The sequence below is a fragment of the Streptomyces bohaiensis genome (assembly GCF_012033785.1).
Lineage (GTDB): Bacteria > Actinomycetota > Actinomycetes > Streptomycetales > Streptomycetaceae > Streptomyces > Streptomyces bohaiensis.
The window spans coordinates 1-48,638 of record NZ_JAAVJC010000006.1; the positions used below are offsets into that span (position 1 = coordinate 1).

Consider the following 48,638-nt stretch of genomic DNA (forward strand, 5'->3'; position numbering starts at 1 on the left):
CCCCCCCCCCCCCCCCCCGGCCCGTCCCCCCTTCGCCCGGAACCGCGCCGTCAGCCCGGTACCCGCTGGGTCGGCCGCGGGGCGGGCCGGTCCGTCGGCGCGGCGGCCGCGACGGGGCGGGGGCCGTCGGTGGCCCCGGTCGGCTCGGCCGCCACCATCATGAGCTGCGCGAACGTCGGGTCCGCCCCGCCCGGGTCGCCGCCCGCCTGCCGCCACCGGCGGTACTTGGCGGCGTAGCTGATGACGGTCTCCTTGTCCCGGCGCGAGCGGGGGCGGGTGAACGCGCCGGCCCACAGCCCGTCCCAGGCGGCGTAGCCGGGGTCGCGCAGCATCACCCGGTGGGCCCGGCCGAGGTTCCAGTGCGGTATCCCGGTGTTCAGGTGGTGGACCAGGTGGTACCGGTCATTGTGGCGGCTGATCAGGAACCGCTCCAGGAACCGTCCGTGGCGGTTGCGCGTCAGCAGCAGCTGCTGCTTCTCGCTCTCCGGCATCGGGTAGTGCTCCGAGAGTTCGGCGAGCCAGCCGATGGCGGCGTTGGCGGTGAGCAGCGGGACGAACCAGAAGAGCAGCAGTTCCGGCAGCCAGCCGCCCCAGGCGCAGACCCCGACGACGAGGCTCCACTGGGCCAGCAGGACGAGCCGCTCCACGCGCAGCGGGATCGGCACCGACACGGTGACCTGGGAGGCGTCGAAGAAGAGGCGTTCGCGGGCCACGTACCGGAGGTAGCTGACGGTGCGCAGGCCGAGCGCCGACATCACCAGGTTCTTGTGGAAGAAGTACCGGTCGGAGCGTTCGGCGTCGTACAGGCCGCAGTCGATGTGGAAGGCGTAGTCGGGGTCGTCGTCGGCGTCGCCGAGGTTCCGGTGGTGGTTGCCCACGTGGGAGCTGCGGTAGGGCCCGAGCAGGTGCCACACCAGGTAGCCGGAGAGGACGGTGCCGGCCAGGAGGTTGAGCGTCGGGTTCCGGGCGAGCACCTTGTGGGCCGACTCGTGCAGGAAGTGCGCGAGGAATCGCTGGCTCGACCCGATGACGACCAGGGCCACCGGATAGAACCAGTACGAGCCGGCCACGCAGAGGAGCACGGATCCGGCGATCAGTGCGTATTCGAAGAGAATGGCCAACGGCCCGTGGTGGTTGTCGAGTCGGCAGAGCGCCCGAAGGTCCTTTCTGACTCCGGGCGCCAGCCGGTCGAAGGTCAGTTGCTCTCGTGCTGCCATGCCCGTCCTTCGGTCTGCACGCACTGCGCAATGCGTCTTCGCGGATGGGGAGGGCACCGGTCGGCGCCCTCCGACGGACGGTAGGCGCGGCGGGGCGGGAGCACGTCGGCACGAGGTCTATCCCCGCGGGTGTGTGGCATTTACGGAAGCGGCGCTCGGTTAGTCCTCGCGTTTACTCACAGCTCCTCCCGGGCGCAGCAGACTTGACGCGCGCGGACCAGGTACCGCCGTTCCGCCGTTCGCCGTTCTGCCGTTCTGCCGTTCTGCCGTTCTCCGGAGGTCACGACATGAAATCCGTGCTGGTCCTGTCATGGATATCCATCGGCAACGTGCCGGCCGCGGTGGCGGAGGTGCGCCGTCGCGGGCTGCGCCCCGTGCTGGTCTCCGAGCGGCCCGACGATCCCCACGCCGCGTCCTGCGAGGACCACGTGGTGTTCGACTGGGACGCCGAGGAGTTCCCCGTGCTCGCCGACCGCCTGCGGGCCCGGGACGTCGAGCCGGTCGCCGTCGTCTGCATGGTCGAGAAGCTCACCGAGTGGAGCCTCGCCCTCACCGCCCACTACGGGCTGCCGGGCGGCGACGGCGGTCGCCGCGTGCTGGCGAGCAAGACACTGGTCCGGGAGCACATGCGGGCGCTGGGGCTGTCGGAGATCCGGTTCACCGGCGACCCGCGCTCGGTGGACTTCTTCCCCGCCATCGTCAAGCCGGCACGGGCTTCGTCGGCGTCCTACCTGGTGAAGCGGGTCGACGACCGGGAGGAGCTGCTGAGCCACCTGAAGCAGCTCGCCGACGCCGGCCTGGGCGGCGTCGAACTGATCGCGGAGGAGTACCTGCCGGGCACCGAGTTCTCCGTGGACGGCCCCGTCCTCGACGGGCGCTTCCACCCGCTGCTCGCCGTCGAGAAGCCCGACCACGACGACGTGCGCCACCACGACGCGGGGCTGGAGTTCCACCCGCCCCAGCAGGACCACGTCCGGGAGGGGGTGCGGGTGCTGAGCGAGGCGGTCGGCGCGCTGTGCGCGGACCGAGGGCTGGACCAGCTGTGGCTGCACTTCGAGGGCCGCAGCTCACCGGACGGCCGGACCGAACTCATCGAGATCAACCTCCGGTCCGGTGGCGGGCAGATCCCCCGGTCGCTGCGGGAGCTCTACGGGATCGACGTCATCGCGGTGATCGTCTCCATGGCGCTGGGCACGTACGCGCCGGACGAGGTGGCGGCGGTCCGCGAGCGGCCGATGATCGGCTGGATGGACGTGGAGGCCCGGGAGCTCGGCACGGTCCGGGTCGCCACCACGGAGGACGAACTGCTGGCTCTGCCGGGGATCTTCAGCGTCGCACTCGCGGACGGCTACCGGATCACGCGTCTGGAGCACGAGAACTTCTTCCTGACCTTCGCGATGACGGGCGACTCCGTCGCGGAACTGCGTGAGCACGCGGCCCGGGTGCTCGACACCCTGGAGTACACCGTCGTCCCCTGACCGGCGGACACCTCGACCAGGCCGGGCCCCGCTCGTACCGGTCGAGGTGCTCGTACCGGTCAGTCGCCGGGGCCGACCATGCCCGCGGTGAGCGTCGTGCCGTCCGTCTCGTCCACCAGGAGGAACGATCCGGTGCGCCGGTGGTCCGCGTAGTCGTCCAGTGGCAGCGGGGAGGCGGCGCGCAGCGTGATGCGGCCGATCTCGTTGGCCCGCAGCGACGTCGCGCCGGGTTCGCCGTGCAGGGTCTCCAGGTCGAGGACGGAGTCGACGGAGTCGACCCTGGCCCGGACTGCGGCGGTGCCGTGGCGCAGCAGCACCCGGTCGCCGACGCGCAGCGGCCGGTCGGCGAGGTGGCAGACGGTCGCGGTCACCTCCCGGGTGACCCGGGGCGCGCGGGCGACCGCGGCGAGGAGGTCGCCCCGTGCGATGTCGAGGTCGTCGGTGAGGCGGATGGTGACGGACTCCTCGGCGCGGGCGTCGGGGACGTCGCGCTCGCCGAGGCGGTCGATCCCCACGATGGTGGTGCGCTTCCCGGAGGGGAGGACGACCACCTCCTCGCCGGGGCGGAACGTCCCGGAGGTGACCTGGCCGGCGTAGCCGCGGTAGTCGCGGAACTCCGCGCGCTGCGGGCGCAGGACGTACTGCACCGGGAGCCGCGCGGGGGCGTGGGGCCGGTCGGCGGCGACGGTGACCGTCTCCAGGTGCTCCAGCAGGGTCGGGCCGGTGTGCCAGTCCATGCGGGCCGACGGGAGGACGACGTTGTCGCCGCGCAGCGCGCTGACGGGCACGGCGGTCACGGCGGGTGCGCCGAGGGCGCGGGTGTACTCCGCGACGGTGTCGGTGATGGCGGCGAAGGTCGCCTCCTCGTAGTCGACGAGGTCCATCTTGTTGACCGCGAGGACGACGTGCGGCACCCGGAGGAGCGCGGCGACGGCGAGGTGGCGGCGGGTCTGCTCGACCACGCCGTGGCGGGCGTCGACGAGGACGACGGCGACCTGTGCGGTCGAGGCGCCGGTGACCATGTTCCGGGTGTACTGCACGTGCCCGGGGGTGTCGGCGAGGATGAACCGGCGGCGGGCGGTGGCGAAGTAGCGGTACGCGACGTCGATGGTGATGCCCTGCTCGCGTTCGGCTCGCAGCCCGTCGGTCAGCAGGGCGAGGTCGGTGTCCGCCAACCCCTTCTCGCGGGAGACGCGTTCGACGGCTTCGAGCTGGTCGGCGAAGACCTGGCGGGTGTCGTGCAGCAGCCGGCCGACGAGGGTCGACTTGCCGTCGTCGACCGAGCCGGCCGTGGCGAGTCGGAGCAGCGACCGGGTGCGGGGGGCCCGGCTCGTTCCGTCCGGATGCGGCACGGTGGGCGTCTGCATCAGAAGTACCCCTCTCGCTTGCGGTCTTCCATGGCGGCCTCGGACAGCTTGTCGTCGGCCCGGGTGGCGCCGCGCTCCGTCAACGCGGAGGCGGCGATCTCGTCGATGATCTGCGGGACCGTGCGGGCGTCGGACTCGACGGCGCCGGTGCACGACATGTCACCGACGGTCCGGTAGCGCACCCGCCGGGTCCGTACCGTCTCGCCCTGCGCCGGGCCGCCCCAGGCGCCGGGGGTGAGCCACATCCCGTCGCGTCGGAACACCTCCCGCTCGTGGGCGAAGTAGATCGACGGCAGCTCGATCCGCTCGCGGCCGATGTACTGCCAGATGTCCAGTTCGGTGAAGTTGCTCAACGGGAAGACCCGGACGTGCTCCCCGGGGCTGTGCAGGCCGTTGTACAGCGACCAGAGTTCCGGTCGCTGCCGCCTCGGGTTCCACTGCCCGAACTCGTCGCGGAGCGAGAAGACGCGTTCCTTGGCCCGTGCCTTCTCCTCGTCGCGGCGCCCGCCGCCGAACAGGGCGTCGAAGCGGTGGGTCGCCACGGCGTCGAGCAGCGGCACTGTCTGCAGCGGGTTGCGGGTGCCGTCGGGCCGCTCGCGCAGCCGGCCGTCGTCGATGTACTCCTGGACCCGCGCGACGTCGAGGCGGGCGCCGTACCGGGCGGCGGTGCGGTCGCGGAACTCCAGCACCTCGGGGAAGTTGTGGCCGGTGTCCACGTGCAGCAGGCCGAACGGCGTCCGCGCGGGCCAGAACGCCTTGGCGGCGAGGTGCAGCATGACGATCGAGTCCTTGCCCCCGGAGAAGAGCAGCGCGGGGCGCTCGAACTGGGCGGCGGCCTCGCGGAGGACGTGCACCGCCTCGGATTCGAGCGTGTCCAGGTGGTCGGGGGGCGAGGAGCGCGGTGGGCGCAGCGCGCCGGCGGTGTCCAGAACGGTCATGCGGGTCTCCTTACGTCACAGTCCCCGTGCGGTGAGCAGTGCGCGCACCCGCCGGACCGACTCGTCGATCGGGTCGTCTCGTGTGTCCAGCCGCAGTTCGGGGCGGACCGGCTCCTCGTAGGGGTCGTCCGCGCCGGTCAGGCCGGTGATGGTGCCTGCGGCCCGGCGGGCCCAGAGCCCTTTGACGTCGCGGGCGGCGCAGGTGGTCGCCGGTGTCGCCACGTGCACCTCGACGTAGTCGACGCCGTGTGCCCGGTGCTCCTCCCGGACCGCGGCGCGGGAGGCCGCGTAGGGCGCGATGACGGGGGCCAGCACGGTGACTCCGTGGCCGGCGAGCAGTCGGGCGAGGAAGCCGACGCGCCGCACGCTGGTGTCCCGGTCGGCCGCGGAGAAGCCGAGCTCCGGGGAGAGCGAGGCGCGGATCTCATCGCCGTCGAGCACCTGCACCCGCCGCCCCTCGGCGCGGAGTCGGGCGGCGAGCGCGAGGGCGATGGTCGTCTTGCCCGCGCTCGGCAGCCCGGTCAGCCAGACGGTGCCGCCCCGGGAGGCGGCCGGCCCGGTCGCGGTGCCGGTCATACCGGTACCTCCCGGCCGGTCGGGCCGGGCGCCGCCGCGGTCTCCGCGAGGTGGACGAGGGTGCCGGCTCCGTCCAGCGCCCGGGTGACGGGGTCGGCGACACGGCCGTCGGCGACGCGCACGGTGGCGACCCCGCCCGCGAGCGCTTCGCGGGCGGCGACGAGCTTGAGCGCCATCCCGCCGGTGGCCGAGGCGTCCGGCGCGCCATGCGCGGCCACCCGGACGGTGCTCCGCAGGCTGGTCTCGTCGTCGGGGTCGCCGAGCACGCCGGGCGCGCCGGTGAGCAGCAGCAGCCGGTCGGCGCCCAGGGCCGCGGCGAGTGCGGCGGCGGCGCGGTCGGCGTCGACGTTGACGGGCCTGCCGTCCTCGTCGATGGCGGGCGGGGAGACGACGGGGAGGTGTCCGGCGGCGAGCAGGGCGCGCGGCAGCGTGGTGTCGACGGTGTCGACCCGCCCGCTGTGGTTGTCGCGGACCAGTACGGTGCGGCCGTCGACGACGGCGCGCACCACGGCTTTCCTGCGGGCGCGGAGCATCCCGCCGTCGAGGCCGGTGAGGCCGACCGCGGGGACGCCGTGCCGGGCGAGCCGCGCGACCAGCCGGGGTTTGACGGCGCCAGCCAGGGCCAGCACCACCACGTCGAGCGTGGCGGAGTCGGTGTGGCGGGTGGAGACCCCGTCGGGTGCGAGGAGGGTCCGCTGCGGGACGCCGAGCCGGCCGGCGAGCCGGCCGATCTCGCCGGAGCCGCCGTGGACGAGCACGAACGAATGGCCCGCGCGGACCAGTCGGGCGAGGTCGGCGCAGATGCCGGCGGCGTCGACCGCGGGGTTGCCGCCGCACTTGACGACGGTCAGGGGGTGGGTGGTCACGCTTCCTCCGGTTCGGCCGGGCGCTACAGCGGGTGCAGGCCGGGGAAGGTCAGGCCGAGGTTCTCGGGCAGTCCGCTGCGGATGTTGAGGCACTGCACGGCGTTGCCGGCGCCTCCCTTCACGAGGTTGTCCAGGGCGCCGATGACGGTCAGCCGGCCGGTGTCCTCGTCGAGCGCGAAGCCGACGTCGCAGAAGTTCGACCCGAGGAGGATCTTGGGGTCGGGGTAGCGGTGGGTGCCGCGCTGGTGGGCGACGACCCGGACGAAGGGTTCGGCGGTGTACTGCTCGCGGAAAGCGCGGCGTACGGTCGCGGCGTCGACTCCCGGGCGCAGCGTCGCGTGGCAGAGCGTCTGGACACCGCGGACCGCCTCGACGCCGGTGGCGGTCATGGCGGCGCGCACGCCGAGGTGTTGGGCGATCTCCGCTTCGTGGCGGTGACGGGTCGGGGCGAAGACCCGCATCGCTCCGCTGCGTTCGGCGTGGAGGTTGGCCGGTCCGGCCGTCGCCCCCGAACCGCTGGAGCCGGTCCTGGCGTCGACCTGGACGCCCTGCTCCCGGTCGAGCAGGTCGTGCGTCACCAGGGGGTGCAGCGCGAGGACCGCGGCGGTGGCCATGCAGCCGGGGACGCTGACCAGGTCGGCGTCGCGCAGGCGCTTGCGGTGGAGCTCCGGCAGTCCGGGCACGAACGCCGGCAGCAGGTGGGGGGCGGTGTGCTCCGTCCCGTAGTAGTCGCGGAAGACCTCGGGGTCCGCCAGCCGGAAGTCGCCGGTGAGGTCGACGACGAGCCCGGCCCGCCCGCGCCAGTGCTCGATCTGCTCCATCACCGCCCGGTGCGGCAGCGCCAGGAACACCGCGTCGCTCTCGGGGACGTCCTCGGCCGAGCAGAACGTCAGCTCCGTCACGGAGCGCAGGTTCGGGTGGACACCGTCGACCCGTTTGCCGGGCAGGCGCGAGGAGACCGCGCCCACCACCTCGACCTCGGGGTGCCCCAGCAGCAGCCGCAGCAGTTCCCCGCCGATGTAGCCGGCCGCGCCGACCACCGTCACACGCAGCACCGTCGCGCCTCCTTCGTCACCGCACGTCGGATCGACACCGTTCCGTCCTCCGGTCTGTTCTCGGGGCAGGGCATGCCCGGCGCCCGGCGGTCGCCGGGCGTCGGGGCGGTCAGTCGCCGTCCGCGGCGCTCAGCACGCCGAAGTTGCGGCGGGCGATCGACACGGCGAGGTCCTGCACGGCGAAGGCCGTCATGTAGTAGCCGTGCGGGGGGATCTCGGGGGACAGCGTCAGGGTGAACGTCGTCTCGCCCGTCCCGTCGGCGGCGATCCGGACCTTGCGCAGCTCCGGTTCGATGGTGCAGCCGGCGCGGCCGTAGCTGGCGAAGGTCAGGCCGAGGCGGAGGATGCCGGGCCGCGCCTCGCGGACCGCGACCCGCACCTCGTTGGCGGCGCCCTGGAGCGCGCCGTCCTCGGAGTGGATGAGCAGCGAGGGGGAGTCGAGCAGCCGGAACGCGACGTCGCCGCAGCGCGTGCAGACGACGCCCTCGGTGTCGAGCGCGGTGGGGACGAGGGCACGCCGGGTGTAGCGCTCGGCGGGCCGCCCGCACTGGCAGCGCACCGGGGTGACGCCGTCGAGGTCGATGCGGCTGCGCTCGCCGAAGTGGGCGTAGGCGTTGCTGAGTTCGTTCTCGGGGTCGTTGACGAACGCGGTGGCGACGGCCATGTCCAGGGACTGGAGGTCGTCCTTGAGGCTGCGCAGGACCGGGCCGCGCTCCTGGTGGACCGCGAGGTCGCGCCGGGAGACCTGGCCCTCGACCTTGGCGGCGAGCTTGCCGAGGCGGGGGCGGAGCGCGTGGTTGGGCGGGAGCAGCCCGCCGCCGAGGTAGGCGGTGAGGCGGGCGGAGGTCGTCAGGAAGAGCGGCTCGGGCTCGACGGCGGGCAGCTCGGGCAGGTCGCCGGTGTCGTCGCCGAGGCCGAACTGGACGTACGCCGGGAACGGTTCGGAGGTGCCGATACTGGCGTTGAGCGCCGCGACGGAGGAGCTGCCGGCGAGCGCGGCCTCGGTCCAGACGATGTTCTCCGGACGGGTGGAGGCGTGGACCGTGATCGCGCCGATGACGTCGCTCGCGGTCCCGTCGATCGCGTTGAGCATCAGCTGGTACTTCGGGTCGTAGACGGCCGCGTCCGCGAAGGGGCTGTTGTTGCAGGAGCTCAGCACCACCTCGGTGGCGCGGACGTCCCGCAGCTGGATGAGCTTGTCCACGGGCTTGTAGCAGGTGGAGGTGGCGCAGATCGGGGCGACCAGGGTCCGGTCGCGTCCGACGGTCTCGTTCAGTCCGCAGACGGTGAAGTCGGCGAGGTTGATCGAGTCGTCCTTGCCGTGTCCCTGGAGCATCAGCCGGCGCCAGCGGGTGCCCAGCATCTCGGCGCGGACGTCCGCGGTCGCCACCTCGGCCTCGTTGCGCAGGTGGATGCCGTCCCGGCTGAGGCCGCGGTCGACGCCGGTGAACAGGCCGACCTCGTGGACGTCGGCGGCGGGCGCGCGGTACTGCTTGGCGGTGAACCAGGCGAGGGAGGCCGCGTCCCGTCCGGTGAGGAAGGACAGCCGCACCTCGGGGTGGCGCGCGGCGGCGCGGACCAGCGGCCAGAGCAGGTCGACGGTGAAGTGCTCGTAGAGACCGGCCACCAGCAGGGTGCGCGGCCCGGACGTCCCGTCCGCCGTGCCGCTGAGCAGCTCCAGCGGAGCAGCGAGCGCGTCGGCGTCGAGCCAGGTGAGGGCGCAGGGGGCGATCAGGGCGGACAGCCCGTCCGGCAGGGTGTCGGGGCCCAACAGGACGCCGTGGGTGCGCGGGGCGGGGCGCCGCACCTCCCCGTAGAGGGAGGCCGCGCGCTCCGCGGCGGCGGCCAGGTCGGTGCGCTCCCCGGTCCACACGGGCACGGAGGTGGGCGCGTCGGCGGCCAGGAAGGTGTCGACGGCGGCGGCGTAGGAGCCCGCGTCGTCGAAGAGCGAGAACGGCGAGGGCGTCAGTGTCGCCGTCCCGCCGCCGGGACCGTGGGGCTCGGGCTGCATGGGGGTGGGTCTCCTTCGGTGTCGGGGATGGTGCGCGCGGCGGCCGGGGGCGGTCGGCGGGGCGGTGCCGCCCCGCGCCCCGGTGGCTGCCGGGGCTCGGGGCGGGCGTGGTACTACTCGCCCCAGTCCTCCTCGACCTCGGGGGCGAGGGCGAGCACCGGCGGGTCGAGCGCCACGATCTCCAGTTCGCCGCGGCAGCCGCCGCACTCCACGATCTCGTTCAGTCGTGCCGAGTCGCCGATGGTCACCGGCTCCTCGCACTCGGGGCAGGCCTGGGCCGTCTTGGTGATCACGCGAGGTGTTCCTTTCGGTTGGTTGCTCGGGAGCGGGCGGTGGTGTCCAGCGCGGTGCGGACCGCGGACACCGTCCGTTCCGCCGTCAGGTCGTAGTGCTCGACGAGGTCTTCCTGGTTGCCGACCCGGTCGACGAAGGTGTCGGGCACACCGAGTCGCAGCACCCGGACCGGGGCGTGCTCCGCCAGCGTCTCGGCGACCGCGCCGCCGAGTCCGCCGCCGCGCCAGTGCTCCTCCACCGTCACGACCAGGTCGGCGCGGGCGGCCGCGGCGAGAAGGGTCCCGGTGTCGAACGGACGCAGGGTGTGCATGTTGAGGACGGTCGACTCGATGCCGTGGCAGGCCAGTTCCTCGCCCGCGGCGAGGCAGGCGAGCACGGGGTAGGGCCCGCAGCCGACCAGCAGGACCTCGCCGCCCTCGCGCAGGGTCTGGGCCTTCCCGATGACCGGCGGCGGGCCGTCGGGCAGCGCGGGGGTGGCCTTGCGGCCGAGGCGGACGTAGAGCGGACCGGGAACGTCCAGGCTCTGTTCCACGAAGGCGGCCGTCGCGGCGCCGTCCGCCGGTACCAGGACGGTCATGCCGGGCAGCACCCGCATCACCGCCAGGTCCTCCAGCGCCTGGTGGGTCGGGCCCAGGTGACCGGCGGCCAGGCCGCCGTGGGTGGCCATGACGCGCACCGGCAGCCGGTTGTAGGCGATGTCGATCTTGATCGCCTCCAGCGCCCGGGAGGTGGCGAACGCCGCCATCGTGTTGACGAACGGCACGCGCCCGGACGCCGCCATGCCGGCGGCGATCCCCATCAGGTTCTGCTCGGCGATGCCGAGGTTGAGGTACTGCTCCCCCGCCGCCTCGGCGTGGGCGGCGCCGAACAGTCCGGTGTCGGAGTCCAGGCACATCAGCTCGGGTCGGCGTGCCAGCAGCGGGAGCAGCGTGTCCCGGTACACCTCGCGGGTGGCGGGGCTCATCTCCGGGCCTCCGAGGCTCGCAGGGCGCCGGCGGCGCGTGCGTGGTTGCGCGGCGACAGCGTGACGTAGTGGCCGGCGGCGCGCCCCGCGAGGAACGGCACGCCGTTGCCCTTGACGGTGCGGGCGATCAGGACGCTGGGCCTACCCGGTTCCCAGGGCGCTGCCGCCAGCTGGTCCGCCAGCAGCGCGGGAGCGTGGCCCTCCACCTCGCGGACCGCCCAGCCGAAGCTGCGCCACCGGTCGGCCAGCGGCTCCATGGGGGCGATGTCGCCGGTGGCGCCGGTCAGTTGGAGTCCGTTGCAGTCGACGATCGCGACCAGCCGGTCCAGGCGCAGCGTCGCGGCGGCGATCGCCGCCTCCCAGACCGAGCCCTCCTGCAGCTCGCCGTCGCCCAGCAGGACGAAGCTGCGGGAGCTGCGTCCGGCGTAGCGGGCGGCCAGCGCGAAGCCGCAGCCCAGCGGGAGTCCGTGGCCGAGGGACCCGGTGGGCAGCTCCACCCCGGGCACGGCCCGGACCGGGTGGCCCATGAGCCGGCTGCCGGGCCGGCCGAACTGCGCCAGTTCCCCGACCGGCAGGAAACCCCGTTCGGCCAGCGTCGCGTAGAGCGCGAGGGCGGCGTGGCCCTTGCTGAGCAGGAAGCGGTCGCGCTCCGGGTCGTCGGGGCGGGCCGGGTCGACCCGCAGCACCGAGAAGTACAGCGCGGCGAGGATGTCGGCGCAGGACAGCCCCCCGCCGAGGTGGCCCCCCTCGGGGCCGGCGCACATGTCGACCACGTGGGCGCGGATGCGGGCCGCCGCCTCCTGGAGCGCCGGCGGCGCCTCGCGCTCCAGGAGCGGTGCGGCCGTCACGACGCCGCCCCGGCGAGGGTGGCGACCATGTCGCGGTGGGCCCACACCTTCTCGAACGCGTCCGCGTACCGGGCGAGGAGCGGCCCGGAGTCGGGGTTGAGGTGCCGTTTCTGGATCGTCAGCGAGTCCTCGATGACCGCGCGGGTCACCGGGTAGCCCTCGCCCCGGACGGTCCCGGGTGCGCCGGTCACCGCCCAGGGGTGCCCGGCGCCGAAGCCCAGCCGGTCGACGAACACCGTCTGGTCGGGCAGCGGGAGCAGCTGGTACTGCGACATCGGGACCCCCTCGGCGCGCAGCAGCCGGCGCAGGGCCGTGCGGAGCGCGCGCGGCGCGACGCCGTCCAGGCCGAACGCGGCCGGGTCGAAGCGGAACCGCAGGATGTGCCAGACGTGCGTGGTGTCCGGGAGCGCCGTGGGCACCTGGATGCCGGGCAGTTCGGCGAGCCGGGCGAGGAACGCGGCGACGTTCTGCTGCCGGCGCCGCTCGTAGTCGTCGAACCGGGCGAGCTGCGCGGAGGTGAACGCGGCCTGCAGCGCGTTCATCTTGTGGTTCCACCCCAGGCCGTGGGAGACGTAGTCCCGCTCCCGGCCGGGGTCCATCACCTCGCCGAACTGCCGTCCGCGGCGCATGGCGGCGGCCAGTTCGGCGTCGCCGGTCACCAGCAGTCCGCCCTCGCCGCAGGTCGGGACGTTCTTGCTGACCTGGAGGCTGAAGGCGCCGGCGTCGCCGAGACTGCCGACCGGTCGGCCGCGGTGGGTGGCGCCGGGGGCCTGGGCGGCGTCCTCGACCACGGCGAGCCCGTGGCGGCGGGCGATCTCGGCGATCCGGTCCATGTCGGCGGGGGCGCCGTGCAGGTGGACGGGGACGATGGCCCGGGTGCGGGGGGTGATCCGGCGTTCCACGTCCTCGGGATCGAGGTTGTAGGTGACGGGGTCGATGTCGGCGAAGACCGGTACCGCCATCTGGTGGACGGGGGCGAGCCCGGTGGCGATGAAGCTGAGCGCGGGCACGATCACCTCGTCGCCGGGGCCGACGCCGAGCGCGGACAGCGCCAGGGAGAGTGCAGCGGTGCCGTTGGAGACGGCGACGCAGTGCGCGAAGCCGAAGTGGTCGGCCCACTGCTGCTCCAGCTCGGACACCGGGTTGGTCCCGTCGGTGTCGGAGACCAGCCGCGCGCCGTCGAGAGCGGAGAGGACGGCCTTGCGGTCCTCGTCCTCGACCAGGGGCCACGGCGCCCGGCGCTGGTCCTTCGGCACGGCCGCCGTGCCGCCGAGCGCTGCCAGTCTGCTGATCACGAGTCACTCCGGAGGGGTGCTGGGTGCGGGGCGGGGGCGGTCACAGCCGGGCGGCGACCGAGGCGACGGCGTCGACCGCGCGGGCGTAGGCGTTGCGCAGCAGGGTGATGTGCCGCGCGATGTCGGGTACGGCGGCGCGCGGGTCGCCGAGCCCGTGGGCCCCGGTGAACCGCACCCCGGTCCAGGCGTGGGCGGCGGTCTCGACCGCGCGCCCGGCGGCGGTCAGCGCCGGATCGGCCCAGTCGCCGCCGCAGCGGCGCAGGAACTCGCCGTGGAGGGACGCCTGCGCCTGCATGGCCCAGCCGAACGGGTAGAGCTCGCGCAGCGCGTCGGCGTCACCGGCCCGGCAGCGTTCCAGGAGTTCCGCGGCGAACCGGTCGAAGCCGTCGAGACCGGTTCGCTCCGCGGCGGCCGTGGTGAAGTGCTCGACGTCACAGCGGAGGAAACCGCCGAGGAGTTCGGGCGTGAGCGGGGGCGGCGGGGTGCCGAGTCGGACGTCGAGGCAGCGGCGGCCGATCCGGGAGTCGCTGAAGAAGGCGTCCTGGACGTCGGTGGGGTTCTCCGAGCCCCAGCTGCGCAGGAACGTCTCGACGGGCACCGCGCCCCGGAAGGCCGGCGGCATCGCGTCCGAGACGTGGACGATGCCCCGCGCCTCGTCCAGACCGTGCACGACGACCTGGTGGGCGGCGTGCACGTCGCCGTAGGCGGGCCGGAAGGGCAGGTGGAAGTTGTCCACCGCGGCGATGACGAGGCGGTCCTCGGAGAGCGAGGTGCGGATCTCCCGCCACGGGTCCTGCTCGTCGGCCGGCTGCCACCAGCGGGCGCGCAGGTCGTGGTGGGGCGCCAGCGCGGCGCCGAGGTCGGGCTCCCCGTCGGGGCCGGACGGGCAGGGGAAGTAGAACTCCTCGTGCCGGACGTCGCCCGGCAGGTGCAGGAACCGCCATCCGGCGCCGAGCACGGTGAGCGGGTCCACCCCGTCGCGTGCCAGCACCGCCGCCACGGTGGACTGCAGGCAGCTGATCAGGTCGCGGCACCACAGCTCGGGCTCGGGCCCGGAGACCAGGTGGGTGCGTGCGAGGGTCTCGACGGTCATGTCAGCGCTCCGTCCGCTGGAGGGTGACGGCGAAGACGTGCACGGCGACGTTGCGCGGCAGCAGGATGCCGGTGAGGTCGGCCCGCCGTGTCACCGCCACCCGCTGCGCCCACATGACGGCGGGGACGCCGCGCTGGACGTGGTGGGGGTAGTGCATGGCGGGGCTCTCGAACGCCTTGATCTCGCCGAACCACGCCGGGGCGGCCCAGAAGTCGGAGACGCGCAGCGGCTCCGCGTCGGCGGTGCCGTCGGCGAAGTCGAGCCCGACGGTGTCCTCGCAGCGCCGCTCGGAGGCGGCCAGCAGATGGATCCAGTCGTAGCGGGCCCGGCGGACCGGAATGAACTGGCCCTCGCAGCGGACGTTGTCGGGGCCGTCGCAGACCGGCGGGAAGGTGAACGGCACCCCGCCGACCCGGACCGTGCTGCCGCCGGTCGGAAGGTATTCCGCCGCGTACGAATTCCGCCAGACGTTGAATGCGCCGTCGCGGGTCCGCGTCGCCGCGGAGATCGCCACATTGTTGCGGTGGCCGGATATGTCGACCCGATCGAACTGGAACTGCGCGGCTGAGGGCGCCACGATCCCCGTCATGTGATCCACCTCGCTGGAACGGAATGCACGTCTCGAAACGTAGGCCGCCGCCGCACGCGTTTCGTCCGTGCGGTGATTACCCCGCGTGCGGCGGGCGCGGACGGCCACCGGGCGGCGGCGCGGCCGGGGCTGCCGGGGGGGCTCACGGCCGCAGGGCGACGGCGCGCAACTTCTCGTAGTACGGCTGGTGGTGGTCGCGGAAGGCCCGCAGCACCGGGTCGGCGGCGACGGTGCGCGCGCCGTCGGTGCGGCTGCGGGCGAAGCCGGTGGTCTCGCTGGTGGACCGGTGCCACCGCCCGGTCGAGCGCCACTCGGTGCGCATGCCGGGCCGCCACTCCAGCGCCTCGGGGCGGAAGGGGATGCCCACCGCCTCGCAGTAGGCCCGCACGGTCTCCTCCGGCCGCTCCACCAGGTCCTCGGAGTCGATCACCACCGGCGGGCGGCCGGTGGCCCGCCGCACGGCGGTGAAGATCTCGTGGAGTCGGGCGAAGCCGATCTCGTCGCGGCCCAGGCGGGGGTTGAGGGCGTGGTGCGAGGCGATGGCCTCGGCCGGGTCCCGGAGGATGAAGGTGTGGGTCGCGGCGGTGAGGAACTCCGCGTCGGCCAGCACCTCCGGGTACCGGAAGTCGGTGGTGTCCTTGAAGAACACCGGACCCCGCGCCGCCATGGCGCGCAGCTGGTCCAGCACGTCCCGCTCGCCGCGGGCGACCCGGTCCCCGACCTCGACCTCGCCGAAGTCGACGACGCGGGAGAAGGGCTCGTGCACCACGGTGTGGTCGCCGCGTTCCGCCATCATCCGCGCGAACGCGGTGGAACGGCAGCGCGGCGCGCTCCACAGGGCGAGCAGCGGAATCCTCCCCGACGTGTTCCCCACGATTTCTCCTCCGTCTCACGCGGCGGCCGGCGACATCCGCTTCGGCCCCTGAATGCGGTCGACGATGGCACGGCGAAAGCCGCCGCCGGGTAATCGGCATTCGCACATCGCGGCGAGCGGCGTCCGTGCGATGCGTCGCCGCGTCTGCGCCCGGTGGGGACGCCCCGCCGGAACCCGCCCGCATACCTTTCCTCCCGCGGCGGGCCCGCCCTGCCACCCGGTCGGTCAGTGGTCACGTCATCGGAGGTCGCGTGTCAGCAACGCCCGAACCCTCAGCGGCTCGCAGGGTCGCCGTTCTCGCCGGCAGGGTCGGCGCGGACGAGAAGCGACTGTTCGACGCCTTCGAGCGGCGCAACGTCCCCTACGAGCAGGTCGACCCGCGGCGGCTGTGGTTCCCCTCCCGGCGGGAGGGCCCGCCCTGGCGGCTGGCGCTGAACCGCGAGATCGGCCAGGTGCGCGCGGTCTACGCCGCCCGCTCCCTCGCCGCCGCCGGGGTCGACGTGGTCAACAGCGCGGGCGCCACCGAGGTCTGCGGCGACAAGTGGCTCACCACGCTGGCGCTGGAGGCGGCCGGTGTGCCGACGCCGCGCACCGCGCTGGGCCTGACACCGCAGGCGGCGCTCGACGCCCTCGACGCCGTCGGCTACCCGGCGGTGATCAAACCGCTGGTCGGTTCCTGGGGCCGGCTGGTGGTCGAACTGCCCGACCGGGCCGCCGCCGAGGGCGTCCTCCAGTACGCCGGGGCGCTGCCGGGCCCGCAGTCCCACCTGGGCTACGTGCAGGAGCGGATCGACAAGCCGGACCGCGACATCCGGGTGATCGTCGTCGGCGGGCAGGTGGTCGGCGCGGTCTACCGGGTCGGGGAGGCGCTGCGGACCAACGTGGCGCTCGGCGGCCGGGCGCTGCCGTGCCCGGTGACGCCGGAGATCGAGAAGCTCTCGCTGGCGTCGGCCGCCGCGGTCGGCGCGGACATCGCCGGTGTCGACCTGGTCGAGGACCGCGACGGCCGCCTGTTCGTCCTGGAGGTCAACCACCGGGTGGAGTTCTCCGGGTTCCAGGCGGCCCTCGGCGACCGGGTGAGCGTCGCGGACCGCGTCCTGGACCACCTGCTGGAACGGGGTCGGCCGTGAAGCGGCCGGGCGCCGTCACCGAGACGTTCGCCGTCGGGCTGCTGCGGGCGATGCTGGAGACCCCCTCGCCCTCGTACCACGAGCGGGATCTGGCGGACCTCCTCGCGCGGTCGATGACCCAGCTGGGCTTCCGGGCCCACATCGACGAGGCCGGCAACGCGGTCGGTGTGGTCGAACGCGGCGCCGGCCCGACCGTGATGCTGCTGGGGCACATGGACACCGTCCCCGGCCAGGTGCCGGTACGGTCGGCCGACGGCCGGCTGTACGGGCGGGGAGCCGTGGACGCCAAGGGCCCGCTGGCCGCGATGATCTGCGCCGCCGCCGGCGCGACGGAGTTCTCCGGCCGGATCGTCGTCGTCGGCGTCGTCGAGGAGGAGACGCCGCGCTCGCGCGGGGCGATGGCGATCCGCGCCCGCGAGGAGCAGCCGGACGCCCTCGTCATCGGGGAGCCCAGCGGCTGGTCGAGCGTGGTGCTCGGCTACAAGGGGAAGCTGGACCTGCGCTACACCGTCCGGTGCCCCGCCACCCACCCGAGCAACCCGGTGCCCAAGGCGTCCGAACTGGCCGTCGCCTGCTGGAACGCGCTGCTCGACCTGCTCGGCCCGGACGCCGGCCACGCGGCGTTCGACCGCCCGGGCGCGACCCTGTCCCGCCTCGACGCCGACCTCACCGCGGCGACGATGGAGCTCAGCGTCCGCACCCCGCCCGGGCACGACGACGCGGCGCTGGTCCGGCAGCTGCGGGACCGGCTCCCGGCGGGCGAGCTCAGCGTGGTCAACGCCGTCGCCGCCTGCCGGGTGGGCCGGGCGGACCCGGTGGTGCGCGCCCTGGTCACCGGCATCCGCGACCTGCACGCCCGGCCGCGGTTGGTGGTGAAGACCGCCACCTCCGACATGAACACCCTCGCCGAGGAGTGGGACATCCCCATGGCCACCTACGGTCCGGGGGACAGCAGTCTCGACCACGCCGACGACGAGCACATCGTCCTGGCCGACTACCTCCGCGGGATCGACGTGCTCACCGCCGCCCTCACGGAGTTGGCCCGTCTCCCGGCACGGTCGCCCGAGCCCGCGGCCACCGCGCCGCCGTCCCTGAGGAGCGTCACGTGACCGACACGACGCCGCGTCCGGCGACGCTGCCCGCGGACGACCGCGCACGGTTCCTGGACCGGCTGCGACAACAGGCGCGATCCGCCGCGGAACGCGGGCCGGTACCGCGCGGCACCACCGGCCCGGCCCCGCTCTCCCCCGCGCAGGCGACGCTGCGCTTCCTGGGGCGCACCACCCCGGGCAGCTCCGCCGCACCCCTGCTGCTGCGGCTCCGCGGCGAGTTGGCCGTCGACGCCCTGCGCTCGGCCCTGGCCGCGGTGGTCGCCCGCCACGAGGCGCTGCGGTCGGTCGTCGTCGAGCACGAGGACGGGCCGGTGCAGGTGGTGGCCGCCGGGGTGCCGGTCGTGCTGCCGCTGGTCGAGGCGGCCGGTGCGGACACCGCCGAGCGGCTCCGCTCGGCACGCGAGACGGCCGCGCGGCGCCCGGCGGAACCGGCCGTGCGGGACGGGGTCCCGGCCTGGCGGGCGCTGCTGCTCCGCGTGGCCGCGGACGACCACCTGTTCCTGCTGGACGTCCACCCGGTCCTCTGCGACCCGGCCTCCCACGACCTGCTGCTCCGCGACCTCGCCGAGCACTACCGCGCGGCGTGCGCCGGAGACGCCCCGCGGCTGCCCGACGTCGAGGCGCAGTACCCGGACCACGCGCTGTGGCAGCACCGCCGGCTCGGCGGCGGCGAGGCGGACCGCCTGGCCGCGTACTGGCACGGGCGGCTGGCGGGCGCCGAGGTCACGGAGCTCCCGAGCGACCGCCCCCGCGGTGAGCGCGCCGACCCCGCCCCGGCCCGCCGCCGCTTCCCCGTGGCGCGGCAGTCGCTGGACCGGGCGGCCGAGCTGGCCGACCGGGAGGGCGCGACCTGCGCCGACGTGCTGACCGCCGCGTTCCTCGTGCTGCTCCACCGGTACAGCGGCGCGGACGACCTGGTGATCGGGGCGACCGACGCCACCCGGCCGTACCCCTCGCTGGCGGCCACGGTCGGCCCGCTCACCGACCTGCGGGTGCTGCGCGCGGATCTCACCGGCGACCCGGTCTTCCGGAACCTGGTCCGGCGGGTGGCCCGCGCCTCGGCCGAGGCCGCCGCGCACGCCGCGCTGCCGCTGGACCGCGTCCTCGAAGCGGTCGACCCGGTCTCCGGGGCCGCGGGGCCTCCGCTCTTCCGGCACGTGTTCGGCACCCGGCGCGCCGGGCCCGCCGCGGCCCTGCCCGGCCTCGCCACCTCCGTGGAGGTCGTACCCGGCGGGCCCTGGCGGGCCGACACCGGCTGGGAGCTGACGCTGCCGGCCGCCGGCAACAGCGACGGCGACGGCGACGGCGCCCTGGTGATCGACTTCGACGCCGCCCTCTTCGACGACGGCACCATCGACCGGCTGGCGCGGCACTACCGGCATCTGCTGCACACCCTGACCGCCGACACCGACACCCCGCTCTCCGCAGCCGAACTGCTCGCACCCGCCGAGCGGGCCTCCCTCGCCGCCCTGGGCAGCGGGCCGACCCGCCCCGTCCGGGAGACCACCGTGGCGCGGGAGTTCGAAGCGCGCGTCGCGGAGGCACCGGACCGGGTGGCCGTCGTCGTCGACGACGCGGAGACCACCTACGCCGAGCTCAACCGGCGGGCGAACCGGCTCGCCGCCCTGCTGCGCGGGCGGGGCGTGGGCCCGGGCGACCGGGTCGGCCTGTGCCTGCGCAGGACCGCGGAGCTGCCGACCGCCGTCCTCGCCGTGCTGAAGACCGGCGCCGCCTACCTGCCGCTCGACCCGGCGAGCCCCGCCGCGCGGGTGGCCGAGATCGCCGCCGACGCCGAGGTCCGGGTCGTGCTCGCCCACGCCGCCGCCGAGTCCGCGGTGAGCGAGGTCGCCGCCCCCGTGATGACGCTGGAGGCGGCCCGCGCCGAACTGGCGGAGCTGCCGAGCCACGACACACCGCCCGCCGCCCGGCCCGGGGATGTCGCCTACGTCATCTACACCTCCGGCAGCACCGGCAAGCCCAAGGGCGTCCTGCTGGAGCACCGGGGCGTGGTGAACTTCGTCGACTCCACCAGGGAGCTGTTCTCGCTGACGCCCGAGGACCGGGTGCTCGGGTTCGCCTCGGCCACCTTCGACGTCTCGGTCTTCGAGACCTTCGCCGCGCTGCTGACCGGTGCCCGGCTGTGCCTGGTGACCGACGAGGAGCGGCTGTCGGTCGACCGGCTCCAGTCGCTGATGGAGCGGCACGGCGTCACCGTCATCGACCTTCCGCCCACGGTCATGCCGCTCCTGACGCCCGAGCGGCTGCCCGCGCTGCGGATCGCGTTCGTGGGCGGGGAGAGCTTCGGGGCGGACCTGGTCAACCGCTGGAACCCGGGACGCCGGCTCTTCAACGGCTACGGACCGACCGAGTGCACCGTGACCATGATCGTCGAGGAGTGCGGCGGCACCTGGGAGACCTCCCCGCCGATCGGCCTGCCCATGGCCAACCACGTGGCGCACGTCCTCGACCGCGCCCTGCGCCCGGTTCCCGCCGGCGTCCCCGGCGAGCTGGTCATCGGCGGCGCCGGCCTGGCACGCGGCTACCTCGGCCGCGACGAGCTGACCGCGCGGAGCTTCGTCACCGACCCGTTCGGCACCGCGCCCGGCGGCCGGCTGTACCGCACCGGCGACCTCGTCAAGCGGCTGCCCGACGGCCGGCTGGTCTTCCTCGGCCGGATCGACCAGCAGGTCAAGATCCGCGGTCTGCGGATCGAACCGGGCGAGATCGAGGCGGCGTTGGCGGGCTTCGACGGCATGGGCCCGGTCACCGTCCGGGTCTGGACCGACGACCACGGGGTCCAGCACCTGGTCGGCTACCTCACCGGGGTCGGCGAGCCGCGGGTTCCGGCGGTGCGGCGGCACCTCGGCGCGCTGCTGCCGTCCTACATGGTCCCCTCCTACTTCGTCGTGCTCGACGAACTGCCCCTCACCGCCAGCGGCAAGGTGGACCGGCGGCGGCTGCCCGCGCCCGACACCCGCGGCCGGGCGGACGACGACGGCGCGGGGCGCCCGCCCACGCCCACCGAGCGGCGGCTGCTGCGCGAGGTGGTCGCCCCGCTGCTCGGCGAGGGCCGGATGAACCTCCACGACGACTTCTTCCTCGCCGGGGGCAACAGCCTCCAGGCGGTCCGCCTGATGTCGTCCATCCGGCGGGTGTTCGGCGTGGAGATCCCCCTCGGCGACTTCTTCGCCTCACCCACCGTGGCCCGACTGGCCGCGGTCGTCGACGCCGCCCGCTCCGCCGGTCCCGACCGGGACCGGGCGCCGGTCGAGCTGCGCGCCGCCGGCCCCGAACGGATCGTCCTGATGCACCCGTCGGGCGGCGCCCTCTTCTGCTACGTGCCGCTCGTCAGGGCGCTGCGCCCCGACATCTCGGTGAGCGGCTTCGCCGCCGACCCGCGGGACACGGCGGGACCGCCGCAGGAGGGGGTGGCGGCGTCCGCCGCCCGGATCGCGGACCGGCTGCTCGCGGACGGGCTCCCCGAGGCGTCCGCCCTGGCGGGCTGGTCCTACGGCGGTGTCCTCGCCTTCGAGGTCGCCCGCCGGATCGAGGAGCGGACCGGGCTGCGGCCGCCGGTCGTCCTGCTGGACTCCTCCTACGACGAGGACGCGGTGCCCCTGACGGAGACCGCGATCCGGCGGCGGTTCGTCCACGACCTCGCGCGGCTCACCGGCCGGGACGAGGAGCTGATCGCGCCGCGCCTCGACGACGACCCGGAACTGGCCGCCGGCCACCGCACCTTCCGCTTCTGCGCCCTGGCGCAGCAGGGCTACCGTCCGCCGGGCCCGTACGGCGGGCCGGTGACCCTGCTCACCGCCGGCCCGCGCGAGGACATGGCGGAGCTGTGGCGGGCCGTCTGCTCCGGTCCGTTCCGCGTCGAGCACGTGCCCGGCGACCACTACACCCTGTTCGCAGAGCCGGCGTTGAGCCGGGTCGTCGCCGCGCTCGACGCGACGCTCACCCGTTGAGGAGACCAGCCATGCGGTTCGGATTCACCGAGGAGGAGCAGCGGTTCCGGGCGGAGGTGCGCCGGACGCTGCGCACCCCGGACATCCGCGCGGCGGCCGAGGCCGCCACCGGTGCGGACGGCGTCGAGCCGGACGCGCGGCCCCTCTACCGGCTGCTCGGCCGAACGGGGCTGCTCGCGGTGCACTGGCCCGTCGAGTACGGCGGGGCGGGCCGCCCCGCGACCGACGCCGCCATCGTGGCCGAGGAGCTGGTGCGGGCCGGCGTCCCGGACACCTTCCACGTCAACAGCATCCAGATCGTGGGGCAGTTCCTGCTGATGGCGGGCAGCGAGGAGCAGCGGCGGCGCCACCTGCCCGCGCTGGCGCGCGGCGAGAGCTTCGCCTCGGTGCTCTACAGCGAACCGGACGCGGGCTCCGACCTCGGCGCGCTGCGGACGGCGGCCGTTCCGGACGGGACAGGGCACCGCATCTCCGGGACGAAGGTGTTCAGTCTGAAGACCCGCTTCGTCGACCTCGGGCTGTGTGCCGCGCGCACCACGCCGGACACCGGCCCCTACCGGGGCATCAGCCTGTTCCTGGTGGACATGACCGCGCCGGGCGTGACGGTCTCGCTCGTCCCCGGCATCGGGGACGAGCACTTCCACCGGGTCGACCTCGACGGCGTCCGGGTGTCGGAGGGCGACCTGCTGGGGCCGCGCGACGAGGGCTGGCCGCTGCTCAACGAGGCGCTGGCCGTCGAACGGACCGGGCTCGACTACCACCTCAAGGCCGAGCGCTGGCTCGACGCGGCGCTCGACGCGCTCACCGACACGGCTCACGACATCTCGCGCCCGGACCACCCGGACCACGGCGAGCACCTGGAGCGGATCGGCCGGCTGCACGGTGCGCTGGCGGCCGACGAGGTGCTGGTCTGGGAGGTCCTCGACGGTCTCGCCGCCGACCGGATCGACCAGCTCGCCACCGCGGTGGCCAAGTACCACGCCAGCGAACTGGCGCAGTCGGTGGCGAACTGGGCGGTGGACGTCCCGACACCGGCGCAGCGCTCCGCCCGTACCGCGGCGGCGCGTGTCCTGGACTCGGCCTACCGGGAGGCGCCGGGCCTCACGCTGTCGGCGGGGACCTCCGAGATCATGCTGCGGATCGTCGCCGCCTCGCTCGACTCCGTCAGCCAGGAAGGGTACTGAGATGCACCTCCACCCCGATCCGCTCCTGACCGAACTGCGCACGGCGCTGCGCGCGGGCCTGTCGGGCATCGGCGCCGGGACGGCGCTCCACGGCCCGCCGGTCACCGACGGCGGCCCGGGGCCGACCCGGCAGCTTCTCGACGCCCTGGGGGCGGACGCGTTCGAGCGCCCGGTCGCGGACGGCGGCCTCGGTCTCGGGGTCACCGCCGGGGTCGCGGTCAGCGAGGAACTCGGTCTCGCCGCGCAGGGGAACGCCTACCGCGCGCGGGCCTGGGCGGTGGAGCTGGGGAGCTCCCCGGACGCGGTGCCGGCCGACCCGGGCGCCGTCCCGGGCGCCGTCCCGGGCGGCGGCCGTGTCGAAGCCGTCGCGGTGCCGGGCGGCTGGGAACTCACCGGCACGGTCACCGTCGACACGGTCGACGCCCCGGCGTTCCTGGTCGCCGCGCAGACCGGCCGCGGGCCCGTCGTCCTGGAGGTGGAGCGCACCGCACCGGGGCTCGGCACCGATGACCGCTGTCTGCCGCCGGTGGTGCGCCTCGACCGGAGCTTCGTCGCCGCCGGCGCGGTGGTGGCTGAGCCCGGCGGCACCGCCGAGGGCGCGCTCGCCCGCGCCCGGTTGCGGCAGGCCGGCTACCTCCTGGGCATCGCCGCCGGTGCCCATCGGGTCGCGGTCGCGTACACCGGGCACCGCGCGCAGTTCGGCAGCCGGCTGCGCGATCTGCCGCCCGTGGCGTTCCCGTTGGCGCGTGCCCTGGTGCGGCTGCGCGCCACCCGGGCGGCGGTGTACCGCGGTGCCTGGCTGGTCGACACCGGCGCCGAGCACGAGGGCGGCACCGCACCGGCCGCGGCGCTGGCGACGGCGGCCGAGACGGCGCGCGAGGTGGTGCGGGTGGGCATGCAGAGCTGCGGGGTCCGCGCCATGACCGCGGAACTCGCCCTCCAGCGCTACCACCGGCTGGCCGCGGTCGAGGCGCACCGGTACGGCGACCCCGCGGCGCTGTGGCGGCTGGTGGGGGCGGAACGCCTCCGGGAGGCCCGCGAGGCCCGTCGGCGCAGCGGAACGGGCGCGTCCCCGGCGTGAGCCGGTGGACGCGGCCGCGGACGGATCAGCCGGCGCGCAGTGCTCCCGGTGCCAGCGGCTGCCGGTCGGCGGGCTCCTCGCCGGAACGGATCAGGCCCGTCCGGTACGCCAGGGAGACCAGCTCGGCCCGGTCCCGGACCCCGAGCTTGGTCCGCACCCGGTAGATGTGGGTGCGGACGGTGGCCTCGCCGATGATCAGTTGGCTCGCCACCTCCTCGGTGGACATGCCGCACGCCACCATCCGCGTGACCTCCCGTTCACGCGGCGTCAGTTCCGTCACCTCGGAGCAGACGACCGGCTCCTGCGGCTCCGGTTGGGCGCGGAACCAGCTGACGAGCCGCTCGGCGATGCTGGGCGCGAGGAGCGTCTGCCCCGCCGCCGCGGCCTGGACCGCCGCCACCAGCTCCCGCGGACTTGCGGACTTGTCGAGCAGGCAGCCGGCGCCGGCGTGAAGGACGTCGCTCACCGTCTTGTCGGACTGCGACGCCGTGAAGACGACGACCTCCGGAGCGTTCTCCTCGTGGGCGAGCCGGCGGATGAAATCGAGTCCGGAGATGGTCTGGAGCTCCAGATCCGTCACCACGACGTCGGGGCGCTCGGTGCGGACCAGCACCATGGCCTCCATGCCGTTGTGGGTGGTGCCGACCACGTCGATGTCCGGCGTCGCGTCGAGCAGCGTCCGGAGACCGTCCGCGATCACGGGGAGTTGGTCACAGATAAGCACCCTGATGGTCATTGCGTTCCCCCTCCTGGGCCTGGTCGCCGACGCGGCTCAGTCGTTGCCGTGGTTGTCGACGACCACGGGTTGTCCGGCCGGCATCGCGGCGGCTCGGTCGAGCGGCCCGGCGGACGGGGGGTGAGAGGATGCGGCGCCGACCGACAGGCCGCCGAGCACGAGGACCGAGGCGACGAACAGAACGAAGCGGCGCATGGTGGGGCTCCTTCTGGGAAGACGTGTGGTCCGACACGGCTGATGCTGCCGACCGGCCTTCCCCGCGCGTTCCCCTCCGGACACCCGGGCGATTCCCCGGTCCGCGGGCCGTTCACCTCCCGGCTCCGCCGCGTGCCCCTCCCTCCGGCCGAGCTCCGCACGGGCGCGCACGCGGGAGCCCCCGGTGGCCGCGGCAGGCGTCGTCGCCGACCCGCGCGGCCCCGGGGGCTCCGTCGACGCCCCAGAGCATGTGTGAGACCCCACGCCGGGCCCGCGACGGGCCCGCGACGCCGGCTACGGCCATCCGCCGCATTGTCGAAAGACGCCCGAACACCACCCGGTACGAGGGCGCCCCTCCGTCGTGCAGCTGACCGCGTCCGACGCCGCGAGCCGATCCGACGCGGGGTCTCACACCCGCTCTCACCCCACGGGCACCGCCGCTCCGTCCCCGGCGACCGCGACGTCGCCCGCCAGCTGCCGGTTCAGGTAGTCGCCGATCATCGCCAGCGCCTCACGGGCGACGGGGAGCTTGGCCGCGACGGCGAGGAACCCGTGGGGCAGCCCCTCATACCGGCGGTGCTCCACCGGTACCCCCGCCTCGGCGAGCGCGGCGGCGTAGTCGTCCCCCTCGTCGCGGACGGGGCACAGCTCGGCGGTCAGCACCAGGGCGGCGGGCAGGCCGCGGTGGTCGCCGGCCTTCAGCGGGGAGGCGTACGGGGAGTCCCCGTCGGCGGGGCGCTCCAGGTACTGGCTCCAGAACCAGGCGCTCGAATAGGCGTTGAAGAACATCGGGTCCTTGTTCTCACGCATCGACGCCGACGGGTAGTCGTTGTGCAGCGGCGGGTAGACAAGGACCTGGGCGGAGAGTTCCGGGCCTTTTCGGTCGCGCGCCATCCGCGCCATCGTCGCGGCGAGATTTCCGCCGGAGCTGTCGCCCGCCACCGCGATGGCGCTGCTGTCCGCACCGAATTCCGCCGCGTGCTCCGCCGCCCATTCCAGTGCCGCGTAACTGTCCTCGACGGCGGCCGGGAACGGATTCTCCGGCGCCAGGCGGTAGCTGACGGAGACCACGACGCAGGGGGTCAGCGTGGCGAGCGCCCGACAGATCGAGTCCGAGGTGCTCAGCGAGCCGACGACGAAACCCCCGCCGTTGAAGTAGAGCACCATCGGAAGCGGTTCCTCGCTCCGCGGCCGGTAGATCCGAACGGTCTGCGGGCCGGCGGGGCCGTCGAATTCCACGTCGTGGACCTGTGCCGGGTGCTCGTGCCAGTCCCAGCCGTCCGCCTCGGTCGCCGCGTCCGCCTCGCGGGCCTCCTCGACCGTCATCGTGTAGAGCGGGGTGAACCCGGTCGCCTCGCGGTAACGCCTGATCATTGCGTACGTCGGGTCGAGCGGCATGGGAACTCCTCATCATCGGCGCCGGAACCGGCCGTCCGGACACGGAAAGCATCCGGCCGACCGCCGAACACGACTGCGGTGTTTACCGGTGGATGGCGACCGGCGCCGCACTTCCGGCCGGCCGCACCGCAACGGAGATTAGGAGCACCTGCTTCCGCCACACGTCCGCGCAGCGCTTGCCGGGCCGGAATCGGTCCACTGAGCCCGGCCCGTTCCGGGTAATCCCCCTGTTTACCGCGCGGTCTCCCCGCCACTGACAGACTCGGTGCGTCCTCGGCATCAACCGGCCCCAGGGAGGCATCGTGTCCGACATTCTGGACGAGAAGATCGTGAAGATCGTGAAAGAGGTCGCCGAGCTGCCGGAGGAGTTTCTCGTCACCCGCGACCAGAATCTCCGCTCCGAGCTGGGAATCGACTCCCTCGGAATGATCGACCTGGTGATGCACGTCGAGAACGAACTCGGCATCGCGGTCGGCGAGGAGTCCACGGGCAGTTTCGCCACGGTCGCCGACTTCCACGACCACGTGCGCGCGCTCCAGTCCGACCCCGTCGCCTAGTCCGACCCCGTCGCCTGGGCGCCGTCCGGCGACCCCGACCGTTTCCCTGACGCAACGGAGTTCCGTGTGTTCGAGTTCAGCCTCCGCCAGGTCGCGTTGCGCGGACAGCACCCGGGGGAGGGACCAGGCGAACTGGCCGACCCTCCCGCGGACCTGACCGCGGTCGTCGGCGCCGTCGGCGACCAGTTCCGCGACTCCTTCACGCGCCTGTGCCTCTACCTCGCCCGCACCCACGACGAGGCGCCGGGACAGCGCACCGGCGACACCGTGGTGATCGGCACCGAGTACGGCAACACCGCGGCCCTGGCCGGCCTCCAGCGCCGCGCCGACTCCGACCGGATGCTGTCCGCGAAGGTGTTCCCCAACGCCACGTCGAGCTCCGCCTCCGCCTTCGTCAACATCGGCATCGGTGCCACCGGCCGCAACCTGACGCTCAACGCGGGTCTCCTCACCCCCGTGTTCGCGATCTGGCAGGCGCTGCTCGCACTCACCGGGGACCGGTCGGCGACCAGCAAGGTACTGGTGGGGGACGTCTACTCCCCCGAGGCGCTGCTGGACGCCGGCCGTGAACCCCACGGCCTGACCTGCCGCTCGGGGCTCGCCCACGCCACCTTCACCACGGGCCGGGAGTTCCGGGCGGAGTTCGACTTCGCCGCGGACCGGGACGAGGACGCTCCGCTCGGCGCCCGCGTCGACTCGGCCCGGCCGACGGACCGCAACGGCGCCTTCGCCACCGCCGCGTTCCTCCATCGCCTGGAGGAGCTGGAAGAGGGGGAGCGGGCCCAGCTCACCTGCCGCGGACCGAACGCCCGGCGCGGCGCCCTCGTCGTCACCCGCCAGGAGAACCCCATGGCACACCCCGGAGGTCGCGGTGCGTAGCTCCACTCCCGTCTTCGTCACCGGTATCGGCATCATCTCGCCGGCGGGCGCGGGCACCGCCGCCTTCTGGGACGACCTGTGCGCCGGACGCCACCGGTTCACCGAACTCGCCCCGCTCTACCCCGGGATGAAGCCGGGCGCACTCGGTGGTCGGGTCCCCGAGGACGCGCGGAAACTGGCGCTGGAACAGGTCAGCGCCCGCACCCGCGACCGCCCCCGGTCCGCGTCCGTCTTCGCCGAGTACGCCGCGCTCGAAGCGCTCCGCGACGCGGGCCTCGCCCCCGGCGAGGAGCTGCTGCGGGACGCCCTGGTGTGCATCGGCACCAGCGACGGCCAGGCCGACGCACTGGAGGACCTCGTCGCCGGCCGCCGGACCGCCGCCGAGACCGGCGGCTTCTCCAGCTACTCCATCACCGACGACGTCGCCGCGGCGGTCGGCTCACGAGGCCCCTCGTTCACCACCCAGAGCACCTGCGCCTCGGCCAACGTGGCCGTCTCCTGCGCGCTGGAGATGCTGCGCGCCGGAGTCGCCGACACCGCCGTCGTCGGCGGCTGCGACCCGTACTCCGAGAAGAACATCATCGGGTTCAGCTCGCTCCAGACCATCGGCGGGACACGGTGCATGCCGTTCGCGGCGGGACGACGCCACGTCACCCCATCCGAGGGCGCCGGCGTGCTGGTGCTGCAGACAGCGGACGCGCTGCGCCCCGGACAGCGGCCGTACGCCGAGATCGTCGCCGCGGCCGTCACCAACGACGCCCGCCACCCGACCGCGCCCGACCGCGACGGCGTCGCCGCGTGCCACCGGCGGGCGCTCGCCGAGGCCGGGATCACCGCCGACGAGATCGACGTGATCTTCGCCCACGGCACCGGCAGCCGCGCCAACGACGCCGTGGAGGGCGGGATCTTCACCGAGTCCTACCCCCGGGCGGCGATCACCGCCATCAAGGGCACGGTCGGGCACCTCATGGGGGCGGCCGGCGCGGCGGGCGCGGTGGCCTCCTGCCTGACGCTTCGCCACCGGCTGGTCCCGCCCACCGCGATCGACGCCGCCGAGGTCGAGGGCGACGTCAACCTGGTCACCGGCGCGCCGCGGCCGGTGCCGGGGCTGCGCCACGTCCAGAACAACGCGTTCGGCTTCGGCGGCAACAACGCGATCTGCGTCTTCCGGAGCGCCTCGTGACCCCGCCGCTGCGACTGGCCCACGACGGGCCGCTGGCTGTTCTGACCCTGGACAGCCCGCCGTTGAACCTGTTCGACCTCGCGATGTGGGACGCCTGGGAGAGCCGGCTGGCGCAGCTGACCGCCGCGCCGCCCCGCGCGCTGCTCATCAGGGCCGAGGGCCGGGTGGTCAGCGCCGGGGTCGACGTCCGGGTGTTCGCCGACACGGAGGCGGAGCAGGCGGCGGCCTTCTGGGCGGCGCGGCTGCGGACCACCCAGGCGCTGGAGGCGCTGCCGTGCCCGACCGTCTTCGCCGCGCACTCGCTCACGCTGACCGCAGCGTTCGAGCTGGCGCTGGCCTGTGACCTCGTCACCGCGACGGCCGCCGCCCGGTTCGGTCTGGTCGAGCGCAAGGTCGCGTTCACCCCGGCCATGGGCGGCACCCAGCGGCTCGCCGAGCGGGCCGGCCCCTCACGCGCCACCGAGCTGGTGATGACCGGTGACCTGTACCGGGGCGCGACGCTCGCCGAGTGGGGCGTGGTCAACGCCCTCTTCCCACCGGCGGAGTTCCACGCCGCCTCCCACGCCTACGCGATGCGGCTGGCCACCGGCCCGAGCAGCGCGCACGCCGCGACCAAACGCGTCGTCCGCGCCTACCGCGAGGGGGGCGTCCCGGCCGCCGACAGCGTCCTTCCGTCCACCGCCGCCACCGTGACACGGACCGACGACCACCGGGCCGCCGTCGCCGCCTTCCTGGCGGAGGGGCCGGAGCACACCACCGCCTACGTCGGCCGGTAACGCGTGAGCCGCCCCCCGTGCCGGAGGGTCCGGCCACCGGCGCCGCCCGGCGGCGGTCGGCGCGGTCGGCGGTCTGCGCCCGGCCGACGCCTGTCGCCACGGACCGCCGCGCAGCAAGCAACCCACCCGAGCGCGGGCCGCCCCGGACCGGGGCCGCGCCCGCGAGAGATGTGAGCCCCCATGTCCTCCACCCCGTCCCCGGATTCACCGAGCACCAGCGACGGCGCACCGCCGACGGCCGGAACCGACGGCACGTCGGGCCGGCGGGTCGCGAGGAACCCCATCGTCGCGGTCGCGCACGACCGGGTCATGCGCGGCCCCCTGCTGTGGAGCGTCATCGGCCGGTTGCCGCTCTACCTGATCTCCATCGCCATGGTGGTCTTCACCGTCCAGCGCGACCTCAGCTACTTCACCGCCGGACTGCTGCTGTCCGGCTACAGCCTGGGCGGCGCGATGCTCGCCCCGTTCGTCGCACGGTTCGTGGACCGCTTCGGCCAGCCGCCCGTCCTGCTGCTCACCGGCACCGTCTACCCGCTGGCCCTCATCGGCTTCGTCATGGTCGATCCGCAGGCGGTCGCGACGCAGCTGGTCTGCGCCGTGCTGGCCGGTGCCGCGATGCCGCCGATCAGCGGCTGCATCCGCTCGCTGTGGAGCGCCCCGGGGAACACCGAGCGGGTGGGGCTGTCGCTGGAGGCGGTGCTCGGCGAGGTCTTCGTGATCGGCGGTCCGCTGCTGTTCAGCCTGGTGCTGATCTGGGGCAGCCCGGGAGCGGCCCTCGTCGTCGGCGCCGTGCTCACCGGCGCCGGCGCCGTCGGGTTCGCGCTGACGCAGGCGTCGCGCGACCGTCGGGTCGCCACGCCCGACGGCAAGCGGGACCCGATGGGGGCGCTTCGCTCCCCCGCGCTGGTGCGGCTGATGCTGCTGCTGTTCGTCGCCGGCCTCGCGACCGGCGCCTACAACATCGCCGTGCCGGGATTCATCGAGACCCACGGCTCCGCCGGGCACATCGGGCTGATCTTCGGGGTGTGGGGCGTGGGCGGCATCCTCGGCGGGCTCTGGTACGGCAGCCGTACCTTCGCCCGACCCGTCGAGACGGTGTTCGCCTGGGGCCTGCTCGCGCTGGCCACCGCCTCCGCGCTGGTGCTGGCGGCCTGGGACAACTGGTCGCTGAGCGTGGCACTCCTCGTCCTCGGCCTGGTCCAGGCGCCGGTGATCGCCCTCTCCTACCAGCTGGTCTCCCGCACCGCCCGCGAGGGCTACGTCACGGAGGCGTTCACCTGGGCCATCACGGTCAGCATCGGCGGATCGGCGATCGGTTCGCAGCTCGGCGGCCTGACCCTGGAGGCGTACGGCACCTGGGCGCCGTTCCTCGGCGTGGTCGTCGTCATGCTCGTGGCCGCCGTCCTGGCGTTCGGCGCACGCGAGCTCTTCGCCGCCCCGCCCGGGGCGGCGTCGCCCGAGGACAAGACCGCCACCGAGCCCGCGGACGGCGGCGGCACGGCCGCCGGCGGTCCGGACAGCGGCGGTCCGGACGGCGGCGGTCCGGACGGCGGCGGTCCGGACGAGGTGGCGGCGAACGCCGGTGCCGCGGCGGAGGACGCCCCGGCCAGTGGCAGCCCGCTCGACGCAGCCGGGACCACCACCGCGCGGAGCTGACCGGCGGCCGGCCTCGGCTGCGTCGCCCAGCCCCGCACCACCGGCGCGCCCCACCCCCACCCCGGGCGGCGGGGCACGCCGGTGGTGCGGCACGCCTTTGGTGCGGCGGGGCGGCGGAGCGGCCCCCTCCCTCACGGCCGGGGAACCGGAGGGGAAGCCGGAAGGAAGCCCGCCCGGCACGCTGAGCCCATGACAGCGTGCTCCGCGAGAAATGCCCAGTTCAGGCTGCTGCTGGTGATGCCGGGGCATCAACTGGCCCGCAAAGCAGGCGAGATGGGCTTTCGCAGCTGGTCGCTGGTCGACGGCTCGCGGACCGAGCCCGAGTCGCTCGCCCGCCTGGAGGAAGTCTCCGAGGAGGTGCTGCGGGCCGACTTCACCGACGAGCAGGCCCTGCGGGAGGCGGTCGGCGGAGCCGCGCGCGCCCACGACCTCGACGTCGTCATCCACTGCGGCCACGGCGACTCGGTCCTGCCGGTGGTCCGGGAGGCCTGGCGGCTGGGGCTCACCCGCAACCCGCCCCGGGTCCACGAACAGCTCCGCACGGGCGCCCACGGGACCCCGGTGCCCGTCGGCACGCCCCGGGTGAGCGTGGAGACCCTGACCGTCGACGGCACCCACCACCTCGTCGGCATCACGGCACAACGCACCACCGGCCCACCCGACTTCCATGTGACCGGACACCTCCACCCCGCGCCGCTGGACGAGGCGGCGCAACGAGCCGTCGCCGCGGAGGTGGTGGGGCTGCTGACGGCCAGCGGCTACCGTTCCGGGCCGGCCCACACCCAGGTCGCGCTGCTCCCGCTGGGGCCGCGCGTCGTCTCCTGCCGCACGCGGCTCGGCGGCGACCGCATCCCGCTGCTGATCGAGGTCGCGCGCGGCTTCGACCCGGAGCGCGCGGTACTCGCCGGCCTGCTCGGGACCCGACCCGAGGTCGGGCCCGCCGCCCGGTACGCCGAGGTCGGGTTCTTCCTGCTTCCCGAGGGCGAGTTGGAGACCTACACCGGCACCGAGGAGATCGCGGTGACACCCTGGGTGCGCGGCGCCCGCTTCCCGTACAGCGCGGGCGACTGGGTCGCCCCCGTGGGCGACCGCCGCAACCGCCGCGCCTACGTGGTGGTCGAGGGGGACACGCCGCAACTCACCCGGGAGCGGATCGAGGACGCACGGCGCGACCTGGTCACCGCCATCCGCCCCACGGAGCGCTGACCCCGGGGGGCGTCGCGGCGCTGCCCCCGGGCCGGTACGACAGCGGCCCGACCGGGTACCTGGCACGACCTGACCCCGCCGCCGCGGCGCGGCCGGTTCAGCTGCGGCCCCGGCCTGCCCGGTGCCCGCCGTTTCCCGCTCACGGCAGCTGCCGTGAGCGAGCGAGGACCGATCCGCGGCTCGGCGCCGGGTACGTTCCGTCGCTCCCCACCTGGCCGTCCCCTGTGGCGTTGCGCGCCCGGCCCGGCGCCGGGGTCGGCCCGTGCCGGACGGGGTCATCGCCATGGCTCCCCCCGGGTGAGCCTGACGTGGACGCGCGCGGCACGGCGCGTCCGTAGCGTCCCCCGTACCCACCGACTCCAGCGGACCCGACATCGCGGTCGGGCCGCCGGCGGTGGTCGGCCGATTCCTCGACAGCACCTGGTGGTGGTATGTCCGAGAGCCCGCGTGGCAGCGTTGCTGCCCTGGAGAACTGGGTCGTCAGACCCGTCCGTCTGCCGCTGGTCCGGCGTCGGTGCCACGTCTGCGCCACCGACGGCTTCCGCACCTCGGGAAAGTTCCGTGTCAATGCGAACCACAAGCTGCTCGACATCTGGCTCCTCGCCCTCTGTACGGGATGCGACGAGACGACCAAGCTCACGGTGATGGAGCGGAGGCACGTGCGGTCCATCCGCCCCGACCTGCTGGACCGCATGCACCTCAACGACCCCGACCTGGCGGCCGAGGTGCTCCGGAACCCGGTGGTGCGACGCCGCAACCACATCGGCCTCGACTGGACGGGAGCATGGAGCCTGGACACCGGCGGGGCGTCGGCCGACGCGGACCGGGAGATCACCGACGTCGCGGTGCGGTTCGAGGCGCCGATACCCGTTCGCCCGTCCCGACTCATCGCAGAAGGCTGCGGTCGGTCCCGCGCAGACATCGAACGCCTGATCGAAGCGGGCCGCCTCGTCTCCCCCGCACGCCTCAGCGGCAGGATCTCCGGCGATTTCACCTTCACACTCCGAAGCTGAAGCCCCCGCGCCCGGCAGCCCTGAGCCGACCGGCGACGGCCGCGACGCTGCGTCCGGCCCGGACACCGCGAAGACCACCCTCACGACCCACGGCATACCTGGGTCTCACTCCCGTCCTGTGCTGTGTGGGCCGCCATGGCGGCCCACACAGCACAGGACGCCGCGCCGCACAGCGTGCACGCCGAGGCACCCGGCCAGACGCGGCGGCGCACCGGAGCGGCCAGCCGCCTTGCCGGGGGACGTCTGGGGGGCGCGCACTGATCGACGGCGGGATGCGGGCAGCGCAAGAGGGGGGGCACGGCCGCGTTCCGCCAACGAGGAGCCGCACACGCGAAACCCCCTCCGACCTGCGCTTTCGCGAGGTCGGAGGGGGTTTCTTCCCGCTGTGGCGGCGCCAGGATTCGAACCTGGGAAGGCTGAGCCGGCAGATTTACAGTCTGCTCCCTTTGGCCGCTCGGGCACACCGCCTGGGGTTGCTGCCTGGCGCCTGCGCGGCGTTCGGCAACGGGGTAAACCCTACCCGATGGGCGGGGGTGGTCCGCCACCCGGTTGTCGCCCCGGACCCGGGGCAACGGGTGACTAGGCTTGTCCAGCGGTACACCGTTACGTCCGAGCTACGCACGAGGAGCCCGACCATGGCCGACTCCAGTTTCGACATCGTCTCGAAGGTCGACCGGCAGGAGGTCGACAACGCACTCAACCAGGCGTCCAAGGAGATCTCGCAGCGCTACGACTTCAAGGGCGTCGGCGCCTCGATCGAGTGGTCCGGTGAGCGGATCGAGATCCGGGCCAACGCCGAGGAGCGCGTCAACGCGGTGCTCGACATCTTCCAGACCAAGCTGATCAAGCGGGGCATCTCGCTGAAGGCCCTCGACTCCGGCGAGCCGCAGGCGTCGGGCAAGGACTTCAAGCTGTTCTCCACCATCAAGGAGGGCATCTCGACCGACGACGCGAAGAAGGTCGCCAAGCTCATCCGCGACGAGGGCCCCAAGGGCGTCAAGGCGCAGGTGCAGGGTGACGAGCTCCGCGTCAGCTCCAAGAGCCGCGACGCGCTCCAGGAGGTCCAGCAGCTCGTCAAGGGCGCGGACTTCGACTTCGCCGTGCAGTTCGTCAACTACCGCTGAGCACCCGCCTCAGCAGTCCGCCGCGGAAGGGCCGGGGCGCCGCACAGCGGCGGTCCCGGCCCTTCGCCGTTCCTGCCCGGGCGGTTGTCACCGAGGCGGGGTCGGGCCGCGGTCCCCGTCGCGCGGGTCCGCGGCGCACCTGCCGCCGTCACGGCGTCGCCCAGGAGGGCCGCCGACGCCCGAACCATCGGTCGACCGTCCGGGGCCGAGCACGGGACGGTGGCGCGGCTGCCCGGCGGCCAGGGCAGGCAGCCCCGGCGTTCCGCCGCAGACACAGGCGCAGACGCAGCCGCACACAGCCGGACGCCCCGTGGCGCGGGGCGCGGCACGGGGCGTCTGCGAGGCAGTACAGCGGCGGACGGCAGGCGGCAGGCGGCGGCTCAGGGGAGCCGGGGCGCGGCAGAGCGGGGCGCGGCCGGGCGGGGCGCGGCCGGGCGGGGCGCGGCCGGGCGGGGCGCGTCCGAGCTCACCAGTGGTAGCCGGGGTTGGCGTCGGTGGGGACGATCTCGCGGCCCAGCGGCATCAGCGAGACCGGGATCATCTTGAAGTGGGCGATGCCGAACGGGATGCCGATGATGGTGAGGCAGAACGCGATGCCTGCGGTGATGTGCCCGATGGTGATCCAGATGCCCGCGACGATCAGCCAGATGACGTTGCCGATCCCGGAGAAGACGCCGGCGCTGGGGCGGTCGGTGACCCGGTAGCCGAAGGGCCAGAGCGAGTACCGGGCGATCCGGAAGCAGGCCAGACCCCAGGGGATCGTGACGATCGGGATGAAGCAGATGAGCCCGGCGACGGCGTAGCCGATGGCCATCCAGATGCCGGAGAAGACCAGCCAGATGACGTTGAGGACGGTCCTGATCACGTTGTTCTTCTCCTAGGGCGCACGCGGTGGCGGGTCCGGACGGCGACGGCCGGTCGTGGGTCGGGACGCGTGGGAGCGCCGCACGGTTGCTGTGCTGTTGTCCGGTGGCGGCGCGGCCAAACGCCGGGGTTCCATGGTGGCGTGCGGCGCGGCCGGTCGGCCGGTTCGACACCGCGTGCGCGCCGCCGGGTCAGCCGGTCTCGCCCGCCATGCGGCGGAGGCGGTCGATGCGGTCGGCCATCGGCGGGTGGGTGGCGAACATCCTGGTCAGACCCTCGCCGCGCCGGAACGGGTGCGCGATCATCATGTGACTGGCGGCTTCGATCCGGGGCTCGGGCGGCAGCGGCAGTTCCTGCGTGCCGCGCTCCAGCTTGGCCAGCGCGTCGGCGAGGGCGAGCGGGTCGCCGGTGAGCCGGGCGCCCGCGGCGTCGGCCTCGTACTCGCGGGACCGACTGACGGCCAGCCGGATGAGGGAGGCCGCGATCGGCCCGAGCAGCGCGACGAGCACCGTCCCCACGATCCCCGGGCCCCGGTCGGACCGCCCCGGCAGCAGCCAGGCGAACTGGACCAGGAACATGACGGCGGAGGCCATAGCCCCGGCCACCGAGGCGATGAGGATGTCCCGGTTGTAGACGTGGCTCAGCTCGTGCCCGATGACGCCGCGCAGCTCCCGTTCGTCGAGGACCGCGAGGATGCCCTCGGTGCAGCAGACGGCGGCGTTGCGGGGGTTCCGGCCGGTCGCGAAGGCGTTGGGGGCGTCGGTCGGGGAGATGTACAGCCGTGGCATGGGCTGGCGGGCCACGCCCGCGAGTTCGCGGACCATGCGGTAGAGCTGCGGTGCCTCGAACTCGCTGACGGGCCGCGCGCGCATCGAGCGCAGCGCCAGCTTGTCGCTGTTCCAGTAGGCGTAGCCGTTGGTGGCCAGCGCCGCGAGGAGCGCGACGACGACTCCGGTGGTGCCGAAGAAGCTGCCGACGAGAAGTATGAGGGCGGACATGCCGCCGAGGAGGACGGCGGTCTTCAGCCCGTTGGTGGAGCGGTGCACAGGTGCCTTCCGGGGTGAGCCGTCGGGCCCGCCGGGGGGCGGCGGCGGACCGGGCCGTGGTGGGGCGGGCGGCTCGTCTGGGGCGGTCGGGGACGGCGGGGGCCGTGGGCGGACGGTCGGGCTGCTGGTCGGGGTGCGGAGCGGGGCACGGGGGGGCTGCGGACGGGCAGCCGGGCGGCGGAGCGGATCGGGGCGGTCGGGCGTGGGGCGGGGGCGCCGCTGCGTTCCCTTGGCGCCGGCCGCGGGGCGGGCGGCCGGAGCGGCGACCGGGACGGGTTTCCGCCGCTATCGGCGGGACCTCCCGGATAACAGTGGACACTCCCGGTGTATGAACGCCGCGGTGCGCGGCACGGTTCCCGGTGGTCGCGGCACGGTCCGGCGACGGGAGCGGGCGCGTGACCGGGCGGGCGGCGGGGGCGCGACCCCCGCGGCGTAGGCGGCGGTCGGCGCGGGCCGCGGCAGCACTGTGGCACGGGGGCACTGCGGCACGGCGGGCATACGCGACCGTGCCGCGTCACCCCGGCGCCTCGTCGTCGAGGGGGCACCGGGGCACGCGGCATGGCTGGCAGCGGGCAGTCACGCGGCGGGGCGGCTACGCGGCGGAACGGCCCTGCGGCGGAGAGGGGTGGCGGCGAGGAAGAGCGGCGGAGGTCAGCGCCGCGCGGCGGCGACCCGTGTTCGCAGCGCGGCGAGTTCGCCGTACATCACGGCGCCCGGGCATTCGGTCGCCATCCAGTCGCAGTGGCCGCTGATGCTCTGCACTTCGCGCGTGCTGCCGTCGACCGGGTTCACGAACCGGATGCGCGCCAGCGGGTCCAGCCCGTGGAGCCGGGCGAGGGCGGCGCACAGCTCGGTCACCGCGGTTTGGGCGGCCTCGGTGGGAGGGCGTCCTGTCAGGTTGCCCAGCAGCGCGATGCCGAGGTTGCCGGAGTTGGCGCCCCCGACGTGGGCGGCGGTGACCATGTTCCCCCGGGCGTCGTGGCCGGGCATTCCGGAGCCGCCGGACCAGCGGCCCTCGTAGATCCGGCCCGCCTCGTCGACGAGGAACTGGTAGCCGATGTCGCCCCAGCCGTTGTCGACGGCGTGGAAGTCGTAGATGGCGCGGACGACGGCCGCCGGGTCGGCGGCGTTGTTGGCGGTGTCGGTGTGGTGGACGGTGATCGTCTGGAGCGGGTAGAAGGCCGGAGGCATGATCTCCGTGCCGTCCGTACGGAACCGCTTGGACTCGTCGGCGCCCCATTCGGCTCGGGACAGGTAGGAGATGCTGCGCAGCCGGGGGTGCTCCTCGGGGACACGCGCCCGGCGGCGCGGGCCACCAGTGGTGTCGAGGGCCCGGGTCCGGAGGTTCCGGGCGCCCGTGGGCGGCTGGACCCGGTAGCCCGTGGCGCCGTCGGCCGCGATGAGCCGGGCGCCGCCATTGGCCGAGGAGCAGGTGGCGGGGACCGGTGCCCAGTCGCTGTCGCCCTCCGGGGTGCTGAACCGCACGCGGCCGCCCTCGTCCGGGCCGTCCCAGCGGGCGGCGACCCACCCGGCGGGAAAGGCGAGGGCGGCGACGGTTCCGGCGGCGGGCTCGCCGCTGCGGGTCTCGGGGAAGGCGCGCTCGACGGTCCCGCGCGCGGCCTGCTCCGTGGGAGCTTCGGTCGCGGGGCTGCCGTGGTCCCGCCCCGCTGCCGCGACGACGGCGGGGGCAGCGGCAGTGGCTGCCGCGGCGGCGCCGACGGCGCCGATCAGCCCGCGGCGGCTGAGACCGGGGACGCGGCGGTGACCGCCGACGGCGGAGCCGTACGGCGGGGCGTCGGACGGAGACGCGTCGGACGGCTGGGCGGTGGTGGATTCGTGGGGCGGCTGGGCCATGGGTGGGGTTCCCTTCGAGCCGGGGTCACGGGCCGCGGTCGGCCGCGACGCGGCGCACCCGGCCGACCGTGGGCGGCAACCTAGCAGCCGGTTCACCCGAACGGGGTTACGCGGACATGGCGTCAGAATGCCTGTCCGCGCGGGTGGTTGAGCTGCCCGACGGGTAGGACTGCTGCCCCGACGGGCACCCGGTGGTGCGGGTCAGCAGCAGCCCTCGCGACTGCCGCGCGCCCGGAACACGGCTCGTCAGAACAGGGTGCCGGCCGCCGTCAGCCCGAGCATCAGCTGCGGGGCCACGGAAAGGGCGAGGGCAAGCAGGGCGGTGACGGCGATCGCGACGGCGATCGGTGCGCCGGGGCGTGGCTCCCGGTCGGCGGCAGGCGGGAACCGTTCCGCGAGCGCCACCGGGGCGTCGGTGGCGTCCGAGGCCCCGGCAGCGGCCGTGCCCGGCGCAGCCGCAGTCCCTGTCCCGGCCGCGACCCCGGCCTGGCCTGCGCCTGCGGCCGCGGGCCCGGTCTCGGCACCGACCTCGGCCGCGGCAGCGCCGCGAGGGGCCGCCGGGCGGAACAGCAGCGCGGCCCAGCGGAGGTAGTAGACGAGCGCGATGACGACGTTGACCGCCGCGACGACCGCGAGTACCGCCAACTCCGCCTCGACGGCCGCCCGGATGACGGCGATCTTCGCGAACAGGCCCGCCAGCCCGGGCGGCAGGCCGGCCAGGCACAGCAGGAAGAAGCCCAGCGCGAGCGCCGTCAGCGGGTTCCGGTCGTGCAGGCCGCGGTGGTCGGTCAGCCGGTGGCGGCCGGCACGCTCCGCGACGTGGACGGCGACGGCGAACGTCCCGAGGTTCACCACGGCGTACATGACCGCGTAGGCGACGGTCGCGCCGATCGCCGTCGACCGGCCGTCGGCGTCGCTCGCGTAGCCGGCGGCCGCCAGCGGGACCAGCAGGTAGCCGGCCTGGGCCACGGAGGACCAGGCCAGCAGCCGCACGGTGCTGCGGTCGCCGTCGGGTCGGGTGCGGAGCGCGGCGACGTTGCCCGCCGTCATGGTGAGTCCGGCCAGTACCGCGAGGACCGGCCCCCAGACGCCGCCGAGGTCGGCGAAGGCCATGGAGGTCACCAGGATCAGCCCGGCCAGACCGGCGGTCTTGCTGACCACCGAGAGGTACGCGGCGACCGGCAGCGGGGCACCGAGATAGGTGTCGGGGACCCAGAAGTGGAAGGGGACCGCGGCCGTCTTGAAGGCGAAGCCGACGAGGGTGAGGACAACGCCGGCGCGGATCAGCGCGTCGAGCGCCGGGTCCGCGCCCGCCAGCCCGTCGGCGATGCCGCCGAGGAAGAGGCTGCCGGAGCCGGCGTAGACGAAGCTGATGCCGAGCAGGGTGACGGCGGTCGCGACGACCGAGGTGAGGAAGAACTTGAGGGCCGCCTCCGGCCCGAGCCGGTCGCCGCGCCGCAGCGCGACGAGGGCGTACGCGGGGAGGGTGGTGACCTCCATGGCGAGGACCAGGGTGGCGAGGTCGCGGGCGGCGGGGAGCAGGGCGGCGCCGGAGGCGGAGGCGAGCAGCAGGAACCAGAACTCGCCGCGCGGCAGCGCGCCGGTGGTGTCGTCGCCGCGCTGCCGTGCCAGTTCCGGCAGGGTGAGGAGCGCGGCGATCAACGCACCGCCGAGGACGATGAGTTGGATGACGACGGCGAAGGTGTCGGCGCTGTAGGAGCAGACCTCGGAGCGGTCGGCCAGGCAGAAGCTGGTGCGGTCCCCGCGGTGCAGCGGCAGCAGCGTGAGCAGCGCGAGGGCGAGCCCGGCGGCGGCGATGGTCCCCAGGTGCCGCTTGCGCTCCTCGGGGAGGAAGAGGTCGGTGAGGAGCACCGCGACGGCGGTGATGGCGACGACGGTGGGCGGGGCGAGGGCGATCCAGTCGATGGTCTGGACGAGGCTCATCGGCCGACTCCTTCCAGCAGGAGCTGCACGGCGGGGTCGGTCAGCCGCAGCAGCAGCGCGGGCCAGAGGCCGATCAGCAGGGTGAGGGCGGCGAGCGGCAGGAGGAGCGCCGACTCGTCCCGGTGGAGGTCGGGCAGATCCGGCTGCCGCACGGCTTCGCCCGGGGGCGCCGCGGTTGCCGTACCGGTGGCGGTCGCCGTGGCGGCGCCGGTCGCTGCGGCAGCGCCGGTCGCCGTGCCGGTCGCCGCGGGGATCGTGCCCGCGTCGGTGGCCGGCGCGGGGGTGGCGCCGTGCGCGCCCGGGCGGGCATCGTCGGCGGTGGCCGGTGCGGGGTCGGGCGAGGTGCCCGCGCAGACCCGGCGGACCACCTGGAGCAGGTAGGCGGCCGTCAGCAGGGTGCCGAGCCCTGCCAGGGCGAGGCAGACGACGAACACCGGGCGGCTGAGGCCCTCGGCGGGGTTGAACGCCCCGAGCATCGCCAGGAGTTCGCCCCAGAACCCGGCGAGGCCCGGAAGCCCCAGCGAGGCGACGGCGGTGAAGGCGAGCAGCGCCCCGAGCCGCGGTGCCCGGCCGTAGAGCCGGGCCCCTCCGCCGTGTTCGGCGAGGCGGTCGAGGTCGGTGGTGCCGGTGCGTTCCCGGACCGCGCCGGCAAGAAGGAACAGCAGGGCGGTGATGACGCCGTGGGCGATGTTGGCGAAGAGCGCGCCGTTGACGCCGGTCGGCGTGAGGGTCGCGATGCCGAGAAGGACGAACCCCATGTGGCCCACCGAGGAGTAGGCGATGAGGCGTTTGAGGTCGCCGCCGGCGCCGGCGCGCACCAGGGCGAGGCAGGCGAGCGAGCCGTAGATGATGCCGGTGACGGCGAACGCGGCGAGGTAGGGGGCGAAGAAGTGGATGCCCTCCGGCGCGACCGGCAGCACGATCCGGACCAGGCCGTAGGTGCCGAACTTCAGCAGGACTCCCGCGAGGAGCACGGATCCGACGGTCGGTGCCGCGGTGTGGGCGTCGGGCAGCCAGCTGTGCAGCGGCCACATCGGGGTCTTCACCGCGAGCCCGATGCCGATGGCGAGGACGGCGAGGATCTGCGTGGTGCGGCTGAGTCCGTCGCCGTGGGCCTCGGCGAGCACCACCATGTCGAAGGTGCCGGCCTGGAGCCCGACCAGCAGGAACCCCAGCAGCATCACCACGGACCCCAGCAGGGTGTACAGCACGAACTTCCAGGCCGCGGCGGCTCGTTCGGCGCCGCCCCACCGGCTGATGACGAAGTACATCGGGATCAGCACGGTCTCGAACGCCAGGAAGAACAGGATGAGGTTGAGCGCGGCGAAGGTGGCGAGGGTGCCCGTCTCCAGCACCAGCAGCAGCGCGACGAGGCCACGCGGGCCCGCACCGCCCTCACCGGCGGGCGGCCGCCGCAGCACGTGCACGGCGCACAGGAGGCACAGCAGCGCGGTGAGGACCAGCAGCGGCAGCGAGATGCCGTCCACCCCGAGGTGGAGGCGGACACCGAACGCCGGGACCCACGCCACGTCCGTCACCGCCTGCGGCCGGTCGGCGGCGCCGCGGTCGAAGGCCGCCGCGAGCAGCAGTGTCCCGAGCAGTACGGCGCCGGTGACCGCGACGCCGATCCGCCCCGCGGTCCGGGTCGACTCGGGGCCGCGCGGCAGCAGGAGCAGCACCACCGCCGCGAGGAGGGGCAGGGTGACGACGGCGGCCAGCAGCGGCGCCGTCACGGAGTCGGTGAGCGTGAGCACGGGACGGTCAGCCTCCGGCGCTTGCGAGGGCGGTGGTCACGAGCAGCACGACGACGGCGGCGACCAGCACGGTCAGGTAGGTCTGGGCGTTGCCGTTCTGGGCCCGCCGCACGAGGCGGCCGAGGAGCCCCGGCAGGGCGGCCGCCCCGCGCACGTAGGTGTCGACCACGGTGCGGTCGACGAAGCGCGTGAGCCGCGCGGCGCCCTCGGTGGGGCGGGCGGCGAGGGCGGTGGTGGCGGCGTCGAGGCGGAACCCGGCGGCGGCGTCGGCGTGGAAGCGCGAGCCGAGCAGCGACAGCCCGGGGTCGGGCGGTTCGTCCATCTCGTAGCGGCGGCGCCAGGCGGCCCAGGTCGCCGCGCCGCCGATGAGGGCGGCACCGGTGGCGACGGCCGAGGTGGCGGGAGTGGGGGCGAGCGAGGTGCCGTCGAGCCAGGACGGCAGCCAGCGGTAGCCGAGCCCCATCAGCAGCGCGGGGACGGCCAGCAGCCAGAGCACGAGGGTGGTGACACCGCTGACGGCCGGGGGCTGCGGCAGCGGCTCGGGGCGCGCCGAGACCGGGTCGTGGAAGGCCATGAGCCAGAGCCGGGTCGCGTAGGCGGCGGTGAGCAGCGCCGTCAGCAGGGTGGCGGCGAGCACCAGCCAGGCGCCCGCGGCCGGTACGCCCGCGGGGGCGCCGGCAGGGTCGAGCGCCGCGGTCTCCGCCGCGTGCAGGATCGCCTCCTTGGAGAAGAACCCGGAGAACGGCGGGATGGCGGCGAGGGCGAGCAGACCGATGGTCATCGCCCAGAACGCGTCGGGGGCGCGGCGCTTTATGTCGCGGGTCCGGGCCATGACGCCGAGGGAGCCGGTGCCGGCGACGGTGATCAGGACACCGGCGGCGAGGAACAGCAGGGCCTTGAACGCGCCGTGCGTCAGCAGGTGGAAGACGGCGGCGTCGCGGCTGCCGACGGCCAGTGCGCCCGCCATGAGGCCGAGTTGGCCGATGGTGGAGTAGGCGAGGACCCGTTTGAGGTCGTCCTGGGCGAGGGCGGCGACCGCCGCCCCGACGGCGGTGAGGGCGGCGACGACGGCGAGGACCAGCAGCGCGGCGGTGGAGGCGGTGAAGACCGGCAGCAGCCGCGCCACGACGTAGACACCGGCGGCGACCATGGTCGCCGCGTGGATGAGGGCGGAGGCCGGGGTGGGGCCGGCCATCGCGCCGGGCAGCCAGGTGTGGAGCGGGAACTGCGCGGACTTGCCCGCGACCCCGGCGAGCAGCAGCAGCGCGACGAGGGTGGGGCGCTCCAGCTCGAAGTCGGCGAGGGAGGAGGTGAGTCCGTTGACGATGTGGCTGATGCGGAAGGTGCCCGCCTCGGAGGCGAGGACGAGGATGCCGATGAGGAACGGCACGTCGCCGAGCTTGGTCACCAGGAACGCCTTGAGGGCCGCGGCGCGGGCGGCGGGGCGCTCCCAGTAGTGGCCGACGAGGAAGTACGAGCAGATGCCCATGACTTCCCAACCGACGAGCAGCACGATCAGGTCGTCGGTGTAGACGACGAGCAGCATCGCGGCGGTGAAGAGCGAGACCAGCGCCGCGTAGGAGGGGTAGCGGGGGTCGTCGCGGAGGTAGCCGGTCGAGTAGAGCTGGACGGCCGTGGCGACGACGGCGACCAGCGCGGCGACGAGGACGGCGAACCCGTCGAGGTGGAGCGCCAGTTCGATGGGGAGGTCCGGGTCGCCGGTGGGGGTGAGGACGGTGGCCGCGGTGAGGGGGGCGTCACCGCCCTGGCGGACGGCGACCAGCACGGTGAGGGCGGCGGCCGCCAGCGTCGGCAGTACGGCCAGCGGTCGCACGAACCCGGGCGCGCTGCGGCCGGTCAGGAGTATCAGCGCGGCGGCGGCGAACGGCAGCAGCGGGACGAGGACGGCCGCGGTGGTGGTGGTCACGGGGTGGTGGTCTCCTGTCCGCGCGCGGCGTCGTTCGCGGTGGGCTGCTCCGCCCCGTCCGTTCCCCCGGTCGCCTCGGCGGCGCCGGGCCCGTCGCGCAGGGCGCGGAGCCGGTCGAGGGCGACGGTGCCGCGGCGGCGGTACACCAGCAGCACGATGGCGAGGCCGATGCCGATCTCGGCGGCGGCGAGCGCGATCAGGAAGAGCGTGAAGACCTGGCCGGAGTGGAGTTCGTCGGCCAACCACACGTCGAAGGCGACGAGGTTGAGGCTGACGGCGGCCAGCATCAGCTCCACCGACATCAGCACCAGCACGGTGTTGCGGCGGGCCAGCACCCCGTAGAGGCCGACGCAGAACAGCAGGACGGCGAGGGTGGCCGGGTGGACGAGGTGCATCAGCCTTGGCCCTCCTCGGAGTCGGCGCGGCGGGCGCGCGAGATGACGATGGCTCCGACGAGGGCGGCGAGCAGCAGCACCGACAGCGCCTCGAACGGCAGCACCCAGGTGCGGAAGAGGCTTTCGCCGAGGGCGTCGGACCGGCCGTGGGGGGTGGAGAGGTCGATCCAGGTGGTGCGGAAGGCGTCCACGACGAGCGTCACGAGGGTCGCGGCGGCGGCCAGCGCCACCACCAGCGCGAGAGGCCGGTTCCGGGAGTCGGCGTCGGGGGACGGTCCGATGGGGGCGCGGGTCAGCATCAGCCCGAACAGCAGCAGGACCACGACGGAGCCGAGGTAGATGAGGACCTGGACCCAGGCGATGAACTCGGCGGTCAGCAGCAGGTACTCGACGGCGAGGCCGCCGAGGGCGACGACGAGGTACAGCGCGGCGTGGACGAGGTGGCGGCTGGTGACGCAGAGGATCGCGGCGCCGAGCACGACCACGGCGACCAGCAGGAAGACGATCTCCACGCCGGAGGGCGAGAGGACGCTGCGACCGCTCTCCCCGGCGGCCGCCAGCAGCGGCAGCGTGACGGCGCTCACCGCGGCTCCCCCGTGCCGTCGTCGCCGGCGGGGCGGTCCTGCGCCTGGTCCTGCGCCTGCTCCTGGGCGGCGCGTTCGGCGGTGCGGCGGGCGGCTGTCAGCTCCTTGGCCTCGACGGCGGCCTCGGTGAGCGGCGGCGGTTCCGGCACCGTCCACATCCACTCGCGCAGCTTCTCGCGCTCGTGGGTGAGTTCGCGGATGTCGGTCTCGGCGTACTCGAACTCCGGCGACCAGAACAGCGCGTCGAAGGGGCAGACCTCCACGCAGATGCCGCAGTACATGCAGAGCGAGAAGTCGATGGCGAACCGGTCCAGCACGTTGCGGCTGCGCTCCCGTCCGCCGGGCGCGGCGGCCGGCACCGTCTCCTTGTGGGAGTCGATGTAGATGCACCAGTCGGGGCACTCGCGGGCGCAGAGCATGCAGACCGTGCAGTTCTCCTCGAACAGCCCGATGACGCCGCGGGTGCGCGGCGGCAGCGACGGCAGGTTCTCGGGGTACTGCTGGGTCACCGCACGCCGGGTCATCGCGCGGAACGTCACGGCCAGCCCTTTCGCCAGCCCGGAGCCGAAGCTCAAGAGATCACCACCTTGACGACGCCGGTCAGCGCGATCTGCGCCAGGGCCAGGGGAACGAGGACCGTCCAGGCGAACTTCTGGATCTGGTCGGCGCGGAGCCGGGGCCAGGCCACACGCGCCCAGATGACGAGGAAGCACAGCGCGCCGGTCTTCAGCAGCATCCAGAGCCAGCCCAGCTGGTCGGGGAACGGGCCGTGCCAGCCGCCGAAGAACAGCACGGCCGTCAGCGCGGAGATCACGACGATCCCCGCGTACTCCGCCAGCAGGAAGAGCGCGAACCGCAGCCCGGAGTACTCGGTGAACGCGCCGAACACGATCTCCTCGGGGGCGATCGGCGCGTCGAACGGCGGCCGGTGCAGCTCGGCGATGCCGGCGGTGAAGAAGACGAACGCGCCGACCAGCTGCCAGGGCACCCACCACCACTGGAACCCGTCGAGGATGCCGGTGAGGCTGAGCGTCCCGGCGGCCATCACCACCGAGGCCGCGGCGAGGATCAGCGGCAGTTCGTAGGCCATGAGCTGTGCGGCGGTACGCATGCCGCCCAGCAGCGAGTACTTGTTGTTGCTGGCCCAACCGCCCATCAGCTGGCCGAGGATACCGATGCCGAGGACCGCCAGCACGAAGAAGACACCGGCGTCGATGACCTGGCCGACGAGGCCGCCGGGGCCGAGCGGGATCGCGACGAGCACCACGCAGTAGGGCACCAGCGCGACGGCGGGAGCGAGTTGGAAGATCCGTCGGTCGGCGCCGGCCGGGACGGTGTCCTCCTTCTGCGCGAACTTCACCCCGTCGGCGACGAGTTGCGCCCATCCGTGGAAGCCGCCGGCGTGCATCGGGCCGACCCGGCCCTGCATGTGGGCCATGACCTTGTGCTCGGCCTGGCCGACGAGGAGCGGCAGGACGAGGAAGGCCACCAGTACGGCGACGACGCGCAGCGTGACGTCGAGCAGGTCCATCAGCCGTCCCCCTCGCGCCGGTCGGCAGGGCCCTCGGCGGTCTCGTCGTCGGCTGCGTCTGCGGTGTCTGCGGCGGTGTCGGCAGCGGTTCCGCCGATGGCCTCACCGGGGTCGGCCGGTCCGGGGTCGGCCGGTCGGGCCGCCGGGGCGCCGGTCGCCGTGCCGCCGCCGTCACGGTCGGCGTCCTCGGTGGTGGAGGCGCCTTCGGTCGCGGCGGCGGGGTCGGACCGCGTCACCGCGGAGTCCGGCTGATCCGCCTCGCCCCGCTTCGGGGCATCCGCCGGCTCGGGGGCGTGCCAGGGGGCGTCGGTACTGCGGCGGCCGGGCACCGCCGGCCCGTCGACGGGGGCGACCGGACCGGTGCCGGCAGCCCGTTGACTCGCCGAGCCGTCACTCGCCGACCGCGACCGGCGCGGGCGCCGGGGCTCCCCGCCGGGAGCAGCCTCCGGAGCGGTGCCCGTCGCCTCGCCCGCGTCACGCTGGCTCGCCGAACCGCCGCTCGCCGAGCGGGTGCGGCGCGGACGGCGGGGCGTCGCGGCGCGCGCCCGGGTCCCAGCCCGCGTCCACGACCTTCTTCTGCATGACGATCGCGCCGATGAGGACGGCCGCGCCCAGCAGCACCATCAGCACGATGCCGCCGACCTCCCCGGCCTCGGCCGCGTTGCCGACGAGCACGCCGAACCAGCCGAAGTCGGCGTCGCCGAAGGTGGTGTTCTCCTCACCGAAGGCGCCCAGCACCTTCAGGAGCAGCGCCGGCAGGATGGTGATCAGCACGCCGTTGAGGAAGGCGCCCAGCACCGCCCCCCGCCGGCCACCGGTGGCGTTTCCGTAGACACCGGCCGCGCCGCCGGTGAAGAAGTGCGGGACGAGCCCCGGCAGCACCAGGGCCAGCCCGAAGGCCGGGCCCAGCACCCAGGAGAGCAGGCCGAGGGTGACCAGCCCGCCGGTGAAGCTCGAGAGGAAGCCCACCAGCACCGCGTTCTGCGCGTAGGGGAAGACGATCGGCGCGTCGAGCGAGGGCACCGCGCCCGGGACCAGCCGCTCGGCGATGCCCTGGAAGGCCGGCACCAGCTCGCCGAGGATGGTCCGGACACCGAAGAGGATGACCGCGACGGCGATGCCGAACTGCAGGCCCTGCATCACCGACTGCATCAGGTAGTTGCCGAGGTTCGCGGCGGGCTCCCCGCCGTCGACGGCGAACGCCGCGAAGGCCTCCTCCTGGCCCGCGCGGCCCAGGAACAGCAGGGCCATGGCCAGGTAGATCACCAGCATCGACAGCGCGGTGGCGACCATCGAGTCGCGCAGGAAGCGCAGGCCCTCGGGGAGGTTCATGTCCTCGGTGGATCGGCTCTTCTTCCCGACCAGCTGGCCCGTCGCCCCGGCGACGACGTATCCCGCGGTGCCGAAGTGGCCGATGGCCACCGTGTTGTTGCCGGTGATCCGCTTGGTCCACGGGTGCGCGAACGCCGGCATGGCCACCAGCATGATGCCGAGCAGCACACCGCCGACGACCACCACGACCCAGGAGGTGTGGCCGGCGGTGGCGAGCACGATGGTGAGCAGCGTCGCCATGAACAGCATGTGGTGGCCGGTGAGGAACACGTACCGCAGCGGCGTGAACCGGGCCAGCAGCAGACTGACGGCGAAGCCGAGGATCATCAGCCAGGCGACACGCGCCCCGTACTGCTCCTGGGCGATGCCGACGATCGCCTCGTTGGTGGGGATGACGCCGTGCGCGCCGGTGGCGCCCTGGATCATCTCGCCGAGCGGGGCGAGCGAACCGACGACCAGCCCGGCGCCGGCGCCGATCAGCAGGAAGCCGAGGGTGGCCTTGATGGCGCCGCCGAGGATCTGACCGGTGGAGCGCCGGAGCGCGATCAGACCGGCCGCGGTGATCAGGCCGATGAGGTAAGCCGGTTCGCTGAGGATCTCGTTGACGACGAACTCGGCGAAGGACACGAGCCAGTTCATGGGGACGTCTTCCGTATCTGCCGCAGGGGTGGTGCGGGGGCGCCGACGGGGGGACCGGCGCCCGGTGGGGGCGGGGAGCGGGTGGGGCGTGGGCGGGGCCACCCC

General features: G+C 74.3%; 43 protein-coding genes and 1 tRNA gene. 14 read left to right on the top strand and 30 right to left on the bottom strand.

What is annotated here, in order from left to right; genetic code table 11:
* Positions 1 to 50: 50 nt before the first annotated feature.
* Positions 51 to 1,217, bottom strand: coding sequence for a fatty acid desaturase family protein (locus HCN52_RS01745; protein ID WP_168086536.1), 1,167 nt, complete (start codon positions 1,215 to 1,217; stop codon positions 51 to 53).
* 287 nt (positions 1,218 to 1,504) lie between these two features.
* Between HCN52_RS01745 and HCN52_RS01750 the strand changes: the two genes are divergently transcribed.
* Positions 1,505 to 2,695, top strand: coding sequence for an ATP-grasp domain-containing protein (locus HCN52_RS01750; RefSeq protein WP_168086537.1), 1,191 nt, complete (start codon positions 1,505 to 1,507; stop codon positions 2,693 to 2,695).
* A 59-nt stretch (positions 2,696 to 2,754) separates the two neighbouring features.
* Here the strand turns inward: HCN52_RS01750 and HCN52_RS01755 are convergent, their stop codons facing one another.
* The 13 genes from HCN52_RS01755 to HCN52_RS01815 form a co-directional block, all read right to left on the bottom strand.
* Complete coding sequence (locus HCN52_RS01755) at positions 2,755 to 4,062, bottom strand: sulfate adenylyltransferase subunit 1 (RefSeq protein WP_168086538.1); 1,308 nt, start codon at positions 4,060 to 4,062, stop codon at positions 2,755 to 2,757.
* A complete protein-coding gene (cysD, locus tag HCN52_RS01760; protein ID WP_168086539.1) occupies positions 4,062 to 5,000 on the bottom strand; it encodes a sulfate adenylyltransferase subunit CysD in 939 nt (312 codons plus the stop codon). The genes HCN52_RS01755 and cysD overlap by 1 nt, the downstream gene beginning before the upstream one ends.
* 15 nt (positions 5,001 to 5,015) lie before the next feature.
* Positions 5,016 to 5,576 carry an adenylyl-sulfate kinase gene (gene cysC / locus HCN52_RS01765; RefSeq protein WP_168086540.1) on the bottom strand — a complete coding sequence of 187 codons (561 nt, stop codon included), beginning with the start codon at positions 5,574 to 5,576 and terminating at the stop codon, positions 5,016 to 5,018.
* The gene (locus tag HCN52_RS01770) at positions 5,573 to 6,442 is read right to left on the bottom strand and encodes a [LysW]-aminoadipate kinase (RefSeq protein ID WP_168086541.1); all 870 of its coding nucleotides are present in this window, start codon (positions 6,440 to 6,442) and stop codon (positions 5,573 to 5,575) included. Before HCN52_RS01770 ends, cysC begins: the two co-directional genes overlap by 4 nt.
* A 23-nt stretch (positions 6,443 to 6,465) precedes the next feature.
* Positions 6,466 to 7,497 (bottom strand): N-acetyl-gamma-glutamyl-phosphate reductase, encoded by a 1,032-nt coding sequence (gene argC, locus HCN52_RS01775; protein WP_168086542.1) that lies wholly within the window; start codon positions 7,495 to 7,497, stop codon positions 6,466 to 6,468.
* Between the two features lie 109 nt (positions 7,498 to 7,606).
* A complete protein-coding gene (locus HCN52_RS01780; RefSeq protein WP_168086543.1) occupies positions 7,607 to 9,508 on the bottom strand; it encodes a hypothetical protein in 1,902 nt (633 codons plus the stop codon).
* 113 nt (positions 9,509 to 9,621) lie between these two features.
* On the bottom strand, positions 9,622 to 9,801 hold the full coding sequence (locus HCN52_RS24640; RefSeq protein ID WP_168086544.1) for a lysine biosynthesis protein LysW: 180 nt from the start codon (positions 9,799 to 9,801) through the stop codon (positions 9,622 to 9,624).
* Positions 9,798 to 10,766, bottom strand: coding sequence for a transketolase family protein (locus HCN52_RS01790; RefSeq protein ID WP_168086545.1), 969 nt, complete (start codon positions 10,764 to 10,766; stop codon positions 9,798 to 9,800). Before HCN52_RS01790 ends, HCN52_RS24640 begins: the two co-directional genes overlap by 4 nt.
* Positions 10,763 to 11,614: a transketolase gene (locus HCN52_RS01795; RefSeq protein WP_168086546.1), complete on the bottom strand. Its 852-nt coding sequence runs from the start codon at positions 11,612 to 11,614 to the stop codon at positions 10,763 to 10,765. The genes HCN52_RS01790 and HCN52_RS01795 overlap by 4 nt, the downstream gene beginning before the upstream one ends.
* Positions 11,611 to 12,909 carry a DegT/DnrJ/EryC1/StrS family aminotransferase gene (locus HCN52_RS01800; protein WP_312876485.1) on the bottom strand — a complete coding sequence of 433 codons (1,299 nt, stop codon included), beginning with the start codon at positions 12,907 to 12,909 and terminating at the stop codon, positions 11,611 to 11,613. Before HCN52_RS01800 ends, HCN52_RS01795 begins: the two co-directional genes overlap by 4 nt.
* Before the next feature lie 40 nt (positions 12,910 to 12,949).
* Positions 12,950 to 14,002, bottom strand: a complete 1,053-nt coding sequence (locus HCN52_RS01805) for a BtrH N-terminal domain-containing protein (RefSeq protein ID WP_168086547.1) — start codon at positions 14,000 to 14,002, stop codon at positions 12,950 to 12,952.
* Position 14,003: 1 nt separating this feature from the next.
* Positions 14,004 to 14,591 (bottom strand): beta-sandwich domain-containing protein, encoded by a 588-nt coding sequence (locus HCN52_RS01810; RefSeq protein ID WP_168086548.1) that lies wholly within the window; start codon positions 14,589 to 14,591, stop codon positions 14,004 to 14,006.
* Positions 14,592 to 14,733: 142 nt separating this feature from the next.
* Positions 14,734 to 15,465: a sulfotransferase-like domain-containing protein gene (locus HCN52_RS01815; RefSeq protein WP_312876486.1), complete on the bottom strand. Its 732-nt coding sequence runs from the start codon at positions 15,463 to 15,465 to the stop codon at positions 14,734 to 14,736.
* Between the two features lie 251 nt (positions 15,466 to 15,716).
* Between HCN52_RS01815 and HCN52_RS01820 the strand changes: the two genes are divergently transcribed.
* Genes HCN52_RS01820 through HCN52_RS01840 form a run of 5 tightly spaced genes read left to right on the top strand, consistent with a single transcriptional unit; the run spans position 15,717 to position 23,940 of the window.
* A complete protein-coding gene (locus HCN52_RS01820) occupies positions 15,717 to 16,595 on the top strand; it encodes a RimK family alpha-L-glutamate ligase (protein WP_168086549.1) in 879 nt (292 codons plus the stop codon).
* On the top strand, positions 16,592 to 17,704 hold the full coding sequence (locus tag HCN52_RS01825) for a M20/M25/M40 family metallo-hydrolase (RefSeq protein ID WP_312876487.1): 1,113 nt from the start codon (positions 16,592 to 16,594) through the stop codon (positions 17,702 to 17,704). Before HCN52_RS01820 ends, HCN52_RS01825 begins: the two co-directional genes overlap by 4 nt.
* Positions 17,701 to 21,675 carry a non-ribosomal peptide synthetase gene (locus tag HCN52_RS01830; protein ID WP_168086550.1) on the top strand — a complete coding sequence of 1,325 codons (3,975 nt, stop codon included), beginning with the start codon at positions 17,701 to 17,703 and terminating at the stop codon, positions 21,673 to 21,675. The genes HCN52_RS01825 and HCN52_RS01830 overlap by 4 nt, the downstream gene beginning before the upstream one ends.
* An 11-nt stretch (positions 21,676 to 21,686) precedes the next feature.
* Entirely contained in the window at positions 21,687 to 22,859 is a 1,173-nt protein-coding gene (locus HCN52_RS01835; protein ID WP_168086551.1) for an acyl-CoA dehydrogenase family protein, read from the top strand.
* Between the two features lies 1 nt (position 22,860).
* Positions 22,861 to 23,940 (top strand): acyl-CoA dehydrogenase family protein, encoded by a 1,080-nt coding sequence (locus HCN52_RS01840; protein ID WP_168086552.1) that lies wholly within the window; start codon positions 22,861 to 22,863, stop codon positions 23,938 to 23,940.
* 25 nt (positions 23,941 to 23,965) lie between these two features.
* Here the strand turns inward: HCN52_RS01840 and HCN52_RS01845 are convergent, their stop codons facing one another.
* The 3 genes from HCN52_RS01845 to lipP1 all read right to left on the bottom strand — a co-directional run bounded on the left by HCN52_RS01845 (position 23,966) and on the right by lipP1 (position 26,269).
* Positions 23,966 to 24,676 (bottom strand): response regulator, encoded by a 711-nt coding sequence (locus HCN52_RS01845; protein ID WP_168086553.1) that lies wholly within the window; start codon positions 24,674 to 24,676, stop codon positions 23,966 to 23,968.
* Between the two features lie 36 nt (positions 24,677 to 24,712).
* The gene (locus tag HCN52_RS01850) at positions 24,713 to 24,871 is read right to left on the bottom strand and encodes a hypothetical protein (protein ID WP_168086554.1); all 159 of its coding nucleotides are present in this window, start codon (positions 24,869 to 24,871) and stop codon (positions 24,713 to 24,715) included.
* Positions 24,872 to 25,291: 420 nt separating this feature from the next.
* Positions 25,292 to 26,269, bottom strand: coding sequence for a LipP1 family hormone-sensitive lipase (gene lipP1 / locus HCN52_RS01855; protein ID WP_168086555.1), 978 nt, complete (start codon positions 26,267 to 26,269; stop codon positions 25,292 to 25,294).
* A gap of 302 nt (positions 26,270 to 26,571) precedes the next feature.
* Here lipP1 and HCN52_RS01860 point away from each other — a divergent pair, with 302 nt between their 5' ends.
* From HCN52_RS01860 to HCN52_RS01890, 7 genes are all read left to right on the top strand, one after another.
* Entirely contained in the window at positions 26,572 to 26,826 is a 255-nt protein-coding gene (locus HCN52_RS01860; protein ID WP_168086556.1) for an acyl carrier protein, read from the top strand.
* Positions 26,827 to 26,892: 66 nt separating this feature from the next.
* Positions 26,893 to 27,705: a hypothetical protein gene (locus HCN52_RS01865; RefSeq protein WP_168086557.1), complete on the top strand. Its 813-nt coding sequence runs from the start codon at positions 26,893 to 26,895 to the stop codon at positions 27,703 to 27,705.
* Positions 27,698 to 28,888 carry a beta-ketoacyl synthase N-terminal-like domain-containing protein gene (locus HCN52_RS26055; RefSeq protein WP_168086558.1) on the top strand — a complete coding sequence of 397 codons (1,191 nt, stop codon included), beginning with the start codon at positions 27,698 to 27,700 and terminating at the stop codon, positions 28,886 to 28,888. Before HCN52_RS01865 ends, HCN52_RS26055 begins: the two co-directional genes overlap by 8 nt.
* A complete protein-coding gene (locus tag HCN52_RS01875; RefSeq protein ID WP_168086559.1) occupies positions 28,885 to 29,664 on the top strand; it encodes an enoyl-CoA hydratase/isomerase family protein in 780 nt (259 codons plus the stop codon). Before HCN52_RS26055 ends, HCN52_RS01875 begins: the two co-directional genes overlap by 4 nt.
* A gap of 309 nt (positions 29,665 to 29,973) precedes the next feature.
* Positions 29,974 to 31,320, top strand: coding sequence for an MFS transporter (locus tag HCN52_RS01880; protein ID WP_245174800.1), 1,347 nt, complete (start codon positions 29,974 to 29,976; stop codon positions 31,318 to 31,320).
* A 189-nt stretch (positions 31,321 to 31,509) separates the two neighbouring features.
* Positions 31,510 to 32,526 (top strand): ATP-grasp domain-containing protein, encoded by a 1,017-nt coding sequence (locus HCN52_RS01885; RefSeq protein WP_168086560.1) that lies wholly within the window; start codon positions 31,510 to 31,512, stop codon positions 32,524 to 32,526.
* A 431-nt stretch (positions 32,527 to 32,957) separates the two neighbouring features.
* On the top strand, positions 32,958 to 33,539 hold the full coding sequence (locus tag HCN52_RS01890; protein WP_168086561.1) for a DUF1062 domain-containing protein: 582 nt from the start codon (positions 32,958 to 32,960) through the stop codon (positions 33,537 to 33,539).
* A 386-nt stretch (positions 33,540 to 33,925) separates the two neighbouring features.
* On the opposite strand, the gene HCN52_RS01895 is transcribed toward HCN52_RS01890, so the two are convergent.
* Positions 33,926 to 34,007: transfer RNA gene (locus HCN52_RS01895), tRNA-Tyr, on the bottom strand.
* 167 nt (positions 34,008 to 34,174) lie between these two features.
* Here HCN52_RS01895 and HCN52_RS01900 point away from each other — a divergent pair.
* Positions 34,175 to 34,663 (top strand): YajQ family cyclic di-GMP-binding protein, encoded by a 489-nt coding sequence (locus tag HCN52_RS01900; RefSeq protein WP_167973990.1) that lies wholly within the window; start codon positions 34,175 to 34,177, stop codon positions 34,661 to 34,663.
* Positions 34,664 to 35,129: 466 nt separating this feature from the next.
* On the opposite strand, the gene HCN52_RS01905 is transcribed toward HCN52_RS01900, so the two are convergent.
* The 12 genes from HCN52_RS01905 to ulaA form a co-directional block, all read right to left on the bottom strand.
* A complete protein-coding gene (locus tag HCN52_RS01905; protein ID WP_168086579.1) occupies positions 35,130 to 35,525 on the bottom strand; it encodes a YccF domain-containing protein in 396 nt (131 codons plus the stop codon).
* Between the two features lie 193 nt (positions 35,526 to 35,718).
* Entirely contained in the window at positions 35,719 to 36,573 is an 855-nt protein-coding gene (gene htpX / locus HCN52_RS01910; protein WP_168086562.1) for a zinc metalloprotease HtpX, read from the bottom strand.
* A gap of 651 nt (positions 36,574 to 37,224) precedes the next feature.
* Entirely contained in the window at positions 37,225 to 38,427 is a 1,203-nt protein-coding gene (locus tag HCN52_RS01915) for a peptidoglycan recognition protein family protein (RefSeq protein WP_168086563.1), read from the bottom strand.
* A 246-nt stretch (positions 38,428 to 38,673) separates the two neighbouring features.
* Entirely contained in the window at positions 38,674 to 40,371 is a 1,698-nt protein-coding gene (locus HCN52_RS01920) for an NADH-quinone oxidoreductase subunit N (protein WP_168086564.1), read from the bottom strand.
* The gene (locus HCN52_RS01925; protein ID WP_168086565.1) at positions 40,368 to 42,125 is read right to left on the bottom strand and encodes a complex I subunit 4 family protein; all 1,758 of its coding nucleotides are present in this window, start codon (positions 42,123 to 42,125) and stop codon (positions 40,368 to 40,370) included. Before HCN52_RS01925 ends, HCN52_RS01920 begins: the two co-directional genes overlap by 4 nt.
* A 7-nt stretch (positions 42,126 to 42,132) precedes the next feature.
* The gene (locus tag HCN52_RS01930; protein WP_168086566.1) at positions 42,133 to 44,052 is read right to left on the bottom strand and encodes an NADH-quinone oxidoreductase subunit 5 family protein; all 1,920 of its coding nucleotides are present in this window, start codon (positions 44,050 to 44,052) and stop codon (positions 42,133 to 42,135) included.
* Positions 44,049 to 44,447 carry an NADH-quinone oxidoreductase subunit NuoK gene (gene nuoK, locus HCN52_RS01935; RefSeq protein ID WP_168086567.1) on the bottom strand — a complete coding sequence of 133 codons (399 nt, stop codon included), beginning with the start codon at positions 44,445 to 44,447 and terminating at the stop codon, positions 44,049 to 44,051. The genes HCN52_RS01930 and nuoK overlap by 4 nt, the downstream gene beginning before the upstream one ends.
* Entirely contained in the window at positions 44,447 to 45,031 is a 585-nt protein-coding gene (locus HCN52_RS01940) for an NADH-quinone oxidoreductase subunit J family protein (RefSeq protein WP_168086568.1), read from the bottom strand. Before HCN52_RS01940 ends, nuoK begins: the two co-directional genes overlap by 1 nt.
* On the bottom strand, positions 45,028 to 45,555 hold the full coding sequence (locus HCN52_RS01945) for a 4Fe-4S binding protein (RefSeq protein WP_168086580.1): 528 nt from the start codon (positions 45,553 to 45,555) through the stop codon (positions 45,028 to 45,030). Before HCN52_RS01945 ends, HCN52_RS01940 begins: the two co-directional genes overlap by 4 nt.
* A gap of 47 nt (positions 45,556 to 45,602) precedes the next feature.
* On the bottom strand, positions 45,603 to 46,562 hold the full coding sequence (locus tag HCN52_RS01950) for a complex I subunit 1/NuoH family protein (RefSeq protein WP_209314045.1): 960 nt from the start codon (positions 46,560 to 46,562) through the stop codon (positions 45,603 to 45,605).
* Positions 46,562 to 46,798 (bottom strand): hypothetical protein, encoded by a 237-nt coding sequence (locus HCN52_RS01955; protein WP_168086569.1) that lies wholly within the window; start codon positions 46,796 to 46,798, stop codon positions 46,562 to 46,564. Before HCN52_RS01955 ends, HCN52_RS01950 begins: the two co-directional genes overlap by 1 nt.
* A gap of 238 nt (positions 46,799 to 47,036) precedes the next feature.
* Positions 47,037 to 48,533: a PTS ascorbate transporter subunit IIC gene (ulaA, locus tag HCN52_RS01960; RefSeq protein ID WP_168086570.1), complete on the bottom strand. Its 1,497-nt coding sequence runs from the start codon at positions 48,531 to 48,533 to the stop codon at positions 47,037 to 47,039.
* Between the last annotated feature and the right edge of the window lie 105 nt (positions 48,534 to 48,638).

Bases quoted from the DNA above. Each gene is read 5' to 3' on its own strand.
- HCN52_RS01880 (WP_245174800.1), top strand. From the start codon at position 29,974: ATGCGCGGCCCCCTGCTGTGGAGCGTCATCGGCCGGTTGCCGCTCTAC.
- cysC (WP_168086540.1), bottom strand. From the start codon at position 5,576: ATGACCGGCACCGCGACCGGGCCGGCCGCCTCCCGGGGCGGCACCGTC.
- HCN52_RS01755 (WP_168086538.1), bottom strand. From the start codon at position 4,062: ATGCAGACGCCCACCGTGCCGCATCCGGACGGAACGAGCCGGGCCCCC.
- HCN52_RS01835 (WP_168086551.1), top strand. From the start codon at position 21,687: ATGCGGTTCGGATTCACCGAGGAGGAGCAGCGGTTCCGGGCGGAGGTG.
- cysD (WP_168086539.1), bottom strand. From the start codon at position 5,000: ATGACCGTTCTGGACACCGCCGGCGCGCTGCGCCCACCGCGCTCCTCG.
- HCN52_RS01945 (WP_168086580.1), bottom strand. From the start codon at position 45,555: ATGACCCGGCGTGCGGTGACCCAGCAGTACCCCGAGAACCTGCCGTCG.
- HCN52_RS01790 (WP_168086545.1), bottom strand. From the start codon at position 10,766: ATGAGCCCCGCCACCCGCGAGGTGTACCGGGACACGCTGCTCCCGCTG.
- HCN52_RS01850 (WP_168086554.1), bottom strand. From the start codon at position 24,871: ATGCGCCGCTTCGTTCTGTTCGTCGCCTCGGTCCTCGTGCTCGGCGGC.
- HCN52_RS01840 (WP_168086552.1), top strand. From the start codon at position 22,861: ATGCACCTCCACCCCGATCCGCTCCTGACCGAACTGCGCACGGCGCTG.
- HCN52_RS01950 (WP_209314045.1), bottom strand. From the start codon at position 46,562: ATGGACCTGCTCGACGTCACGCTGCGCGTCGTCGCCGTACTGGTGGCC.
- HCN52_RS01750 (WP_168086537.1), top strand. From the start codon at position 1,505: ATGAAATCCGTGCTGGTCCTGTCATGGATATCCATCGGCAACGTGCCG.
- HCN52_RS01745 (WP_168086536.1), bottom strand. From the start codon at position 1,217: ATGGCAGCACGAGAGCAACTGACCTTCGACCGGCTGGCGCCCGGAGTC.
- HCN52_RS01845 (WP_168086553.1), bottom strand. From the start codon at position 24,676: ATGACCATCAGGGTGCTTATCTGTGACCAACTCCCCGTGATCGCGGAC.
- HCN52_RS01900 (WP_167973990.1), top strand. From the start codon at position 34,175: ATGGCCGACTCCAGTTTCGACATCGTCTCGAAGGTCGACCGGCAGGAG.
- HCN52_RS01885 (WP_168086560.1), top strand. From the start codon at position 31,510: ATGACAGCGTGCTCCGCGAGAAATGCCCAGTTCAGGCTGCTGCTGGTG.
- HCN52_RS01920 (WP_168086564.1), bottom strand. From the start codon at position 40,371: ATGAGCCTCGTCCAGACCATCGACTGGATCGCCCTCGCCCCGCCCACC.
- HCN52_RS01805 (WP_168086547.1), bottom strand. From the start codon at position 14,002: ATGACCGTCGAGACCCTCGCACGCACCCACCTGGTCTCCGGGCCCGAG.
- lipP1 (WP_168086555.1), bottom strand. From the start codon at position 26,269: ATGCCGCTCGACCCGACGTACGCAATGATCAGGCGTTACCGCGAGGCG.
- nuoK (WP_168086567.1), bottom strand. From the start codon at position 44,447: ATGCACCTCGTCCACCCGGCCACCCTCGCCGTCCTGCTGTTCTGCGTC.
- ulaA (WP_168086570.1), bottom strand. From the start codon at position 48,533: ATGAACTGGCTCGTGTCCTTCGCCGAGTTCGTCGTCAACGAGATCCTC.
- HCN52_RS01780 (WP_168086543.1), bottom strand. From the start codon at position 9,508: ATGCAGCCCGAGCCCCACGGTCCCGGCGGCGGGACGGCGACACTGACG.
- HCN52_RS01915 (WP_168086563.1), bottom strand. From the start codon at position 38,427: ATGGCCCAGCCGCCCCACGAATCCACCACCGCCCAGCCGTCCGACGCG.
- HCN52_RS01890 (WP_168086561.1), top strand. From the start codon at position 32,958: ATGTCCGAGAGCCCGCGTGGCAGCGTTGCTGCCCTGGAGAACTGGGTC.
- HCN52_RS01810 (WP_168086548.1), bottom strand. From the start codon at position 14,591: ATGACGGGGATCGTGGCGCCCTCAGCCGCGCAGTTCCAGTTCGATCGG.